Origin of the sequence: Tabrizicola sp., assembly GCF_041919135.1 — a bacterium.
In the GTDB taxonomy this organism is placed as follows: domain Bacteria; phylum Pseudomonadota; class Alphaproteobacteria; order Rhodobacterales; family Rhodobacteraceae; genus Tabrizicola.
Genome location: NZ_JAYRUJ010000010.1, coordinates 55,034 through 109,348 on the forward strand (window position 1 = coordinate 55,034; position 54,315 = coordinate 109,348).

Consider the following 54,315-nt stretch of genomic DNA (forward strand, 5'->3'; position numbering starts at 1 on the left):
GCGGAGGCGCTGGACGACGGCTGGCGTCACATTGCGGCGGTCTTCGAGGACGCGCGGCGCAGCCTGGCCGGGCTATAGCGCGGGGTTCTTCAGGCGTCCCCCCACCCCCATCCCCTCCCCACCAGGGGGAGGGGAGGCGCGGGTTCCGACGCCGGGTTCTGGTTGAAAGCGAGAGGAACGAGACGATGACCGAGACGAAGGCTCGGGCCGGGGAAGGTGTTTCCCCCGCCCAATCGCCGGCTGCGGAGGCAAAGGCCGCCATGGCGGGTTTCCTGAAAGAATTCAGCAGCTTTCAGGACGAAGTGAAATCAACGCTGAAACATCAGGAAGAGCGACTGACCATGCTGAACGCAAAGACGATGGCCTATGGCCGCCCCGCACTTTCGGCCCGCGCGGAGGTGGAAGTCCCGCATCAGAAGGCGTTCAACGCCTATCTGCGGTCGGGCGACGATGACGGCCTGCGCGGCCTGACCCTGGAAGGCAAGGCGATGTCGACCGCGGTGGCCGCCGATGGCGGCTATCTGGTCGACCCGCAGACCTCGGAGCGGATCCAGTCGCTGCTGCTGTCGACCTCCAGCCTGCGGTCGGTGGCGAATGTGGTGCAGGTCGAGGCGACCTCGTTCGACGTGATCGTGGATCGCAGCGAAGTGGGCTCGGGCTGGGCGACCGAGGCTGCGGCGACCACCGAGACCGCGACGCCGGTGATCGAGCGCATCTCGATCAAGCTGCACGAACTGGCGGCGATGCCGAAAGCCAGCCAGCGCCTGCTGGATGACAGCGCCTTCGACGTGGAGGGCTGGCTGGCCGAGAAGATCGCCACCCGCTTCATCCGCGCCGAGGCTGCCGCCTTCATCAACGGCGACGGGGTGGACAAGCCGAAAGGGATCCTGCTGCCGACCAAGGTGGCGAATGCCTCCTGGACCTGGGGCAACATCGGCTATGTGCCCACCGGCGCGGCGGCGGACTTTGCCACCACCAACGCGGCGGACTGCATCATCAACCTGGTCTATGCGCTGGGGGCGGACTACCGGGCGAACGGCACCTTCCTGATGAACTCGAAGACCGTGGGCGCGGTGCGCAAGATGAAGGACGCCGATGGCCGCTTCCTGTGGTCGGACGGTCTGGCGGCGGGCGAGCCTTCGCGGCTGATGGGCTATCCGGTCGTGGTGTCGGAGGACATGCCGGACATCGCGGCCGGTGCCTATGCCATCGCGTTTGGCGATTTCCGCGCGGCCTATACCATCGCGGAGCGCCCGGACCTGCGCATCCTGCGCGATCCGTTCTCGGCCAAGCCGAATGTCCTGTTCTATGCCAACAAGCGCGTGGGCGGCGACATCACCGACTATGCGGCGGTCAAGCTCTTGAAGATCGCGGTGTCCTGACGGTTCGGCCCGGTCCCTTCCGGGGGGCCGGGCCAGCCTGCCCCAATGCAACGACGCGGCCGCTGGCGGAGATCTGATCATGATGTTGACCGAAGAAACCCCGGTGCCGCAGGCGGCGCTGCCGGTGGAGGAGATGAAGGACCATCTGCGGATGGGTTCGGGCTTTGCCGATGACGGGATGCAGGACGGGCTGATCGAGACCTACCTTCGTGCCGCCCTGGCGGCGATCGAGGGACGGATCGGCAAGATGCTGTTCCAGCGCCGGTTCCTCTGGGTGCTGGAGTGCTGGCGCGAGCAGGAGCAGGCGCTGCCGGTGGCTCCGGTGACGGGCGTGGTGAGCGTGACGCTGGTCGATGCGGCGGGGGGCGAGGTTGTGGTGCCTTCGGGTGCCTATCGCTTGATCAAGGATTTGCATCGTCCGCGTCTGGCGGGGAAGGGGGCTTCGCTGCCGGCCATCCCGGGCGAGGGGGCGGTGAAGGTGGTGTTCGAGGCGGGCTTCGGCGCGGCCTGGACCGATGTGCCGGTGGACCTGCGGCAAGCGGTTCTGCTGCTGGCCGGGGAATATTACGAGCATCGGCATGACGATGGCGCGCAGGCGGCGGGGCTGCCCTTCGGCGTGGTGACGCTGATCGAACGCTGGCGGACGGTGCGCATCCTGGGCGGGGGGCGGAAATGAACGCGCCGCATCTGAACCGGGCGCTGGTGCTGGAGGGCGTGGTGCGGACGCCGGACGGGGCGGGCGGTTTCACCGAGGTCTGGACGGCTCTGGGCACGCTCTGGGCCGAGGTGCTGCCGGGATCGGGCAGCGACACGCTGGGCGAGGAACGGATGCTGTCGGCGGTGCCCTACCGGATCACGGTTCGGGGGACGCCGGTGGGGTCGCCCTCGCGCCCGAAGGCGGGGCAGCGGTTCCGCGAGGGGACGCGGCTGTTCCTGATCCAGGCGGTGGCCGAGCGCGATCCGTTCGGCCGCTACCTGACCTGTTTCGCCCGCGAGGAGGTGCCGAAATGAGCTATGGTGCAGCACCCGCCCTGCAGACGGCGGTGTTCCAGCGGTTGTCGGGCTGGCCTGCGCTGGCCGGGGTGGCGACCTATGACGCGGTGCCGCCGAACGTGACCGGGACTTTCGTATTGATCGGGCCGGAGGAAGCGCGCGACCAGTCGGACAAGTCGGGTGCGGGGGCCGAGCATCAGCTGGTGATCAGCGTGATCACCGATGCGACCGGGTTTCTCACGATCAAGACGATTGCGGCCGACATCTCGGACGCGCTGGTCGGGGCGCCCCTTGCCTTAAGCCGCGGGCAACTGGTGAGCCTGATCTTCCTCCGGGCCTCGGCGCGGCGGATCGAGGAGGGCGAGACACGGCGGATCGACCTGACCTTCCGGGCGCGGGTCCAGTTGTAGCGGCCTGCCCCCCACCCCAGCCCCTCCCACGGGGGGCGCCAAGCAACATCTCATTACGGAGAGCGGACATGGCTGTGCAAAGCGGCAAGGACTTGCTGATCAAGATCGACCAGACCGGGGACGGCCAGTTCGTCACCATCGCGGGGCTGCGGGCGACGCGGATCAGCTTCAACACGGAATCGGTGGATGTCACCAGCCTGGAAAGCCAGGGCGGCTGGCGCGAGTTGCTGGCGGGGGCGGGGGTGAAATCGGCCCAGATCTCGGGCTCGGGCGTGTTCCGGGACGAGAACACCGACGAGCGGGCGCGGCAGGTGTTCTTCAACGGCGAGATCCCGGATTTCCAGGTGGTGATCCCGAGCTTTGGCGTGATCGAGGGGCCGTTCCAGATCACGTCCATCGAGTATTCGGGCAGCCATAACGACGAGGCGAGCTACGAGATGGCGATGGCCTCGGCCGGTGCGCTGACGTTTACGGCGCTTTGACATGGCGAACCCCTGGGCGGGAGAGGTGGCGATCTGGTTGGATGGCCAGCGCCATGTGGCGAAGCTGACGCTGGGTGCGCTGGCCGAGCTGGAAGAGGCGCTGGAGACGGGGTCGCTGCTGGACCTGGTGCAGCGGTTCGAGGAGCGGCGGTTTTCCACGCGCGACGTGTTGGCGCTGATCGTGGCGGGGCTGCGGGGCGGGGGCTGGCAGGGGTCGGCGGCGGACCTGTTGCGGGTCGAGATCGGCGGCGGGCCGGTCGAGGCGGCGCGGGCGGCGGCGGAGCTGCTGGCGCGGGCCTTCGCCTTGCCGGGCGAGCCGTGAGCGGGCCGGGACCCGGGATCGACTGGCGCGGGCTGATGCAGGCGGGCCTGCACGGGCTGGGGCTGGAGCCGGCGGTGTTCTGGCGTCTGACGCCGGTGGAGTTGCGGATCATGCTGGGGCGGGAGGGTCTGGTCCCGCCCCTGACACGCGCGCGGCTGGCGGAGCTGGCGGCGGCGTTCCCGGATGTGAGGAAGGATGGGCGCGATGGCGGATATCGGAACGATGCAGGAGCAGCTTCAGGCGCTTGAGGCGCAGTTGGGGTCCTCGGTGTCGATGGTGGCGGCGTTCGACGGGGAACTCGCGCGGATGCGGGAGACGATGGTGTTCACGGGGCGCGAGGTGAACACGCTGTCGAGCGGGATCAGCGGGGGCTTGCGCAAGGCCTTCGACGGGCTGGTCTTCGACGGGATGAAGCTGAACGACGCGCTGAAGTCGGTGGCGAACACCATCGTCGACACGGTCTATTCCATCGCGATGAAGCCGGTGACGGGGGCGCTGGGCGGGTTGCTGGCGCAGGGTGTGGCCGGGGTGATGGGCGCCGGGATGCCCTTTGCCAAGGGTGGCGCCTTCAGCCAGGGCCGGGTGATGCCCTTCGCGAAAGGGGGCGTCGTGTCCGCGCCCACCGGCTTTCCGATGCGGGGCGGCATGGGCCTGATGGGCGAGGCGGGGCCGGAGGCGATCATGCCGCTGGCCCGTGGTCCCGATGGCAGGCTGGGCGTGCAGGCGGGCGGGGGCAGGGCGGTGAACGTGGTGATGAACATCACGACGCCGGACGTCCAGGGCTTCCAGCGCAGCCAATCACAGGTCGCCGCCCAGGTCAGCCGCGCGCTGTCGCGCGGGCAACGCAACCGCTGAGGGAAGACATGGCATTTCACGAGATACGTTTCCCCGCGAACCTGAGCTTCGGCTCGGTCGGGGGGCCCGAGCGGCGGACCGAGATCGTCACGCTGGCGAACGGGTTCGAGGAGCGGAACACCCCCTGGGCACATTCGCGCCGGCGCTATGACGCCGGGGTGGGCCTGCGCTCGCTGGACGATGTGGCGGTGCTGATCGCCTTTTTCGAGGCGCGGGCGGGGCAGCTGCACGGGTTCCGCTGGAAGGACTGGTCGGATTTCCGGTCCGGTGCGCCCTCGGCCACTCCGGGACCGGAGGACCAGCTGGTCGGCATCGGCGACGGGGAGACGGCGGTGTTCCGGTTGCAGAAGACCTATGTCTCGGGTCTGCAGAGCTATGCCCGGCCGATCCTGAAGCCGGTAGCGGGCACGGTGGTCGTGGCGCTGGCGGGCGATCCGAAGGTCGAGGGTATCGAGTTCGACGTCGATGTCGAGACCGGCGAAATCACCTTTGCGGTGCCGCCGGATCTGGGGGTGCGGATCACGGCGGGGTTCGAGTTCGACGTGCCGGTCAGGTTCGATACGGATGCGATCCGGACCTCGGTCGCCTCGTTTCAGGCGGGCGATGTGCCGACGGTCCCGGTGGTGGAGATCCGGCTATGAGTTCCGGGGGGCTTTACGCGCATCTGGCCAGCGGCGCGACGACTGTCTGCCGGGCCTGGATGGTGACGCGGCGGGACGGGGCGGTGCTGGGCTTCACCGACCATGACCGCGACCTGATGCTCCGGGGCGTGACCTGCCGGGCCGACACCGGCATGACGGCGCGGGCCCTGCAGCAGACGACGGGGCTTTCGGTGGACAACTCCGAGGCGATGGGCGCGCTGAGTGCGGCGGCGATCACCGAGGCGGATATCCTGGCGGGACGGTTCGACGGGGCGGAGGTGCGGGCCTTCCTGGTCAACTGGGCCGCGCCCGAGGACCATGTCGAACAGTTCCGCGGCTCGCTGGGCGAGATCGAGCGGGCGGGCGGCAGTTTCCGGGCCGAATTGCGCGGGCTGACCGAGGTGCTGAACCAGCCGCAGGGACAGGCCTATATGCCGCGCTGCTCGGCCGTGCTGGGCGATGACCGCTGCCGGTTCCAGGCCGGTCAGCCGGGATATTTCGCGGTCAGGGCGGCGGAGGAGGTCGAGGACGGGCGGGTGTTCCGCTTTGCCGGTTTCGCAGGCTTCGACGATGGCTGGTTCACGCATGGCCGGTTCGAGGTGACCTCGGGCGCGGCTGCGGGACTGGTGGGGCTGGTGAAAAGCGACAGGCTGGAGGGCGGGGGGCGGCGGATCGAGTTGTGGCAGTCGATCGGGGCCGACGTCGTGGCGGGCGATCAGCTGCGGCTGGTCGCGGGCTGCGACAAGGCGGTCGAGACCTGCCGGGAAAAGTTCGCCAACTTCCTGAATTTCAGGGGCTTTCCGCATATCCCCGGCGAGGATTGGCTGGCATCCTATCCGGTTTCCGGGCGGCCCAATTCAGGCGGGCGCAGGGTCTCGGGGGGTGGTCGGTGACCTGCCTTGTCGTGGCCGAGGCGCGGCGCTGGATCGGCACGCCCTATCTGCACCAGGCCAGCGTCAAGGGGGCCGGGACAGATTGCCTGGGGCTGTTGCGCGGGCTGTGGCGCAGCATCCATGGCACGGAGCCCGAGGCGGTGCCGCCCTATACCGAGGACTGGGCCGAACCGGATCACCGCGAGGTCCTGCTGGAGGCCGCGCGGCGCTGGCTGGTCGAGCGGCCGCTGGTCCCGGAAGCGCCGGGCGATGTGCTTCTGTTCCGCATGCGGAGCGGTGGCATCGCCAAGCATCTGGGAATCCAGTCCCAAATCGGCGCGGAGGCCCGGTTCATCCATTCCTACAGCGGGCAGGGCGTCGTCGAAAGCCCGCTGTCGCAGCCCTGGCGGCGCAGGATCGCCGCCCGGTTCGCTTTTCCTGAAGGAGCCGATTGATGGCAACTCTACTTCTCTCGGCCGCCGGTGCAGCCGTCGGCGCGGGTTTCGGCGGCACGGTGCTGGGCCTTTCGGGGGCGGTCATCGGCCGGGCCATCGGCGCGACGCTGGGCCGGGCGATCGACCAGCGCCTTCTGGGTGCGGGGTCCGACCCTGTGGATGTGGGCCGCATCGACCGGCTGCGACTGACCGGCGCGGGCGAGGGGGCGGCGATCGGGCAGGTCTGGGGCCGGATGCGGCTGGCCGGGCAGGTGATCTGGGCGACCGAGTTCAAGGAGTCGGTCCAGCGCCGACGCTCGGGCAAGGGGGCGCCGAAGCCGAAGGTCAACGAATACAGCTACTCGGTCAGCCTGGCGATTGCGCTGTGCGAGGGCGAGATCCTGCGGGTCGGGCGGATCTGGGCGGATGGCAACGAGATCTCGGCCAGCGACCTGAACCTGCGGGTCTATCCCGGCAGCGAGACGCAGTTGCCCGATGCGCTGATCGAGGCGGTCGAGGGGGCGGGCCGCGCGCCGGCCTATCGCGGCCTGGCCTATGTGGTGATCGAGGAACTGGATCTAACACCCTATGGCAACAGGGTGCCGCAGTTCAACTTCGAGGTCGTTCGCGCTGCCCAGGGGCCGGCGGTGGCACAGGGGGCGACGCTGGACACGGCGGTTCGCGCGGTGGCGCTGATCCCGGGGACCGGCGAATACGGGCTGGCGACGACGCCGGTGCATTATGCCGAGGCGCCGGGGCGCAATCGTTCGGCGAATGTGCACTCGCCCTCGGGGATGACGGATTTCGCGACAAGCCTTGAGCAGCTGGACAGCGAGCTGCCGATGGCGGGCTCCGTCTCGCTGGTGGTGTCGTGGTTCGGCAGCGACCTGCGCTGCGGCTCTTGTGCGGTGCGGCCGAAGGTCGAGCAGAAGCTGCGCGAGGGCGTTCCGATGGCGTGGCGGGCAGGGGGCATCACCCGCGCCGGGGCCGAGGAGGTGCCGAAGGTCGAGGGCAAATCGGTCTATGGCGGCAGCCCGGCGGATGCCTCGGTGATCGAGGCGATCCGAGCGATGAAAACGGCGGGGAAGGAGGTGATGTTCTACCCCTTCCTGCTGATGGACCAGATCGAGGGTAACACATTGCCAGATCCCTGGACCGGGGCCATGGGCCAGCCGAGGCTGCCCTGGCGCGGGCGGGTCACGCTGTCCGTCGCCCCCGGACGCGAGGGCAGCCCGGATCGCTCGGCTGCGGCGGCCGCGGAAGTCGCGGCCTTCTTCGGCGCGGCCGAGGCCGGCCATTTCTCGGTGCAGGGCGAGACGGTTTCCTATTCCGGTCCGCAGGACTGGGGGTATCGACGGTTCATCCTGCATTACGCCCATCTTTGCGCAGCGGCGGGCGGGGTAGAGGCGTTCTGCATCGGCTCGGAGATGCGGTCGCTGACCCAGATCCGCGGCGCGGGCGACAGTTTTCCGGCGGTCGAGGCATTCCGGCAGCTGGCCCGGGACGTGCGCCTGATCCTGGGGCCCGAGACCCGGATCAGCTATGCGGCCGACTGGTCGGAGTATTTCGGCCTGCATGTCGACGGGAACGTGTATTTTCACCTCGATCCGCTATGGGCCGACCCCGAGATCGATTTCATCGGCATCGACAACTACATGCCGATCTCGGACTGGCGGGAGGGCGAGGACCATGCGGATGCGCCTTGGGGGGCGGTGCATGACCTGGACTATCTGAAGGCCAACATCGCGGGCGGCGAGGGGTTCGACTGGTATTACGACAGCGCCGAAGGCGCTGCGGCGCAGCAGCGGTTGCCGATCACCGATGGCGCGTTCGGCGAGGATTGGGTGTTTCGCGTCAAGGACCTGCGGTCCTGGTGGTCCAACCTGCACCATGATCGCGTGGCGGGCGTCCGCAGCGCGACCCCGACGGCCTGGGTTCCGGGATCGAAGCCGATCCGCTTTACCGAATACGGCTGCGCGGCGATCGACAAGGGGACCAACCAGCCCAACCGCTTTCTGGATCCGGCCTCCTCCGAATCCGGCCTGCCGGTCTGGTCGAGCGGCCGCCGCGACGACCTGATGCAGATGCAGTATCTGCTGGCGATGCGGGCCTACTGGACCGACCCGGCGAACAACCCGCGGTCCATGCTTTATGATGGGCCGATGGTCGATTTCGACCGTGCCCATGCCTGGGCCTGGGATGCACGCCCCTTCCCCGAGTTTCCGGGCCAGGTCGAGGTCTGGGGCGATGGCGGCAATTATGGTCGGGGGCACTGGCTGAACGGCCGGGCGACGAACCAGCCGCTGGCCCAGGTGGTGGCCGAGATCTGCGAAGGCTCGGGCCTGGCGGAGGTGGATACCTCTGGTCTTTTCGGCGTGGTGCGCGGGTATCAGCAGGCCGAGGTGACCAGCGCGCGGGCGGCGCTGCAACCGCTGATGCTGACCTTCGGCTTTGACGTGATCGAGCGCGACGGCAGGCTTGCCTTCCGCAACCGGACGGGGCAGGCGGATGGGCGGGTCGATGACGATGATCTGGTCCTGCTGCCCGACATGAACGGCAGTTTCGAGACGACCCGCGCCGCCGAAGTCGAGGTTTCGGGGCAGGTCCGCATCGGCTTTGTCGACGCGCAGTCGAGCTATGAAACCCGTTCGGCCGAGGCCCGGTTCCCGGACGAGGTCGCGCGGGGCGTGTCCCAGACCGAAATGCCGCTGGCGCTGACTCGGCCCGAAGGCCAGGCGACCGTGGACCGCTGGCTCTCGGAGGCGCGGGTGGCGCGTGATGCCGCGCGCTTCGCCCTGCCGAAGTCGCGGCTGGGCGTCGGGGCGGGAGATGTGATCGAATACCGGGGCTTGCGCTACCGGATCGACCGGATCGAGCAATCGGAGGCGCAGCTGATCGAGGCGGTCCGGATCGAGCCGGGAATCTACAGGCCCGCAACGGGCGACGACACCATGGTCATCCGGGATTTCGTGGCGCCGGTCCCGGTGCTGCCGGTCTTCCTGGACCTGCCGCTGCTGACGGGGGGCGAGGTGCCGCACGCGCCGCATGTCGCCGTGACCTCGGATCCCTGGCCGGGCTCGGTGGCGGTCTGGTCGGCGGTCGCGGATGCCGGATACGAGCTGAACCGGCTGGTGGCGGCGCCGGCGGTGGTCGGCTTCACCGAAACTGTCCTGCGGGCGGCTCCGGTCGGGCTTTGGGACCGGGGAGAACCGCTGCGGGTGCGGCTTTCGACGGGTGAGCTTGCTTCCGCCAGCAGGGAGGCGGTGCTGAACGGGACGAACGTCATGGCGATCGGCGACGGGTCGGCGGGCAATTGGGAAGTCTTCCAGTTTGCCGAAGCACAGTTGGTCGCGCCCGACACCTATGATCTCTCGCTGCGACTGCGCGGCCAGGCCGGGACCGATGGGGTGATGCCGCCGGAATGGCCTGTCGGCAGCACGGTGGTGCTGGTCGACCTTGCGCTGTCGCAGATCGAGCTGCCGCTTTCGGCCCGAGGCCTGGCCCGCCACTACCGGATCGGCTCGACCGCCCGGGGCTATGACGATGCCAATGTCGTGATGCGGATCGAGGCCTTCGACGGCATCGGGCTGCGGCCATATCCGGTCGCGCATCTGCGGGCCGCCACGGATGCGGCAGGGACGCTGGTGGCAAGCTGGAAGCGCCGGACCCGGATCGACGGCGACAGCTGGCAATCGGCGGAGGTGCCGCTGGGCGAGGAGGAGGAAGCCTATCTGGTGCGGATCATTCAGGGGGATGCGGTCGTCGCGGACTACGGCACCCAGGCGCCTGGTTTTGCCTATACCACCGCGCAGCGGCTCCAGGATGGGGTCGGCGGCGCCTACCGGATCGCCGTGGCCCTGTTGTCGCGGCAGTTCGGGCCGGGGCCGTTCCGGTCTGTGGAGGTCGCATGATCCGTCCCGTCACGACTGGCGAGCTTTGTCTGCTGGCGCGGGTCCTGGTGCCCGCGCCAGAACAGGACCGGCCCGGACTTGCCGCCGGAATACTTGCGGAAACGCAGATTGCTGCCGAGTATCTCGACCGCCACGGACGTCCGCATCCCCAGCTTGGCGACGGCTCCATCGCGGCGCGCTGTCTGCGGCTTTTCCCGCCTTCCGAGAGCTTTTGCGATCCCCAGTTCCTTCGGGCGCTGCAACTGGCCTGTGCTGCGCTCGTCCGGCATCTGGAAACCTGATGCCGCGATCCCCATTTTGCCAGTCGTCTCTCTCTGACCGATTGTGTTAGAAAGGGCGGATCAAGGAGAGGTCGCATGCTCGAGACCAGATCAAAGGTGACCGCAATCGATCCCGTCTGGCGGCGTGTCGGGGAAGAGGCGGTCGAAGCCATCCGCAACGAGCCCCTGCTTGGCGGGCTGATCCATTCCGGCCTTTTGCATCACTCGACGCTCGAGAAGGCGCTGGCCTACCGCTTCTCGCTGAAACTCGCCTCGGGCGAGATGAGCGAGCAGATCCTGCGCGAGATCGCGGATCAGGCCTATGAGACCGACCCCGAGATCGGAGCGGCCGCACGTTCCGACCTCATGGCGGTATATGAGCGCGATCCGGCCTGCCACCGCTTCATGCAGCCGCTGCTTTTCTTCAAGGGCTATCAGGCCGTGCAGGCCTACCGCATCGGCCATTGGCTCTGGCAGACCGGCCGGACCGACATGGCCTATTTCGTCCAGATGCGCGTGTCCGAGATGTTCGGCGTCGACATCCACCCCGCCGCACGGATCGGCAAGGGCATCATGATCGACCACGCCCATTCCATCGTCATCGGCGAGACAGCGGTCGTCGGCGACAATGTCTCGATGCTGCATTCGGTCACCCTCGGCGGGACCGGCAAGGAGGACGGTGATCGCCATCCCAAGATCGGCAACGGCGTCCTGATCGGGGCGGGGGCCAAGGTTCTGGGCAACATCTCGGTCGGCCGATGCTCACGCATCGCGGCCGGTTCGGTGGTGCTGCAGGACGTTCCCCCGAACTCCACCGTTGCGGGGGTGCCCGCGCGGGTCGTGGGCAAGGCGGGCTGCGCGCAGCCGGCGCTCACCATGGACCAGATCCTGCAGGGTGAGTGACCAGGGTTGAAAGACGTCCTGCGTTCCGTTGCCGCAAGGGTCACCGGCCAGGCCATCTCCCTTTTTGCCCGGTTCATGACCGCACCGCGCGCGATCTGGCAGGGGATCGAGCCGATACCCGTCCAGCGCGTCTATTACGCCAACCATTCCTCGAACGGCGATTTCGTCCTCCTCTGGACCGTCCTGCCGGCGCCGCTGCGCCGCCGGACCCGGCCCGTCGCGGCGCTGGACTACTGGCTCGCCTCGCCACTCCGCGCCTTCATCGGCCGCGAGGTCTTCAATGCCGTCCTGATCGACCGCCGCCCCGAGGCGCGGACCGAGGATCCCGTCGCACAGATGGTCGCGGCGCTGGATCAGGGGGCCTCGCTGATCCTCTTCCCCGAAGGCAAGCGCAACAGCTCGGACGAGGTGCTGTTGCCGTTCAAGTCCGGGCTTTACCACCTTGCGAAGGCGCGCCCCGGGGTGGACCTTGTCCCAGTCTGGATCGCCAATCTCAACAAGGTCATGCCCAAGGGCGAGGTCATCCCCGTGCCGCTGATCTGCACCCTGACCTTCGGCGCGCCCCTCCGCCTGACCGAGGGCGAGGGCAAGGAGGTCTTCCTCATCCGCGCCGCGCAGGCGCTGCGATCCCTGCAGCCTCCGGATCGGCCATGACCTCGCCGCATCTTCTTTGGCTCCTCTCCGGCGTCGCCGCCATCCTGGTCCTGGCCTCCGCCTTGGGCGAGATGCTCCGCCGCCGCCTGTCGCCCCGCGGTGACAATCCGGTGATCGAGAACCTGAACGCCCGGATCAACGCCTGGTGGGTCATGGTGTTTCTGCTGGGCCTCGCCTTCCTGGTCGGCAAGCCCGGCGTCGTCCTCCTGTTCGCGCTGGCCTCCTTCGCCGCCCTGCGCGAGTTCCTGACGCTGACCCGCTACGACCGCGCGGATCACTGGTCGCTCCTCGGCTGCTTCTTCCTCGTGCTTCCGCTGCAGTACTACTTCGTCCTGACCGACTGGTATGGCATGTATTCGGTCTTCATCCCGGTCTATGCCTTCCTCCTCCTGCCCGTCGTCTCGGCCCTGCATGGGTCAACCCGGGATTTCCTCGTCCGCGTCTCCGAAACGCAATGGGCGCTGATGATCTGCGTCTATTGCGTGAGCCATGTCCCCGCGCTCCTCTATCTCCAGATCCCGGGGTTCGAGGGTCGGAACGTCATCCTCATCGCCTATCTGATCTTCGTCGTGCAGCTCTCGGACGTCATGCAATACGTCTGGGGCAAGCTCGTCGGCCGCACCAAGGTCGCCCCGAACCTCTCGCCCTCGAAGACCTGGGAGGGGCTGATCGGCGGCACCCTCTCCGCCAGCGCCGTCGGAACGGCGCTCTGGTGGATGACGCCGTTTTCGCCGCTCCAGGCGGCGGGCATGTGCCTTCTGATCACGCTGATGGGCTTCTTCGGCGGCCTCGTCATGTCGGCGATCAAGCGCGACCGGGGGATCAAGGACTGGGGCCACCTGATCGCCGGGCACGGCGGCTTCCTCGACCGGCTGGATAGCGTGATCTTCGCCGCCCCGATCTTTTTCCACATCACCCGCTGGCTCTGGTCCACCACATGAGCGACAACCGCCGCCCCCTCACCTCGCGCAACTCCGCCTGGGCCGCGCGGCTCGCCTCCTGGGCGGTGCAAAAGGGCCTCACCCCGAACCAGATCAGCCAGGCCTCGATGGGCTTCGCCGTCCTCGGCTTCGGCCTCTACGCGCTCTCGACCCACGGCCCCGGCGTCGTCCAGTTCCTCTGCCTGATCCTCGCCGCCGCCACCGTGCAAGCCCGCCTCGTCTGCAACCTGATCGACGGCATGGTCGCCATCGAGGGCGGTAAAGGCACCAAGGACGGCCCGTTCTGGAATGAGGCGCCCGACCGCGTCTCCGACCTCCTCTTCTTCGCCGGCGCCGGTCTCGCCGCCCACCAGCCCGCCCTAGGTCTCCTCGCCGCCGCGCTCGCCATCGTCACCGCCTATATCCGCGAACTTGGCCGCGCCGAGGGCTTCCCGCCCGACTTCTCCGGCCCCCTCGCCAAGCCGCAGCGCATGGCCGTCCTCACCGCAGGCACCGTCCTCGCCGCCTTCTACGCGACCGACTGGACCCTGATCGTCACGCTCTGGATCATCGCCCTTGGCACAGCCGCCACCGTGATCCGCCGGTCCTGGACCCTGATCGACAAACTGAAGTCCCGATAGAAAAGGGGGACCGAAGCCCCCCAATTTCACACTGGTGCAAATATCCCGCGGGGGGTGCGGGGGGCGCGAAGCCCCCCGTCCTCGGCATCACGCCAGCATCACCATCGGGTTCTCCAGCGCCTCGATCACCGCCTTCAGGAACTCTGCCCCCAGGGCCCCGTCGATCACCCGGTGGTCCACCGACAGCGTCATCGACATCACCGTCGCCACCCCGATCGTCCCATCCGCCATGACCACCGGCTTCTTGACCCCGGCCCCCACCGCCAGGATCGAGCCATGCGGCGGGTTGATCACCGCGTCGAAGTTCTCGATCCCCATCATCCCCAGGTTCGAGATCGCGAAGGACCCGCCCTGATACTCATGCGGCGCCAGCTTCTTCGACTTCGCCCGCCCCGCCAGGTCCTTCATCTCCGCCGACAGCGCGCTCAGCGATTTCTTGTCGGCATCGCGCAGGACCGGGGTGAACAGGCCACCTTCCACCGCCACCGCCACCGCCACGTCGGACGGCTTCAGCCGCAGCATCCGGTCGCCCGCCCAGACGGCATTGGCATTCGGCACCGCCTGCAGGGCCATGGCGCAGGCCTTGATGATGAAGTCGTTCACCGACAGCTTCACCCCGCGCCCCTCAAGCTGCTTGTTCAGCTGCTCGCGGAACGCCATCAGCGCGTCCAGCCGCACCTCGCGGCGCAGGTAGAAATGCGGGATGGTCTGCTTGGCCTCGGTCAGCCGGGCAGCAATCGTCCGACGCATCCCGTCCAGCGGCACTTCCTCGTATTGCCGGTCGGCATACATCTTCAGCACCACCTCGGTCGCCAGCCCTGTCGGCATCGCCGCAGAAGCCGCCGCCGGGGCAGGGGCCGCCTTCGGGGCCTCCGCAGCCACCGGGGCCGCAGCAGGCTTCACCGCCCCCGGCTGAGCCCTCTCCACATCCGCCCGAACGATCCGCCCATGCGGCCCCGAGCCCTTCACAGCCCCCAGGTCCAGCCCCTTCTCCTTGGCGATCCGCCGCGCCAGGGGCGAGGCGAACACCCGCGCACCACCGGAAACCGGCGCAGGTTCCGCGACTGCCGGAGCAACCGGCGCCGCTTCCGTAGGTCGGGCTTCAGCCCGACTCTCCGCCGCCGCCACCGGAGCCGCCGCCTTGGGCGCCGCAACCGAGGACGCATCCTCGCCCTCGTCCAGCAGCACCGCGATGGGCGTGTTCACCTTCACCCCGGCGGTCCCCTCGGCGATCAGGATCTTGCCCACGACCCCCTCGTCGACCGCCTCGAACTCCATCGTCGCCTTGTCGGTCTCGATCTCGGCGATCACCATGCCGGACTTCACCGCCTGGCCTTCCTTGACCAGCCATTTCGCCAGCGTGCCCTCCTCCATCGTCGGAGACAAAGCGGGCATCAGAATTTCGGTAGCCATGGCTTCACCTCTACCTGTAGCAGACGGATTTGACGGCGGTGACGACCTCCGCCGGGGTGATCAGCGCGAACTTCTCCAGGTTCGCGGCATAGGGCATCGGCACGTCCTTGCCCGTGCAGGTCACGACCGGAGCATCCAGATAGTCGAAGGCCCGCTGCATGATCGTGCTGGCAAGGTGGTCGCCGATCGACCCCACCGGGAAGCCTTCCTCCACCGTCACGCAGCGGTTGGTCTTCATCACCGAGGCCAGCACCGTGTCATAGTCGATGGGCCGCAGCGTCCGCAGGTTGATCACCTCGGCGCTGATCCCCTCCTTGGCCAGTTCCTCGGCCGCCGCCATGGCGTGCGAACAGCCGATCCCGAAACTGACCACCGTCACATCCGTCCCCGGCCGCAGGATGCTGGCCTTGCCGAACGGAATGGTGAAATCCCCATCCGTCGGCACCTCGAAGGACCGCCCGTACATGATCTCGTTCTCCAGGAACACGACCGGGTTCGGATCACGGATCGCGCTCTTCAGCAGCCCCTTCGCATCCGCCGCCGTATAGGGCATGCAGACCCGCAGGCCGGGGATCGCCGCATACCAGGCCGCATAGTCCTGGGAATGCTGCGCGCCCACCCGCGCCGCCGCCCCGTTCGGCCCGCGGAACACCATGGGCGAGCCCATCTGGCCCCCCGACATGTACAGCGTCTTCGCGGCCGAGTTGATGATATGGTCGATGGCCTGCATGGCGAAGTTGAAAGTCATGAACTCGACGATCGGCTTCAGCCCGCCCCAGCTCGCGCCCGTCGCGATCCCGGCAAAGCCCATCTCGGTGATCGGCGTATCGACCACCCGCTTGGCCCCGAACTCGTCCAGAAGCCCTTGCGAGATCTTGTAGGCCCCCTGATACTCGCCGACCTCTTCCCCCATCAGGAAGACGCTCGGATCGGCGCGCATCTCCTCGGCCATCGCCTCGCGCAGGGCCTCGCGCACCGTCATCGTCTTGGTCGGGCCGACCGGCAGGTCGGTATGCGGCCAGCCGCGCACCTCGGCCGGGGCCGGGGTAGGCGAGGGCGCCACCGGGGCCGCGGCCACCGTCGCCGGAACCTCGGCCACCGCCGCGGCAACAGCCACCGCCGCCGGGGCAGGGGCGTCGGTCACGCTCTCGCCCTCATCCACCAGCACGGCAATCGGCGTGTTCACCTTCACGCCGCCCGTGCCCTCGGCCACCAGGATGCGGCCCACCACACCCTCGTCGACCGCCTCGAACTCCATCGTGGCCTTGTCGGTCTCGATCTCGGCGATGATCTGGCCGGACTTGACCGCATCGCCTTCCTTCACCAGCCATTTGGCCAGCGTGCCCTCCTCCATGGTCGGAGAAAGCGCGGGCATAAGCACTTGAGTTGCCATAGGTTTCTCCTCCCCTCAGGCGTAGATATCGGTCCAGAGTTCCGCATTCGGCGGCTCCGGGCTGTCCTTGGCGAACTCGGCGCTTTCGTTGACGATGGCCTTGATCTCCTTGTCGATCGCCTTCAACTCCTCGTCCGAGGCGAGGCCCCCCTGCGTCAGCAAATCGCGGACATGCTCGATGCAGTCCTTCTCGGTCTTGATCTTCTCGACCTCCTCGCGCGTCCGGTATTTCGCCGGGTCCGACATCGAATGCCCGCGATAGCGATAGGTCATCATCTCCAGGATATACGGCCCCTTGCCCGCCCGGCAGTGTGCCACCGCCTTCTCGCCCGCGGCCTTCACCGCCAGCACGTCCATGCCGTCGACCTGCTCGCCCGGAATGCCGTAGGCCAGGCCGCGGCCGAACAGCGTCGTCGATTTTGTCGACCGCTTCATGCTGGTGCCCATCGCATACTGGTTGTTCTCGATCACGAAGATCACCGGCAGTTCCCAGAGTTCCGCCATGTTGTAGGTCTCGTAGACCTGGCCCTGGTTCGCCGCGCCGTCGCCGAAATAGGTGAAGGTCACGTTGTCGTTGCCCAGATACTTGTCGGCAAAGGCGAGACCCGCCCCCAGAGGCACCTGCGCGCCGACAATCCCGTGCCCGCCGTAGAAATGTTTCTCTTTCGAGAACATGTGCATCGAGCCGCCCTTGCCCTTGGAATAGCCGCCGATGCGTCCGGTCAGTTCCGCCATCACGCCCTTGGCGTCCATCCCGCAGGCCAGCATATGCCCGTGGTCGCGGTAGCTGGTGATCCGCTTGTCGCCTTCCTTCGAGGCCGCCTCCAGCCCGACGACCACCGCTTCCTGCCCGATATACAGGTGGCAAAAACCCCCGATCAGGCCCATGCCGTACAACTGGCCCGCCTTTTCCTCGAAGCGCCGGATCAGCAGCATTTCACGGTAGAACTTCAGCAACTCGTCCTTCGAGACATTCGGCCTCGCGTCCGGTTTCTTCGCCATCAGGCTCCTCCCAGGGGTCAGAATGGTTTAGCGTTAAACCATCCATACAGCATCGGCGAAAAAAGGGCCAATGCAAATTTCCCATGCGTCATGCGTTGCCGGAATGCGGCCCTGCGTCTGGCGAAAAGCTGCCGGGGGTATCAGCGGATCGCGATCTCGTCCGCGCGCATGTAGCCCAGGACGTCGCGGGTCTGCTGGTCCAGAAGGTCAAGGTCGAGGTAATCGTCCGAAAGCCGGTGCGTCAGGTTCTGCATTTCGGCCAGTTCAGCCGCCAGCCGGTCGCGCTCCTCGGAGAGGGCGGCGGCCTCGGCCTTGATGGCGACGCGGGCGAACATGCCGTAATCGCCCTGCACGGCGGCAAAGGTGAAATAGATCCCCAGGGCAAAGGCCAGGACCAGATAGATCGCCCCGCCCAGGCCCCGCCCGCCCAGACTCCGATTGTATTGCACTACAGCCATGCCCGCCTCGAAGCCCCTCGTTCAGCCGGGGGCCGTTCCGCGAATCATGTCACAGCCGCGCGGGCTTGTGAATCCTGAAAATGCACGCCGGCCAGAGGTTTGGCCGGCCCCGTCAGGTGATCGAGGCCGCGTGGATGCTGTCGATGGCACCCTTCAGCACCGCGTCGAACTCGGCATCCGTCTGTTTCGCCGACAGCCCTTCCGACAGGGCGCGGCTGAAGCTGGCGATGATCCCGTGGTTCTGCGCCAGGATCCGGTTCGCCTCGTCGCGACTGTAGCCGCCCGACAGCGCCACCACCTTCAGCACCTTCGGATGCTTGACCAGCGGCAGGTAGAAGTCCGGCACCGTCGGCAGACTCAGCTTCAGCATCAGCTGCCCCTCATATCCGTCCAGCGCCTTCAGGATCTCTTCCTGCAGGATCGCCTCCGCCTCGGCCTTGTCGGCGATCGAGATCGTCACCTCCGGCTCCAGGATCGGCATCAGCCCATGCGCCGCCACCTGCCGGCCCACGTCGAACTGCTGCGCCACGATGGCCGCGATCCCCTTGCGGTTCGCCGCATTGATCACCGAGCGTTCCTTGGTCCCGTAGATCCCCGCCTTGACCGCCCGCGCCAGCAGCGCGTCCAGCCCCGGCATCGGCTTCATCAGCTGGACGCCATCGGCCTCGGCCTCCAGTCCCTTGTCGATCTTCAGGAACGGCACCACCCCGCGCTTTTCCCACAGATAGGTCGCGGTCGGCACGCCGTCGACCTTGCGGTCCATGGTCTGCTCGAACAGGATCGCCCCCACCACCCTGTCGCCGGTAAAGGCCGGGGACTGGATGATCCGCGCCCGCATCGCATGGATCAGGTCGAACATCTGTTCCTCGCCGGAATATTCCGTCTCGGCCACCCCGTAGAGCCGCAGCGCCTTGGGGGTCGAGCCGCCCGACTGGTCCAGCGCGGCGATGAAGCCCCGCCCGTTCTTCACCTGCTCGGTCATCTTCGCGTTGGTCATGTCCGTCTCCCGATCCTTGGCCCCCGGCATAGCCCGAGGGGCCTCGCCGCTCAAGCCATCAGCGCCTTCACGCCCGGCAATTCCTTGCCTTCCATCCATTCCAGGAAGGCCCCTCCCGCGGTGGAGATGAAGGTGAAATCCGCCGCCGCCCCGGCCGCGTTCAGCGCCGCCACGGTATCGCCGCCGCCGGCGACGGACACCAGGCTTCCCGCCTTGGTCAGCCGCGCCGCCGCCTGCGCCGCCGCATTGGTCGCGGCATCGAAGGGCGGGATCTCGAAGGCGCCCAGCGGCCCGTTCCAGATCAGCGTCTTCGCGCCCGCGAACACGGCCTCCAGCTCTGCCACCGTCTGCGGCCCCGCATCCAGGATCATCGCATCCGGCGGGCATTTGTGCACCCCGACGGTCTGGCTCTCGGCCCCCGCCTTGAACTCGCGCGCCACCACAACATCGACCGGCAGGTGGATCCGGCACCCGGCCCGTTGCGCCCGCAGCCGGATTTCCCGCGCGGTCTCGGCCATCTCGCGTTCCGCCAGCGAGCGGCCGACCTCGATCCCCTCGGCCACCAGGAAGGTGTTCGCCATCCCGCCGCCGATCACCAGATGGTCGACCTTGGTCACCAGGTTCGCCAAGAGTTCGATCTTGGTCGAGACCTTGGCCCCGCCCACCACCGCCACCACCGGCCGCTCCGGCGATCCCAGTGCCGCCTCCAGCGCCCTGAGTTCCGCCTCCATCAGCCGCCCCGCCGCCGCGGGCAGTTGCCGCGCCAGCCCCTCGGTCGAGGCATGCGCCCGGTGCGCGGCCGAGAAGGCATCGTTCACATAGACCTGCCCCAGCGCCGCCATCTGGCGGGCCAGGTCGGGATCGTTCTTCTCCTCGCCCGGGTGGAAGCGGGTGTTCTCCAGCAGCACCACGTCCGCCGGACCCGCCTCGGCGATCGCCGCCGCGGCCCTGTCGCCGACGCAATCCGCCCCGAACACCACCTTGCGCCCCAGCGAACCCGCCAGCGCCTCGACCACATGCGAAAGGCTCATCTCCGGCACCACCTTGCCCTTCGGCCGGTCGAAATGCGCCAGCAGCACCGGCTTGCCGCCCTTGGCGATGATGTCCTCGACCGTCGGCCGGATCTTGTCGATCCGGGTCATGTCCGTGACCCGTCCGGCTTCCATCGGCACGTTGATGTCCACCCGCGTCAGGACCACCTTGCCGGCCAGGTCCATGTCGTCCAGAGTTTTCCAGGGCATCGCCGTCTCCATCCTTGAAAGCCTTTCCGCTTTTGGCCCCCGGATCACGCTCCCGTCAACCGCTTCCGACGCTTTGCCCTTCCCTTGGGCGGATGCCGCCTTTACGGTCACGCCCGATCGAAACCGCAAGAGGCACTCCGATGGCCGACATCAAGGACCCCGAAAACACCATCATCCTGACGCTGAAGGACGGCGAAGTGGTGATCGAACTGCTCGCCGACGTGGCGCCGAAACATGCCGAGCGGATGAAGCAGCTCGCCCGCGACAAGGCCTATGACAACGTCGCCTTCCACCGGGTGATCGACGGCTTCATGGCCCAGACCGGCGATGTCGAGAATGCCAACATGGAAAGCCCGAACTACAACCCGCGCCGTTCCGGGACGGGCGGCTCGCAATATCCCGACCTGCCGGCGGAATTCTCCAGGCTGCCGCATGACCGGGGCACGCTGGGCGCGGCGCGGTCGCAGAACCCGAACTCGGCCAACAGCCAGTTCTTCATCAACTTCCGCGACAACCACTTCCTGAATGGCCAGTACACCGTCTACGGCCGGGTGGTCAGCGGGATGGAGCATGTCGACAAGATCACCCGCGGCGAGCCGCCGGCGAACCCCGACCGCATGATCACCGTCCGGGTGGCCGCCGATGTCGCGTAAGCTCGCCCTCGCCGCCGCCTTCGCGGCCCTCGCCACCAGCGCCGGCGCGCAGGCCACCGACGGCCCCGGCCCGAACCTGGTGATCGAGGTCGCGGGCCAGGCCAACGGCACCGTGGTCATCGACCTTCTGCCGGATGTCGCACCGAAGCATGTCGCGCAGATCACCGCGCTGGCGACCGAAGGCGCCTATGACAACGTGGTCTTCCACCGCGTGATCGACGGCTTCATGGCCCAGACCGGCGATGTGTCGAACGGCAGGGCAGGGGGCGACCTCTCGATGGCCGGCATGGGCGGCTCGTCGAAGCCCGACATCCCGGCCGAGTTCAGCGATGACCTCAGCTTCCAGCGCGGCGTCGTCGGCATGGCCCGGGCGCAGGACCCGAACTCGGCCAACAGCCAGTTCTTCATCATGTTCGCCCCGGGCGAATTCCTTGACGGCCAATATACCATCGTCGGCAATGTCGTCTCGGGGATGGAGGTGGTGGACGCGATCAAGCGCGGCGCCGGCCAGAACGGCGAGGTGACCGATGCGCCGGACGTGATGACCAAGGTCACCGTCCAGCCCTGAGCGCAAGCGCAGGGCGGCCATACTGGCCCGCCCTGCACCTCCGATTCATTCCGCGCAGGCGGTCAGGTCCAGCTGGTCCCAGATCTCGACCTCCGGGCCCTCCATCACCGAATAGCGCAGCTGCCGCCCCAGGTCCGCCAGCACCAGCGACGGCGGAGCCTCCTCCCCGGCATAGGGCACCGGGGCGATCCGTCCGTCCTTCAGCGCATAGACCACACCCTGCCAGGCCTGGCAGGCGTCCAGCACCTCGTTCGGCACCGGCCCGTCCTGCGAATGCCGCGGGCAACCTGCGTAAAGCGTGCCCTCTTGCCGGCTCACGCCCATGTTCTGCGCGACCAGGCCCCAGAGGACACGCCCATCCGTCAGCGCCAGTTCCATCGCATGATCGACCATGCCGATCTGCTCCCATGGCTGGGCAACCCGGAACCGCAGCTCGAATCCGCTCTGCGGCTCGGTGTAGATCGCCAGGGACATCGGGCAGGCAGCGGCAGCCGACCCCGACAGGGCCAGCAGGCCGGCCGCCAGCCGGATCATGCCAGCACCACCAGCGCGTGCCGCTTCTTGCCCGCGGTCAGCTTCATCGGCTCGACCAGATGGCTGGCCCCGAAGCGCAAAGCGGGATCGGTGACGATCTCGTCGTTCACCTTCGCCCCGCCTTCCGCGATCAGCCGCTTGGCATCCTTGCCGCTGGCCGCGAGGCCCGCCCGCACGAAAAGCTGCACGATCCCCACGCCCTCGGCCAGCTCGCTCGCCTCCAGCGCCACGGTGGGCAGGTCCTCGCCGATCCCGCCCTTCTCGAACACTTCCCGCGCCGTGGTCTCGGCCGCCGCCGCCGCCGCCTCCCCGTGCAGCAATCCCGTCGCCAGGTTCGCCAGCATGATCTTGGCCTGGTTGATCTCCGACCCGCCAAGCGCGCCCAGCCGGTCGCATTCCTGAACCGGCAGCTCGGTGAAGATCTTCAGGAACCGGCCCACGTCCGCATCCGTCGTGTTGCGCCAGAACTGCCAGAACTCGTAGGGGCTCAGCATCTCGCCGTTCAGCCAGACCGCGCCGGAGGCCGACTTGCCCATCTTCCGCCCGTCGCTGGTGGTCAGAAGCGGGGTCGTCAGCCCGTAGATCTCGGCGTCGATCACCCGGCGGGTAAGGTCGATCCCGTTGACGATATTGCCCCACTGATCCGACCCGCCCATCTGCAACAGACAGCCGTAGCGGCGATGGATTTCAAGGAAATCATAGGCCTGCAGGATCATGTAGTTGAATTCTAGGAAGGACAGCGACTGCTCCCGGTCCAGCCGCGACTTGACGCTTTCAAACGACAGCATCCGGTTGACGCTGAAATGCCGCCCGATGTCGCGCAGGAAATCCAGGTAGTTCAGCTGGTCCAGCCATTCCGCATTGTTCAGCATGACGGCATCGGTCGGCCCGTCGCCATAGGAGAGGTAGCGCGCGAAGACCTGCTTCAGCCCCTCGATGTTGGCGTCGATGGCCTCGGGCGTCAGCAGCGGCCGCTCCTCGCTGCGAAAGCTGGGATCGCCGACCTTGGTCGTGCCCCCGCCCATCAGCGTGATCGGCTTGTGCCCGGTCTTCTGCAGCCAGCGCAGCACCATGATGTTCATCAGATGCCCGACATGCAGGCTTGCGGCCGTGGCGTCATAGCCGATGTAGGCGGGCACCACGCCCTTGACCAATGCCTCGTCAAGCGCCTGATAATCCGTGCAATCGGCCACGAAGCCGCGCTCGAACATCACGCGCATGAAGTCGGATTTCGGATGGTAGTGCATGGCCGCCTCGGTCTAGGATGTGCGCGGTATATCGTCGCGAGGGTGCCAAGGGAAGATGCGGAAGGACGGAGCACTCTGGGCGCTCGGCGCCATGTCGGGAACCTCGCTCGACGGGGTGGACGCTGCCATGGTCAGGACCGACGGCCTCACGATCGAGGCGTTCGGCCCCTCGGCCTACCGTCCCTATACCGCCGGGGAGCAGGAGGTGATCCGCGCCGCCCTTGGCCGATGGCCGGGCGATCCCGCCGTGGCCGCCGCCGCCGAAGTGGTCGAGACCGCCCATGCCGAGCTTCTGTCCCGCTTCACCGGGGCCGAGGTCCTGGGCTTCCACGGCCAGACCCTCGCCCACGATCCGCAGGGGCGGGGCACGCATCAATGCGGCAACGGTGCCTTGCTGGCGCAGGTGCTGGACCTGCCCACCGTCTGGGATTTCCGCACATCCGACGTGGCCATGGGCGGGCAGGGGGCGCCGCTTGCCCCCTTCTTCCACTTCGCTCTGGCCCGCCACATCGGCGCGACCTTGCCCCTGGCCTTCCTCAACCTCGGCGGCGTCGGCAATCTCACCTGGATCGACCCCTCCGCCCCGGGGCCCGAGGCGGAGGGCGCGCTTCTCGCCTTCGACACCGGCCCGGCCAACGCGCCGCTGAACGACCTGATGCGCGCCCGCCTCGGGCAAAGCCACGACCACGACGGCGCGCTGGCCGCGACCGGCGAGGTGGACGAGGCTTTCGTCGCCTCGGTCCTGCGCGACCCCTGGTTCGACGCCCCGCCGCCGAAGTCGCTCGACCGCAACGATTTCGCGGGGCTGGTCGACCGGCTGGACATGCTCTCGGACGCGGACGCCGCCGCCACCCTGACCGCCGTCGCCGCCGCCTCGGTCGCGGCCGGGCAGATCCATTTCCCCGCCCCGGTCTCGCGGATCCTGGTCACCGGGGGCGGGCGGCTCAATCCGGTGCTGATGGCGGAACTGCGCCGCCGCATCCCCGCCGCCATCGAGCCGGTCGAGGCCGTGGGCCTGAACGGCGACATGCTCGAGGCCCAGGCCTTCGCCTTCCTCGCCGTGCGCGTGCTGCGCAAGCTTGCGACCTCGGCCCCCGGCACCACCGGCGCGCCGACCCTGGTCGGCGGCGGCCAGATCAGCCGGCCCGATCCCTGACCCCCGCCACGAGCATCGGCAGGGTGTAGATCAGCAGCGCCGTCCAGATCAGCGCGAAGGCTACGGCCTTCACCGTGCTGAAGGGCTCGTGAAAGACGAAGACCGCCGTCAGGAAGATCATCGTCGGCGCGATATATTGCAGCACCGCGATGGTGGACAGCCGCAGCTTCTTCGCCCCGTTGGCATAAAGGATCAGCGGCCCCGCCGTGACGATGCCAAGACCGAACAGCAACGCATTGTCGCCCGGGCTCCCGGCCAGGAAATGCCCGCCACCCGAGGCGCCAAGCCACAGCATCCAGCCCAGGGCCGGCGGAAACAGGATCAGCACCTCCAGCGCGAAACCCTGGTTCGGCCCGATCGGCAGCCATTTCTTCAGGAAGGCATAGAAGCCCCAGGTCACCGTCAGCCCCAGCGCCACCACCGGCAGCCGCCCTGCCTCCCAGGTCAGGATCGCCACCGCCACCGCCGCCAGCGCGATGGCCACGCCCTGCCGCCGCCCGATCCGCTCGCGCAGCAGGACCGCCCCTAGGAAGATCGAGAACAGCGGATTGATGTAATACCCCAGCGCCGCATCCAGCGTCCGGCCCGCGCCGATCGCCCAGATGTAGATCCCCCAGTTGACGCTGATGATCGCCGCCGTCATCGCCGCCATCCCCAGCATCCGGGGGCTGCGCAGCGCGGCCTTCAGATCGCGCGTCCGCCCCAGCAGCCACAGAAGCGCCAGCGCCACCGGCAGCGACCAGACCACCCGGTGCACGATCACCTCGACCGGCGAGACATGCGCCAGCGCCTTCATGTAAAGCGGCAGGAAGCCCCAGAGCACATAGGCCGATGTCGCAAAGAGAAAGCCCGGCAGGCTGTCCCCGCCTTGCGGCGCGGGGGGTGGTTGGGTCGCATCGCTCATGTCTTCCCCCTAGCGAAAGCCGCGGACCGGGACCACGGCAATCTTGTGCCCCGCACAATCGGTCGCATCGAAACGGGCGCTGACGCGCAAGTCCCCTGTCTCGTCATCGGGCTTCGCCGCCGCCCGGAGTTTTCCTCCTGGCGCAAATGCTCTCGCGGGTTCGGGGGTGACCCCCCCGACGACGGCTTGCGCCGCCGCCGCGCTATTCGGAAAGCGCCCGCCAGCCGATGTCGCTGCGGCAAAAGCCGCCGGGCCAGTCGATCCGGGCGACCATGGCATAGGCCGCCTCCCGCGCCTCGCGCAAGCTGGCCCCGCGCGCGGTCACGTTCAGCACCCGCCCGCCCGAGGCGATGATCTGCGCCTCGCGGGCGGCGGTGCCGGCGTGGAACACCATGTGGCGGCTGTCCTCGGGCAGTTCCTCCAGCCCCCGGATCTGGCTGCCCTTGGCGTAGCCCCCCGGATAGCCGTTCGCGGCCATGACCACGGTCAGCGCATGGTCCTCGGCCCAGTTCGCCCGCACCTCGGCCAGCCGCCCCTCGGCGCAGGCCAGCATCAGGTCCAGGGCCTGCGCGCCAAGCCGCATCATCAGGACCTGCGCCTCCGGGTCGCCGAAGCGGCAGTTGTATTCCACCAGCCGCGCCCGGCCGTCCCTGATCATCAGCCCGGCATAGAGCACCCCTTGATAGGGCGTGCCGCGCCGGGCCATCTCGCGGATCGTGGGCAGGACGATCTCGTCCAGCGCCTGTCGCTGGATCGCGTCCGTCAGCACCGGGGCGGGAGAATAGGCCCCCATGCCGCCGGTGTTCGGGCCGGTGTCGCCATCGCCCACCCGCTTGTGGTCCTGCGCGGTGCCGATCGGCAGCGCGGTCTCGCCATCGGTCAGGATGAAGAAGCTTGCCTCCTCTCCTGCCATGAACTCCTCGATCACCACTTCCGCGCCCGCCGCGCCGAACTCGCCGCCGAACATGTCGTCGATGGCGGCCAGCGCCTCGGCCTCAGTCATCGCCACGATCACCCCCTTGCCGGCCGCGAGGCCATCGGCCTTGACCACGATGGGCGCGCCGTGCCGATGGATGTAGTCCCTTGCCGGGGCCGCCTCGGTGAAGCGCGCCCAGGCGGCGGTGGGCGCGGCGCAGGCGTCGCAGATTTCCTTGGTGAAGGCCTTCGAGGCCTCGAGTTTCGCGGCGGCGGCAGAGGGGCCGAAGGTCAGCAGGCCCGCCGCCCGGCAGGCATCCGCCACCCCCGCGGCCAGCGGCGCCTCGGGCCCCACGATCACGAAATCGACCGCGTTCTCCTCGCAGAAGCCGACCACCGCCGCCCCGTCGAGGATGTCGATATCGGCGCATTCCGCTAGCATCGCGATCCCGGCATTGCCCGGCGCCACGATCAGCCGGTCGCATTTCGGGTTCTGCTTCACCGCCCAGGCCAGCGCATGTTCGCGGCCACCGCTTCCGAGAATGAGGATGTTCATCGGCGCCCCCGGCTTGGACTTCTGTCACCGGCGTCATAGGGTTCCTCTGGCAGGGAGGCAAGCCATGGATCCTGAGTTTGGAATCGGCATCGGAACCGGGGGCGGGAATGGACCCGCCCCACGGCCGCGTCCGTCGATTCTGCTGCGGGGCCTGGAGATGGCGGGGCTAGGGACGGCAAGCTACGGTCTTGCGGCGGCGCGCTACGGGCTGGCTCTGGCCGGTGGGGCGATGATACTGGGCAGCTATGCGGTCTACCGCTGGCAGCACGGTCCGGCGCCCGGACCGGGACCGGGCGGTGCGTCCCCGGACGATGACGGCGATTCCTCTGGAGACGGCGACTGATGGACATGTTCGAAGACGGCCCGGCACCGCAGGGCAACCAGCCGGAATACACGGTGTCCGAGCTTTCGGGCGCGGTGAAGCGGGTGATCGAGGGCGAGTTCGGCCTGGTCCGGGTCCGGGGAGAGGTGGGGCGGGTCTCGCGTCCGGCGTCCGGGCATCTCTATTTCGACCTCAAGGACGACCGCGCGGTGATCGCCGCGATCAGTTGGAAGGGCCAGGTCGCCCGGATGCAGGTCCGCCCCGAGGAGGGGATGGAGGTCGTCGCCACCGGCCGGATGACCACCTTTCCCGGCCAGTCGAAATACCAGCTGATCGTCGATGACCTCGCCCCGGCGGGCGCGGGCGCGCTGATGGCGATGCTGGAAAGGCGCAAGGCCGCGCTGGGGGCCGAGGGGCTGTTCGATCCGGCCCGCAAGAAGCCGATCCCCTATCTGCCCAGGGTCATCGGGGTCGTCACCTCGCCCTCCGGCGCGGTGATCCGGGACATCCTGCATCGCCTCCGCGACCGCTTTCCCCGGCATGTGCTGGTCTGGCCGGTCGCGGTGCAGGGCCAGGATTGCGCGGCTCAGGTCGCCGCCGCGATCCGGGGCTTCAACGCGCTGCCCGAGGGCGGGCCGATCCCGCGCCCCGACGTGCTGATCGTCGCGCGCGGCGGCGGGTCGCTCGAGGATCTCTGGGGCTTCAACGAGGAAGTGGTGGTGCGCGCGGCGGCGGCAAGCCGCATCCCCCTGATCAGCGCGGTGGGGCACGAGACCGACACCACGCTGATCGACCATGCCGCCGACCTGCGCGCGCCCACGCCGACGGCGGCGGCCGAACTGGCGGTGCCGGTGCGGCTGGAGCTGCTGGCCACGCTCGACGCCCTGGCCGCGCGGCTGACGCGCGGGGTCGGGCAGGGGGTGATGCTGCGCCGCCAGCGCCTGCGCGACCTTGCGCGCGCGCTGCCCCGGCTCGAGGCGCTGCTTCAGACCCCCCGGCAGCGGCTGGACGGCTGCGCGATGCGGCTTTCGGCGGGGCTGGGCCTGGCCGTGGCGCAGAAGCACCGCGCTTTCGACCGGCTGGCGGGGCGGATGCAGCCTGCGACCCTGCGGGCGGGGCTGGCGCGGCAGCGCGATCTGCTGGCGGCGCGCGACGAGCGGCTGGGCCGGGCGGTCCTGCGCCGCTTCGAGCAGCGGCAGGACCGGCTTGCGCATCTGGCGGCCCGTCTTGCCCCCGCGCTGGGGCGGATGCTGGGCGATGCCGAGCGCAAGCTGGGGGAAGGGCGGCTTGCCCTCGTCCGGCTCTCCGGCCGGCTGGACTCCGCGCCCGCGCAGCGGCTGGCCCGGCTGGCCGACCGGCTCGAGGCGCTGGACCGGACGCGGGTGACGCTCGGCTATGCCGAGACGCTGAAACGCGGCTATGCGGTGGTGCGGGGCGACGGGGCGGTGGTCACGACAAGGGCCGGGGCGGAACGCGCAAGCGCGCTGGAGATCGAGTTCCGGGACGGGCGGCTGGCCCTGACGCGCCCGGCGCGCAAGGCGCGGGGCGAGGGGGAGGGCGGGCAAGGCAGCCTTTTCTGACCGGAGGGCCGCCCTCGGGGCATCGAGCCCCTCGGGCGGCGCTGCCGCGGCTTTCCCCTGCGCGGCCCGTGCGGGTTGACGGGGCAGGAGCCTCCGGCGGGAGTATTTGGAAAAAGAGCAAGTTGCGGGGGCCGGTTTCCTGGTCCCGCCGCGCAGGGTCCTCTCTCTCAGGTCCCCGTATCGCGGTCCAGTGGCACCACCGTCAGCTTCTGCAGGTCCGCGGTGCTGCGAAGCGCGCTCGCCACGGCGTCGCAGTCGATGCGCTGGTCCTGGCCCGCCGCCATCAGCTTGTAGCGACGCAGCCCCAGCCCGATGTCCTGCGCCAGCGAGATCGGCCCGGCGGTGAGACCGATCCCCGCCAGCGCCGCCGTTAGCTGCGTTCCGTCCAGGGTGCTGGTCGCCGGCACCACCACATCCAGCCGGATCACCGGCTTCGGCGGCATCACCCGCTGCACCAGCCGGAACAGGATCAGCACCAGAAGCGCCGCCACCGTTCCAATCACCCCGAGTTCAAGCAGCCCCGCGCCGAAGACGATCCCCAGCGCCGCCGTCATCCAGAGTGTCGCCGCCGTGGTCAGCCCCTGCACCGAGGGGCCCTCGCGGAAGATCACGCCCGCGCCGAGAAAGCCGATCCCGGTCAGGATCGCATGCGGCATCCGCGCCATGTCGCTGACGATCTGCGTGCCGTCCGGCAGGACCGCGGCCCAATCCTCCATCCGCAGTCCCAGCAGCGTCATCAACGCCGAGGCGACGCAGACCAGCGCATGGGTGCGCAGGCCCGCGGGTTTGCGGCGCAACTCGCGCTCGATGCCGATCAGGAGGCCCGCCGCCAGGCTGAAGGCGAGTGGCACCATCAGCGACTGGTCTTCCAGCGTGGCAATCAGGCTCTGGGGCGTCATCTATGCTCGTCCACGGCAATCATCCCCAACACCGGAGCTATCCGGCCGGTTCCTTACTTCATCGCCATCGAAGCGGCCGATTCCGGCAGTTCCTCGGCGAAGCAGCGCTGGTAGAACTCCGCCACCGTCTGCCGCTCCAGCTCGTCGCACTTGTTCAGGAAGGTCAGCCGGAAGGCATAGCCCACGTTGCGGAAGATCTCGGCGTTCTGCGCCCAGTTCAGCACCGTCCGCGGGCTCATCACCGTCGAGAGGTCGCCGTTCATGAAGGCGGTCCGCGTCAGGTCGGCCACGGCCACCATCTGGCTGATGGTCTTGCGGCCCTTCTCGGTGTTGTAATGCGGGTTCTTCGCCAGGACGATCGCGGTCTCGGCGTCATGGCTGAGGTAGTTCAGCGTCGCCACCAGGGACCAGCGGTCCATCTGCGCCTGGTTGATCTGCTGCACGCCGTGGTACAGCCCCGTGGTGTCGCCAAGGCCCACCGTGTTCGCCGTGGCGAACAGGCGGAAGCAGGGATGCGGGGTGATGATCTCGTTCTGGTCCAGGAGCGTCAGCTTCCCGTCATGCTCCAGCACCCGCTGGATCACGAACATCACGTCCGCCCGGCCCGCATCGTATTCGTCGAAGACGATCGCCACCGGGTTGCGCAGCGCCCAGGGCAGGATGCCCTCGTGGAACTCGGTCACCTGCTTGCCGTCGCGCAGCTTGATCGCATCCTTGCCGATCAGGTCGATCCGGCTGATGTGGCTGTCCAGGTTGACCCGCACGCAGGGCCAGTTCAGCCGCGCGGCCACCTGCTCGATATGGGTCGACTTGCCGGTGCCGTGATAGCCCTGGATCATCACCCGGCGGTTATAGGCAAAGCCCGCCAGGATCGCGAGCGTGGTATCGGGGTCGAACTTGTAGGTCGGGTCGATCTCGGGCACGCGGTCGGTCCGCTCGGCGAATCCCTTCACGCGCATCTCGGTGTCGATCCCGAATACATCGCGGACCGAGATTTCCTCGGTCGGTTTCATCACCTGATCCAGCATCGCCTGCCCACCTTAAGCCGCCCGCGCCCCATCGCGCCCATTCCGGCATCCTTGGAACATATCGCGGGGGGGTTCAAGGGGAAGGGCCGCCCGCGACGGCCTCGCGCCGGTTTTCGCCTTCCGCCCTAGTCGCGGAAATGCCGGCTGTCCTTCAGCTGGTCCCAGGCCCAGACCACCTCCTGCAGCCGCTCCTCGTCGCGCCGGTCGCCGCCGTTCATGTCGGGGTGCAGGTCCTTGACCAGGGTCTTGTACTGCCTGCGGATCTCGGCCTTGGTCCAGGTGTCGCGCGCGTCCAGGATCTCGATCGCCTTGCGCTCGGTCGGCGGCAGCTTGCGCGTGGCCGTCGACAGCACCTTGCCGGGGTTCTGCGTCGCCTTCTCGCCCAGCAGCGCCATCGGGTCGTTCACCCCCAGCCGGGCCCAGGCATTGCCGTCGCCGATCCTGGAGAAGGGCTTGGTCTCGCGCTCCCAGACCCGGTCCCGGTCCAGGAACTTCTGGAACTCCTCGTCCGAGGTGCCCTGGAAGAAATTCCACTTCAGGTTGTATTCCCGGATATGATCCTTGCAGAACCAGAAGAACTCGTCGAGGAGATCGGGCGATTTCGGCGCGCGATAGGCGCCCTTTTCCTTGCAGCCCGGATAGTCGCAGGCCCGGTCCGCCGTCTCGAACGCCCCCGACATGCCGCGCCGCCCGGTTTTCTTGCGCCTCTTGTCCGCCGCGGCGCTGAGGTTGAAATCAAAGGGCGGGCGACTGGTCATGCGAAGGGGGCCTTTCCGACTCGGGGCCACGAGTTTAGGTGTTTTCGCGGCAGATTGAAGGGGGTGGCACTGACATGGCCGTGAAAGACGAGATCGAGGCCCGGCTGACCGAGGCCTTCGGCCCGACCGCGCTGGAGGTGATCAACGAAAGCCACCGCCACCAGGGCCATGCGGGCGACGACGGTTCGGGCGAAAGCCATTTCCGCGTCGTGATCCGCGCGCCCGCCTTCGCGACGATGACCCGCATCGCCCGGCACCGCGCGGTGCAGGGGGCGCTGGGGGACCTCAACCAGCGCATTCACGCCATCGCGCTCGACATCGGCTAGGGCGCGGGAACCCCGGCGGGGCCCGGCGGGTTCCCTTTCCGATCCCCGGCAGGAAAGGAGAACGCCATGGTCCCGCATCTTCGCCTCTGGCTCATCGCGCTCTGGGCCTCCTCCGTCGCCGGCGCGGTGGTGATCGCCGGTCTCGTCCTTGGCCGTTACGAATGGGCCACCTTCCTCTGGGCGGCCGCGATCGGCCTCGCGGTCGGCCTTCCCGCGGCGCTGCTGAACTGGGCCTATCTCCGTCCCCGCCGGGCGCGCGAGGTCGGGCTGATGGGCCAGGCGCCCCCGGACAGGGGATAGCCGTGATCTGACGCCCGGCTCCGGCCGGACGCCCTTTCCGCGTCAAGTCCTTCTTTCCGACCGGCCTTTCATGCGGTTTTGACCCCTGCCGCTCGGTTTGCGCTTTGCCGCACCCGGCAATCGGGCGTAGCATTTGACGCAACGTCATTTCCCGATGCCGCCGGATACCGCCATGCCTCGCCGTTTCCTGGCCTTGCCGCTCATCCTGCTGCTTCTGGCCTTCCCGGCCCTGGCCGAGACGCGGGCCAGCGACCGGGTCGCGCTTGTGCTGGGGCTGGCCGCCTACCAGCACATTCCGGGCCTGCGGAACACGGTGAACGACGCCGGCGCGCTGGCCGAAACGCTGGAAGGCATCGGCTTCCAGGTCCAGGTCCTGATGGACGCCACCCGGGACGAGACGCTGGCCGCGCTGTCCGACTTCGCCTTCAAGGCGGAAACGGCCGATATCGCGCTGATCTATTATGCCGGGCATGGCGTCTCGGTGCAGGGCACGACCTTCCTGATCCCGGTCGACGCCCAGGTGCGCGCCGCCAGGGATATCGTCGCGGCCTCGGTCACGATGGACCAGATGCTGGCCGCGGTGGACGGGGCGCGGAAGATGTCGATCCTGATCCTGGACAGCTGCCGCGACAACCCATTCCCCGAGGTGATCGACCTGCGCGATCCCGAGGTGGCCAAGGGCCTGACCACCGGCAAGGGCGGGCTGGCCGCGCCGTCGCCCGAACGCGGCACGCTGGTCGCCTATGCCGCCCGCGACGGCGAGGTGGCGCTGGACGGCGACGGGGCGAACAGCCCGTTCAACATCGCGCTGCGCGACAATATCGTGAAGCCCGAGCTTGAGATCAGCCTGCTCTTCCGCCAGGTGCGCGACGAGGTGCTGGCCGCCACCGGCAACCGGCAGGAGCCGACCACCTACGGCTCCTTGCCCGGCCAGCCCTTCTATCTGACCGGCGGCACCGCGACCCCGGCCGAACCGGGGCTCGAGGACCTTGCCGTCGCCTGGCAGCGCGTGGTGGCGGCCGACCGCGCCAGCCTGGAGAAATCGGCCGCGGCCGGGGATTCGCGTTCGCTGGTCGGCCTCGCGCTGGCCAAGCTCGACCGGCAAAGCACCGATTACGCCCCGCAAGAGGCGCAGGAGCTTCTGGAAAAGGCCGTGGCGGCGGGCGACGCGGATGCGAAATACCGGCTGGCCAAGGTGCTGGAGGGCGGGATCGGCGTCGATCCCGATCCGGCGCGGGCGCTGAAACTGTATCAGGAGGCCGCCGAGGCCAAGATCCCGGCCGCGCTGAACGACATGGGCTATTTCCAGTTCACCGGCGAGCTGGGCCTGACCAAGGACCGCGACAAGGCGCTGGCCCTCTTCCGCGAGGCCGCCGCCCAGGGCCATACCGAGGCGATGTTCAACCTGGCGTCCTTCGCTGCCAACGGGCTGGTGCCGGACCTCGGCCCGAAGGATGCCGCCGACCTGCTCTACCGCGCGTTGCGGGGCGGCAGCGAGCTGGCGCTGGATGCGCTGTTGAACAACGCCGACAAGTTCCCGGCCGAGACCTGGGCCGGGTTGCAGGACATCCTGGCCGGGAAGGGCCTTTACGACGGCGCGGTCGACGGATCGTTCGGCCCCGGAACGCGGCGCGCCATCCTGGCCGCCTATGGCATTTTCGAAACGGAGGATTGAGCGATGCGAAGATTTCTGACATCCGCCCTGCTGGCCCTGGGGCTGGCGGTCCTGTGGCCCGCTGGCGCCGCGCTGGCGCAATCCTGCGGCGGCATCGAGGAGCCCGCATGCCCGCCGGAACACTCCCGGGTGGACCCGGTCGCGCCGGGACCGGCGCTGAACGCCGGCTCGACCCGGATCATCGTGCGCCTCCTGGAGGGCGCGAACGACACCTGCGACGACGACCGGATCGCGCTGCGCTACCGCATCGACTGCCTGCGGCTCTATTACCTGAAGGTCGCCGAACTCCTGCCCGACAACGGGGATTACCTGCCGGTCAAGAAGGCGATGCTGGACGCGGCCGCCAGGCTGGATGCGATCGTGACGGCCAACCTCGACACGACCGCCCCGGCGATCCGCCCGCGCGAGAAGCACAAGCCCGCCGCCAGGCGCATGCCGCCGATCCGCGCGGTCACCGAAGAATCGGCCGCCGCGGCCGCCGCCGAAGCCGCGAAGGTGGTCGAGGAGACGGAACTGATCATCATCCGCTCCGGCGGCGATCCGGCGCGGCGCACCCAGCATTACACCGACATCGCCGCCGCGGTGGAGGAGAACCTGGTCATCCTGCGCTCGGCCTGATCCGGCGCGGCCCCTTTGGCCGGTCAGTAGAGATCGACGCGGAAGGGCGTGGTCGACCAGTGGATGCGGGCGATGTCGACCAGGCGCTCGACCGGATCGGTCTCCATCCTGCCGCCGCCGTGCCGTGCGGCGGCAGCCTCATAGGCGGCCGCGCTGCCGGCGCCGAAGGCCCCGTCCGCCGTGATGTCGGCGCCAAGCTCCTGCAACAGCCGCTGCGCCGCCATGTCGACGGCCTCGCGCGGGGTCGCGGCCAGCACCTTGCGGGCGCGTTCGACCGCGACCGGATCGCGCAGCGCGGCGGCGCGGCCCGCGCGCAGGGCCGCGTCGGCAGGGGAAAGGCCGCCCGCGCCCTCGGTCAGGATCAGATAGGCGGCATGGGCCCCGGCATTGGCATCGCCCCGCTCCAGCCCCTTGTCGAACCACTCCACCGCCTGGCCGAGGTCGGCCTTGCCAAGCGCCCCGCTGGCGATCAGCGTGCCGATATTGCCGGGCGCGTTGGGATGCCCGCCCTCGGCCGCCCTGGTGAACCAGTCCAGCGCCTGCTTCGCGTCCTTCTCCTGGCCGCCAAGCCCGTTCATGTAGACCAGGCCCAGGTTGTTGTAGCCGTAGATGTCGCCCCGCGCGGCGCTTTCGGTCAGATAGCGCAGGCCGCGCGCGGGGTCGTAATATTCGCTGTCCTGATCCAGGTAGAAGAACCCCAGCTCGTTCATCGCATAGGTATGCCCGACCTCCAGCGCGCGCATCAGCAGGTCATGGCCGCGCAGCTTCTCGTCGCGGGTCTTGCCGAAGCGCACCAGCTGGCGGCCGAGCGCGTAGAAGGCATAGGGATCGCCCAGTTCCACCCCCTCGCGGTAATAGGCAAGCGCCTCGTCCGGGGCGGCTTCCAGCGCCGCGCCGCCGGTTGCGCGCGCCTGGTTCAGGATGGCGTTGCCGATGGCATAGGAGGCCCGGGTATGGCCCATCTCGCGCGCGGTTTCCCAGGCGGCGCGGGCCTCGTCATGGCGGCGCAGCGCGGCAAGGGCGCGGCCCAGCTGGTAGTGGAAGCGCGCGTTCTGCGGCTCGCGCCGAAGGGCGGCCTCGCAGGCCTGAAGCGCCACCTCCGGCTCGATCTCGTTGGCGAAGCGGGCGAAGCCGACGCCCTCCGGGTCCAGGTGATCCGCCGCGGCAAGATCGCAGGGATCGGGGGCCAGCTCGACCTCCACCACTTTCGCGCTGCCGTTCAGCCCGATCTCGAATTGCGAGCGCAGGACCGCCTCCTGCCCCACCGGCATCGCAAGGCCGTTCACGGTGGCGAAGGCCAGCCGGTCCAGGTCGGCCGCGGGAAGCGGGAATAGCGGCGCGGACTGGACCCCCGCCGCGTCCAGAAGCACCAGCCGGCCGCCGCGCGGTGGTTCGATCAGCTCGATCCTGTCCGTCGGACCGGCGGCCAGCCCTTCGGCAAGGGTCGCCCCGATCGGGACGGCGGGAGCGAGGGGGGCGCGGATCACGATGTCGGCCTTGGCAAGCCCGGCCCCGATCGGCACCGCGCCGGCCGAACTGGCAAACAGCGTCAACCCCCGCCCGACCGAGCCGCCATCCTCGGTTGCCGGGGCGGCGGGACCGCTCCCCCCGGCGGACGCGGCGATCCTGGCCTCCTCGATCATGGTCGAGCTGTCCCAGGGCACCTGCGCGCCTTTGGTCTCGACAAAGACCTTGCGGCGGACCTCGTCGAAGACATCGGTGACCGGGACGGCCCCCAGCGCCGCCGATTGCAGGAAGGCGCTGGCGAAGGGGCTGTTCTCGCCCGCGCCGTCCAGCGCGACCTCGCCGGGCGAGGTGGAGAAGACCAGGTAGGAGTTCACCGGCGCCGCCAGCGAGGCGAAGCCGGTCTCGACCTCGCGCATGTCGGGGCCGAGCGAATCCTGCAGTTTCACCCCCGCGAAGGGGTTGTTGCGGCAGCTGTCCAGGATGACGATCTGCAACCGCGCCCGTGCCCCCAGGATCGACACCAGGCTGCCGACCGAGACGGTCTCGAACGGCAGGTCGTCGGCCTGGTCTAGCCGGGCGTCGGTCGGGATCAGATAGTTTTCCGACCCGACCTGCACCCCGTGGCCCGCGTAATAGAGCAGCACCTCGGTCCGGCGGTCGGCATCGAACAGGATGCGCTGCATCAGCGCCTCGAAGTCGCGCTTGGTCGCGTCCTTCAGCAGCGTGACGTCATAGCCCTGGCCCGCCAGCATGTCGGCGACATCCACGGCGTCGTTCCAGGCGTTCGGCAGGCGGGGCGCGTGGGCATAGCTCTGGTTGCCGATGACGACGGCGTATTTCTGGCGCGGCCCCTGGATTTCCGCCAGCTTCCGCGCGACCGCCGGGACATGCCCCTGCGGATAGGCGCCCAGCTCGCCGTCCTGCGCCAAGGCCAGCGACGCCGTAGCGACGAGCATCACGGCGGACAGGCCGCCGCGCGACCAGGTCCGCCGGCCCATCCTTCAGGACCAGCCGCCGCCGCCCGAGCCCGAGTCGTCGAAGTCGATGACCGGCTTCTTCTTGGCGACGGGGGCGGGCGCGGCCGGCGTGGCAGCCGGGGCGGGGGCGGGGACCGGGACGACCGCCGGGGCGGGTTCTTCCGGCGGGACGATCTCGTCACAGGCCGCGACAAGGCCCAGGGCAGAGACGAGCAGCATGGAACGGGAAAGGATTGCCGGCATGGATGCACCCATGGGTTCACGCTGTCGAAGTATCGCACCAAACGCGGCGAAATTCACGACCCGAATCGCGCCGGCCGGACACAACCTCCTGCGCGACGGCCCCTAGCTCAGCGCCTGGAACTCCACCCGGCGGTTCTGGTCGGAATCGGGATCGGACTCCTCCAGCAGGAACCGTTCGCCCAGCCCGACCGCCTCCAGACGGCCGGGGTCGATGCCGCAGTCGCCGACGAAATAGCGCTGCACTTCCTCGGCCCGCAGACGGGACAGGCGCTCGTTGTAGTCGTCCGACCCCGAGGCGTCGGTATGGCCGATGATGCGGAACAGCTGGATGTCCGCCGCCCGCATCACGTTGCACAGTTTCTGCAGCTTCGGCTTCTGCGCGTCGTCCAGTGCCGCGCTGTCGAAGGCGAATTCGATCCGGATGTTCACGCCAAGATCCGCCGGCATCTTGACCAGGGTGGCGGTGGCGTTCTCGGACACCACCGTATCGGCCCGGGGGGGCTCGGCCGGCTCGACGGCGGCGACTTCGGTGCCTTCCGGCGTCGATGTCGTCGGTGTCGTCGGTGTCGCGGGTTCGGCGGCGACTTCGGTGGCGATCTCGACGTCTTCGGCGGTGACCAGCGTCAACCCCCGGGTCAGCGAGGTCTTGCCCTCGACCGCGGCCTTGTAGGCGTCGCGCTGCGCCAGGAACAGCTCCAGCAGCTCCTGTTCGGAGAGGTCCTGCGCCGATCCTGCCGCCGGAACCAGCGCGGCGCAGACTGCAAGGCCTGCCAGCATCTTGCGCATGGTCGAACCCCCTTTTCGTGAAAATCGGAGTCTTGCCATGGCAAAGATTAGGGTATGCTGTCCCGGTATTCAATTCACACCTTTGGGCGGGCTGCACGATGCTGCAAATCTCGACCGAACCTCCGACCTCCCCGCGCGCGGGCCGGGGATGAGCACGCCGATCACAGTCGTCCCGACCGCGCGGCCAAGGGTGCCGGTCGCCGTGGGGGCCGGGCTGACCAATCGCGGCATGGTGCGCGAGCGCAACGAGGATTCGATCCTGACCGATCCCTCCGGCGCGCTTTGGGCGGTGGCCGACGGGATGGGCGGCTATGGTTTCGGCGACCTGGCCTCGGACATCGTGATCGACTGCCTGGCCAGGATTCCCGACGGGGTGGAGCCCGGACCCGCGCTGGTGGCCCGGCTGAAAGAGGCCAACGAGCTGGTGCTGCAACGCCAGCGCGCGCCGGGCATGGGCCGGATGGGCGCGACCGTGGTCGCCGTCCTGATCGGCCGGGCGGTGGCGCATGTCGCCTGGGCGGGCGACAGCCGCGCCTATCTTCTGCGCGGCGGGCATCTGCGGCCGCTGACCCGGGACCACTCGGTGGTGCAGGAGATGGTCGACCGGGGCGAGCTGACCCCCGCCGAGGCCGAGAGCCATCCGGAATCGCACATGGTCACCCGCGCCGTCGGCGGCGGGGCCGAGCTGGAGGTCGATCTGGTCAGCGTCCCCCTGGCGGTCGGGGACCGGCTGCTTCTGTGCAGCGACGGCCTGACCCGCTGCGTCTACGAATCCACGGTCGAGACCCTGCTGCGCGAGGCCGCCAGCCCCGAGGAGGCCTGCCAGAAGCTCATCCGCGAGGCGCTGGACAGCGGCGCGCCCGACAATGTCTCGGCCATCGCCATCGTGATCCGGGACGGCTGACATGCAGCCCGGCAACCTTGTCGCCCCGATCATCGTCGCCATCGGCGTCATCATCGCGGCCGTCGCCTTCGCCATGGTCACGACGCTTCTGGAAACGGCCGACGGCGGCGCCGACCTGCGCCTGACCCGGCTTGAGGAAAGCTTCGCCGCCGAAGCCGCGCAGCGCGCCCGGCTCGAGGCCGAGATCGGCACGCTCAAGGCCGACCTCGCCCGGTTGCGCGACGAGATGAGCCTGATCGCCAACCGCGCTCCGGCGGCCCCGGCGGTGGAGGCGACCGCGCCCGTCGACGACGGGCTTTCCCTGCCCGAGGACGGCCAGCACCTGCCCGAGACCGAGGCGCTGACCGAACAGATGCGGGCCGCGCGGGAAAGGTTCAACAAGGGCGTCACCCAGCCGCGCAACAAGACCATGCTGGCGCTTCTGGGCCGCCCGCGCGAGGATCTGGGCTCCGATTGCCGGACGATCACCAACCCCCGGCTGAAGGACCTGGTCGAGACCCGGCAGATCGGCCCGGTCAAGGCCACCATGCTGAAGCCCGCCCTGGACAGCCTGGAGCGGATCCTCGCCCGGCTGAAGGAGGACGAGCCCGACATCGCGGCCAAGCTCGGCACGGCGGGATCGCTCTGCGTCCGGCTGATCCGCGGCTCGGCCAGCGCGGTCTCGAACCATTCCTTCGGCACGGCGATCGACATCACGCTCCAGGGCGAACTCGACCCCTTCGCCGATGGGACCATGCAGATCGGCCTGGTCATCCTGGCCGAGCATTTCAACGCCGAGGGCTGGTACTGGGGCGGCGGCTACAACCGCGAGGACGGGATGCATTTCGAGGTGGGCGAAGAAACGCTGCGCAAATGGGTCGAGGACGGGCTGATCCCGGCACAATGAGCGACCGGCCGGACCCTTCGCGCACGGTCCTGCCGCCCGGGAAACGGGCGATCCCGGAGCCGGAGCTTTATGAACAGGCGGCAGGGCCGGTCCTGCGCATGGCCGCGCAGCTGGCGACGATCCGGGGCCAGGACGCGCCCCTCCTTCTGCAGCGCGCGGCCGAGGCGCTGGACCGTTTCGACGCCGAGCTTCAGCGCGCCGGGGTGCCGCCCTCGACCGTGCTGCCCGCCCGCTATGCGCTTGGCCTGCTGCTTGACCGGGCGGCGCGGGCGAACCGCGCGGTGGACGTGGCGCTCTGGGGCGCGGGGGCGCACCGGCTGATCTTCGACGGGCGCGACCTTTCGGCGGCCTCGCTTCGCGACTTCATCCGCAAGGCCGCCGAGGCCGGCCCCGAATTCGCCGGAATCCGCATCTTCCTGGAACGCCGCCTCGCCACGCTGGACGGCAGCCGCACCCGCCTTGACCGCGACATGGGCGCGGGCTGGACCGGGATCACCCTGGTCCTGATCCTGGCCTTCGCGCTTCTGGTGGCGGGCTGGGCGGGCTTTGTCGAATGGCGCTTCCACCGCGACCTCACGCGGCTGTTCGATGCCGAGGCCCTGGCGATCGGCCTTGACCGCGAAGGGGTGATCCCCGACCTGCCGCAGCGCCTGACCCGGCTGGGCGGGGCGGCCGAGGGGGTGGCGCGGTCGGCCGCGAAGGCGCCGATCCGGCTGTTCGCCGGGCCCCTGGGCTTTGACGCCGCCGCCCATGCCGATGCGGTCCATGACGCGGCGGTGCAACGGCATCTGCCCGCCGCCCTGGTCCGCGCCATAGATGCCGCGCTTGCCGGCGAGGGGGAAAGCCTGCCGCTCTATGATACGCTCCGCGCCTGGGCGATACTCTCGGGGCAGGCCGACTGGTCGCCCGCCTATCTGGCCGGCTGGCTTTCCGACCGGGCCGGGGCGATGCCCGACCTGCAACCGCTGGTCCCGCATATCGGCCGCCTCAACCCGCCCGCCGGGCCGCTGCCGCAGCCCGATGCCGAGCTTCTGGACCAGGCCCGCGGCTTCGCGGCCGAGGCCACCGAAGCGGCGCGGGCCTTCCTGGAACTGCAACGCTCGCCGGGTGCGGCGGGGCTGGCCCCCTGGCGGCCCGATGCGGCGGTTCCGGGCCTGTCCATCGTCCTGCAACGACGCTCGGGCGGGGCGATGGACCGGCCGATCCCCGGCCTTTTCACCCAGGCGGGCTGGGACCATGCCCGCCGCACCGGCGCGGGCCTGGCCGTGCAGACCGCCCGGGCCGAGGCCGCGCGGCTGTTCGACACCGCTCCCGCCAGCACGAACGACGCGCCGGACCTTGTGCTGGACCTCCTCCAGCGCGAGACGCTTGCCCGCTGGAAGGCCTTCCTCGCCGACCTCCAGGTCCGCCCCTTCGCCGATCCCGATCAGGCGGTCCTGGTCTCCGGTCGCCTCTCTACCCGCGATTCGCCGCTGGCCGCGCTGTTCCCCGAGGTCTGGACCCAGGTCGGCGGCCGGGACCGGGCCCGCCCTCATGCCATGCAGCTGCGCATCGCCTCCGACTTCGCGGCGATGATCCAGTATTCCGAGGACGGAAGGATGGACGAGATCGCGGGCCTGTTCGCCGGCCTGAACGTGGCGCTTGGCGCGCTGGACCGGGACGAGCCGCGCGGCATCCAGCGGCTGATGTCGGCGCAGGCGCGGGGGACGACGCTGGCCGCCTTGCGCACCGCTCCGCCGATGCTGGTCCAGATCGTCGAGGACGTGCTGGTCCAGACCAGCGCCGCGCAGGCCGATCCGCTCTCGAACCCCCTGACGCGCGCCTGGCAGGCCGAGGTCCTGCCCCTGTGCAACAAGGTGACGACCGCCCGCTATCCCTTTGCCGAGGGCGCGGACGCCAGCCTTGCCGAGGTGGCCGCGCTTCTCGGCCCGGGCGGGGCGGTCGACCGCTTCTTCCGCAGCCGGGCCGAACCTTTCCTCGACACCACCGGCACGCCCTGGCGCTGGAAACCGGACGCGCGTTTCGCCGGGCTCGACCCGAAAAGCGCCGAATTCCTGCAACGCGCCCAGGCCATCGCGGCCGGCCTGACCGCGCAGGGGGCCGAACTGACGCTGGCCGCCCTGGCGGAACGCGGCAAGACCTTCGTCGCCATCGGCGGCGCGGGCGGGCCGGTGGAGACGGCGCTTGATCCCTTGACCCTGGCCTGGCCCGGCGCCGACCCGCAGGCCGGGGCCGAAGTGCGCTTTACCACCGCCGAGGGCGGCGCGACCCTGGCCCAGCCGGGCGAATGGGGGCTGTTCCGCCTTCTCGACGGCATCCGCCTGCGCGAACGCGACGGCGGCAAGCGTTTCCTGGTCGACCTGCGCTCGGGCGGGGCGCGGCTTTTCATGGAGGTCGGCTTCCAGGCCGAGGCCAATCCCCTGTCGCGCTGGCGGCTGCTGAAGGGTCTGGTCTGCCCCACCGCCCTCTGAACGCTTTTCGGCCCCGCGCGGCGCGATTTTCGGCTAGACTGTCCGCATTGCCCCGACCCGGTTTGACGATGCATTCGGACAGGAGAGATCAGCATGGCTGATGGTCGCAACATCACGGTCGGCACGGCCCTGGGCGACAGTCTGCTCTTCGCGCAGATGGAGGGCTTCGACGAGATCAGCCGGTGCTTCCGCTACGAGGTCGGGCTGGTGAGCAAGGACATCAACCTGAAGGCCGAGGACATCCTTGGCACGCCCGCCACGATCAGCCTCCGCACCGACAGCGCCAAGCGGCATTTCCACGGCATCGTCGCCGAATTCGCCTTTCACGACTATCGCGAGGACTATGCCCATTACCGCGCCGTGCTGCGGCCCTGGCTGTGGTTCCTGAGCCACCGCAGCGACAACCGGATCTTCCAGCAGAAAAGCGTGGTCGAGATCGTGGAGGAGGTGTTCAAGCCCCATGCCCATGTGAAGGTGGAAAAGCGGCTGAAACGGTCCTATCCGCCGCGCGAATATTGCGTGCAGTACCGCGAAAGCGACCTCGACTTCGTGCAGCGGCTGATGGAGCACGAGGGGATCTTCTACCACTTCGACCATGCCGAGGACGGGCACAGGCTGGTCCTGTCGGACGCCAATGCCAGCGTGAAGGATGCCGAGGGGTTCGAGACGATCAAGTTCCGCAATGAGGCGGGGAACGTGATCGGCCAGGACGACGTGATCACCTCGCTGCTGCCCCGCGCCTCGGTCCGGTCGGGGGCCTATGTCCATACCGATTATGACTTCACCAAACCTGCCACCGACCTGATGACCAAGTCCGACGCCCCCAAGGCGCACGAGGCGGCGAAGGGCGAGCTTTACCACTATCCCGGCGCCTACCTCGAGGTCGGCGCGGGCGAGCCGCTGGCCGCGATCCGGCTGGAGGAAGCCCAGGCGCCGCATGTGCGGGTCGAGGCGGCGGGGAACGTGCGGGGGCTCTGGTCCGGGGTCGGCTTCAAGCTGGAGGAGTTCGAGCGCGAGGCCGACAACGTGAGATACCTGGTGCTGCGGTCGGATTACGAGATGTGGGACGACCAGTACCGCGCCGGGATGCAGCGGCAGGGCGAAGGCTTCGGGGTTCACCTGAAACTTCAACCGCTTGCGCTGACCTTCCGCCCCGAGCGGCGGACGCCGAAGCCGCTGATGTCGGGCCCGCAGACGGCCGTCGTGGTGGGGCCTTCGGGCGAGGAGATCTTCACCGACGAATACTCCCGCGTGAAGGTGCAGTTCCACTGGGACCGGCTGGGCGGCAAGGACGAGAACTCCAGCTGCTTCGTCCGGGTCAGTTCGGTCTGGGCCGGGTCGGGCTGGGGGTTCATCCAGATCCCCCGGATCGGGCAGGAGGTGATCGTCGATTTCCTGGAAGGCGATCCCGACCAGCCGATCATCACCGGACGGGTCTACAACGCCGCGCAGATGCCGCCCTATGGCCTGCCGGGAAGCGCCACGCAATCGGGGTGGAAGTCCAATTCCTCGCCCGGCGGCGGGGGCTGGAACGAGATGCGCTTCGAGGACAAGAAGGGTTCGGAGGAGGTCTACTTCCAGGCCGAGAAGGACCATAACGAGCTGATAAAGAACAACGAATCCCGCACCATCGGCAACGACTTCGCCGAGGGCGTGGGCCATGACGCCAAGCAGGACATCGGCCATGACCGGACCGAGACGGTGGGCAACGACAAGGCGGTGACGGTGGGGCACGACCAGTCCACCAGCATCGGCAACAACGACACCGAGACGGTGGGGGTCGACCGGGCGCTGACGGTAGGGTCGAACGAGACGATCAGCGTGGGGAAAAACTCAAGTGAAACCATAGGTTTGAACCATAGCCAGACGGTCGCGGCGGCGCAGGCGATCACCGTCGGCGCGGCGCGGGTGGATACGGTCGGGGCCGCCGAGACGCGGGTGGTGGGGGCGGCGCAGAGCAATACGATCGGCGCCTCGCGCGATGTGACGGTGGGGGCGGGCCAGACGCATTCCATCGGGTCGGATGACGGCTGGACCATCGGCGGCAACCGGACGGTTACGGTCGGCGGCAACGAGTCGATGTCGGTGGCGGGAAACCAGAGCGAAAACGTCACGGGCGAGGTGGCGCTGAAGGTATCGAAGGGGCGGAAGACCGACATCACCGATGCGGAAATGGTCAATGTCGGCAAGGACATGGGGGTCAAGGTCGGCAAGAAGTTCGTGCTGGACGTGACCGACGAGATCACCCTGAAATGCGGCGATGCGCAGGTGACGATGAAGAAGGACGGGACCATCACCATCCAGGGCAAGGACATCAGCCTGGTGGCCTCGGGCAAGATCAACGCCAAGGCGGACGGGAACGTCACCATCAAGGGGGCGAAGATCAACCAGAACTGACATGGTTGAGGAGAGGTAAACGGGATTTCCGGGGCCGGTCCGCGGGGAATGCGGCAAGCCCTTGCGGGCGCTGGAATAACCGGGGTCCGGCGCCCCGCCGCTTTGGTCTGGCATGCGTCTGGCATCGGTCTGGCATCCGTCCCGACGCGGGGGCGGCCCTGGTGGTCATTACCATGTCTGGCGAATCGCCCGTGGGCTGCGGGCGGGTATTGAATCGAGCGCGTTCCGCGCGTGCCTTTCTCTCGCGGCTTCTCGTGAAGGACGAGAAGCCGCTCGGGCGGGCGGCCTCCGGCGGGAGTATTTGGAAAAAGAGCAAGTCAGAGGCGGGGAAGGAGAGCGGCGAGGGTCGCGGCCGGGTCGGACGCCTTGGTCGGCAGGGGCGGGTGGGCGAGGGTCCAGAGAAGGGGGGGGCCTTCGGGTGGCGGGCCGGGGTCGGGGGCTGGCAGGGTGTCGAGGGCGAGCCAGAGGTCGTCGGGGGTTTCGCGGGGAAGCGCGAGGGCGGCGTCGGACCAGCGGTCGATCTGCGCGGGGGTCAGCTCGCCCTCGGCGATGAGGAGGAGCGAGAGCGGGAAGCGCCGCCCGGCGCTGTCCCGGCTGGGCAGGATCACCCCGGCGGCGAGGCGGCCGCCGGAGGGCAGGCGGAAGCGCAGGCCACCGGGCGGAAAGGTCGCGCCGTCGCGCAGGAGGGGGGCGATGTGGCGGGTGAGCCAGGCATCCCAGTTCCGGCGGAAGGCATCGGGCAAGCCGCGCCAGACGAAATCGCCGGTGGCGGGAAGCTTGCCGAAGAAACCGGCCAGGGGGCGGCGCTCCTCTTCCGGGGTCAGAACTTCGTCGGGCATTTGAAGTTGCCGAACATCTTCAGGTCGAAGGGATTGTCGACCGAGGCGGCCCTGAGTTCGAAGGCGGCAGAGAAGCCGGAGAGGCCAAGGTTCAGCCGGAAGACCTCGGGCAGGTCGGTCGGGGCGAGGCTGCCCTTGCGGATCAGCCGCAGCCAGGCCCAGGAGCCGGTCTCGGAGGTCAGAAGCTCTCCGCTGCCGTCGGCGGGCTGGAACGACAGCGAGATCAGGTTGGTGCCGTCCGGTCCGGGCCAGGTCATCGGCATCGGGCGGGTGGCGGCGTTGAGGTAGGTCAGCACCTGGCCGTCGACGTTCAGGGTGACGCTGGCGGCGTTCGGGGTCAGGTCCTTCGCCTCCAGCGTGAAGGCCATCACCGGGCCGGAGCCGCCGGGGAAGAGCCCGTCGCGGATGGAACGCGCCCGCTCGAACGGGGCCAGGAGGGAGCCGTCGAGGCCGAAGTCGGCGCGCCAGGCCCAGGGTTTCACCGTGGTGTCGATGTAGGGCAGGAGATTGTCGGTGACGAACTTGTCGATCCGCGCGCCGGGGGCGAACAACTCGCGGAAATCGGCGACGTTGACGTCGATGGCGGAGGCGGCGTCGAAGGGATAGCGGCCCTCGGTCGCCTTGACGCAGAAGTCGTGGACATCGGCGCGCCAGCGGTCGTTGAGCTGGGAGATCACGGCGTCGCGGGTCACGGCGATGGTATCCCCGGCGATGCCGGCAACCCAGTCGTCCAGCGGGTCCGGGAGCGAGCGGGCGGCATTGGCGACGGCGCCGGTCAGTTCGGCCAGCCCGCCGCGGGCGAGGAGGGTCGCCTCGGGGTCGGGCGAATTCATCGCGCTGGCAAGCTCCTTGGCGAGGCCGTCGAGTTGCAGCCCGACGTCGTCGAGAAGCGGCGGGACGCCATCCACCTCCTCGATGGCGGCTTTCAGGGGGGCGAAATGCAGGGCGACGTCGCTGCCGGGCGGCGGGCCATCGGCAACCCCGCCGGTCGAGGTGGCAAGCTTGCTGCCCGCCTTCAGCAATTTGCCGACCTTGCCGAGCTTGGCGGTGGCCTTGGTGACCAGGCCCTCGGGGACGGCGGCTTCGTCCTCGGGGATGACGCGGGTCAGGTCGACCTCATCCACCACGGCGCGGACCAGGCGGCGGAGGGTGCTGTCGGGGCTGGCGAGGTCCTTCATGTTCGCGGTGGCGGTGGGCAGGTCGGCGATCGGGGCAAGGCGGATGTCGCGCAGGAAGCCGTTCCACTGGGCGATGAAATCGTCCTGGTAGAGTTTCAGGATGTCGGCCTCGAGCGTGGCGACCGAGGCGTCGGAGCTTTCGGCGCAACCGCCGGCGAAGACCTGCTGGTCCAGCGCGGCGGTGGCGGCGACCTCGGGGATCAGGGGCAGGACGGTGGTGTGGAAGCCCTGGTAGGTGAAGGCGCCGGGGAGGCCGACGCGGAGGGTCTTTTCCGAGATCCGGGTCAGGACGCGGGTGGCGTTGGGCCCGGCCTTTTCGGCCGGGATCCAGTCGGGGAGCGCGGTGACGGCGGGATCGGAGATCAGCGCCGCATAGGCGCGGGCGGCCAGCGGGATGGTGCAGATGGATTGCAGCGCCTGCTGGACGAGATCCTGGTCGGGGGCGATCTTCCGTTCCTCGGACCCCATGCGGTCGATGGCGGCAAGCTGGTGCTCCAGCGCGGCTTCGGTGGGGAAGGGGTCGGCGGGGGCGTTGAGGGGCAGCTGGTCCTGCCACCACTGCGCCGCGAACCCGCGGTCATAGGGGGCGAGGCCGGTCATCATGTAATAGACCTTGAGCGCGCCGAGCAGGTATTCCGGGTCGCGGATCTGGCGCCACATGGTGGCCTCCAGCAGGGCGACCATGCGGGGCTCCAGGATGTTGCGGAGCGAGCGGTCATAGGCGATGCGCTGCGCCTCGGCCAGTTCCGACCGTGCGGTGGGGCCGATCCAGGTGAGGGGCGAAGGCGGGACTTTGGTCGCGGCGGCCTTGACCTCGGTCACGCCGTCGAGGGCGAGTTCCAGGTCGAGCGGGTCGGTCGGGGCCTGGCGGGCGGCGACATTGGCGAGGCGGCCGGAGAGGTCGGCAAGGAGGCGCTCCTGGTCGTCGATGCCGCCGGAGTAGCGCAGGAAGGAGAAGAGGAAGAGGAGGCCGGCGATCAGGGTGATAAGGGACGCGCCCGCGATGGAGCCGCGCCAGAGCCATTTCCGGCGCTCCTCGGCGGCGGCGTCGAAGGTGCCGAGGCCGGCCTCGGGGAAGATGAGGTCGGTCAGCATGTTGCGCAGGAAATAGGACCGCTTCTCGCCGAAGGGGCGGCGGGAGGGGGTGTCGGCGTTCAGGCCGAGGGAGCCCGCGAGTTCGCCGACCAGCCGGTCGATGGGCGAGCCTTCCTGGGTGGCGGAGGTGAGATAGAAGCCGCGCAGCCAGGGGCTTTCCTCATAGCGGCTTTCGCCGAAGACGGTGTCGATGAGGAGCTTGAGCGGCGCCTCCAGGCGTTCGACCTGGGCGGGAAAGCGGAAGACCTCGGCGCGCTGGTCGAGGGGGACATCCTCGGCCATGCGGGTGGTGAGGCGGGTCTCCAGGTTGGCGAGCAGCGCCTTGACCTCGCGTTCGATCAGGGTGCGGTCGATGCGGGCGTCGGTGGGGAGCGTCGCGCCCCAGACCTGCTCGCGGTCCTTGGTGGGGAGCGTGCCGAAGAACGCCTCGAAGCCGGGGACCAGGTCGACCTTGGTCAGCATCAGGTAGACCGGGAGCTGGATCTGCAACCGCTCGCGCAGCTCGGCCAGGCGCTTGCGGATTTCCCGGCCATGGTCGCGGACGGCGGCCTCTCCGGCGAGGAGTTCCTTGAGGCTGAGGGTCAGGATCACGCCGTTCAGCGCCCGCTTGCCGCGGTGCTTCTTCAGCATGTCGAGGAAGCCAAGCCATTCGGCCGAGTCGATCTCGGGGTCGCTTTGCTGCTGGACATAGCGGCCGGCGGTGTCGACCAGCACGGCATCCTCGGTGAAGAACCAGTCGCAGTTGCGGGTGCCGCCGACGCCTTTCAGGTCGTCGGAGAGGTCGATGGGGAAATGCAGGCCGGACTGGCGCAGCGCGGTAGTCTTGCCAGAGCCGGGGGGGCCGATGATGACATACCAGGGCATGTCGCGGAGGAACTTCCTGCCGCCGAGCTTCGACCGCTTCATCTCGGTCAGGACCGAGGCGAACTTGGTGTTGATCTCGGCGACATTGGCCTCGCCCGGAAGCGCGGCCTTGGGCTTTTCGGGTGTCGCCAGTTCGGTCACGAAAAGCTGGTTCTTCTTCGCGGCCCGCAGTTGCGCAAGGAGGAGGGAGAAGAGCCAGAGGACCAGGATGACGGCGATGACGATCATCCGCACCAGATCATCGGCGAGCGGCACCATGTCGCCGACCGAAACCAGCGGGCCGAAGAGCCAGATCAGCGCGCAGAGGAGGAGGATGCCGATGAAGCCCCACAGCCGGCGGGAAAACAGGAAGCGGAAGATGGCTTTCAGGACTTTCATCTAGAGCTTCTTCTCGATCTTGATCTCGATGCGGCGGTTCTCGGCCCGGCCCTGTTTCGTGCCGTTGTCGCCCACGGGTTCGCTGTCGGCGCGGCCCTCGGCGGCGAGCAGGTCGGGCGGCACCCCGGCGGCGGCGAGAAGGTCGGCGATGGTCCTGGCGCGGGCCTCGGACAGGCCCTGGTTCGAGGCGAAGGGGTTCGAGGCCTGCACCGGCACGCTGTCGGTATGGCCGATCACCGTGACCTTGCCGATCACCTCGATATTCTCCTTGATGCAGTCGGCCAGCGCGGTGACGAGGGGGCCGTAGACCTGGTTGATGTCGGCCTTGGCGGAGCGGAAGACCTCGGGGTCGGAGCCGCGCAGGGTGAGGAAGGCGAGGGAGACGTCATCCTTGCCGGTCAGGGCGGCGGCGGTGTCGGCGGGGGCCTTGGCCAGGCAGGCGGGGACCAGTTCCAGCACCACGGGCTCGATCTTGATCTCGGGCGCGGCGGGTTCGGCGTTGGTGCGGACCGGGCGGAAGATCTCGGCCCGTTCGGGGGGCGGCAACAGGCGGGCGAGGGCGTAAAGCTGCGTCGCCTTGTTCGAGAGCTGGATGCCGAGGCCCACGTAAAGCGCGGTGATGACGGCCACGGCGGCAAGGCCGATGGTCCAGAGCGGCACGGCGAAACGGGGTTTTTCGTCGGGCGCGATCACGCCCTGCCAGTGCGGCGAGAGGGGGGCGGCCTCGGCCTCGGGGTTGCGGATCGTGCGCGCGATCGCCGCGCGCATGGCGAGAAGGGCGGCGTCGCCGGTGCGGCCCTCGACCCGGTATTTGCCGCGAAAGCCGAGGTTCAGGCAGTGGAAGCCCAGTTCCAGCAGCTCGGGGTCGCGGTTGGGGTGGCGGAGCAGTTCCTCCAGCCGGTCGAAGAACCGGGTCCCGGCGTCGACCTCGCCGGTCAGGCCGGTGACCAGCGGTTGCCGGGGCCAGCCGGAATGGCCGCCCCAGGGGGTGTTGAGCGCGATGTCGTCGATCAGGGCGGCGACGAACCAGGCGGCCTGGTTGGCGCGGGTCATCGGCACGCCCATGCCGACGGCGCTGTCGCGGGCGTCGATCAGGTTCTCCTGCAGGCGCAGGCGCAAGCCTTCGGCATTGGCGGGGGGAAGGGCGCGTTCCAGTTCGGGCGCGAGTTCCAGAAGCGGGGCGAAGGCGACGATCAGCGGGTTCGGATGCGCGCGGGCGAGGCGGGGCCTGGGGCCGCGGGCCGCCCCCTGACCGTAGTCCTGCGGCGGGGCGCCGAAGCCGCCGCCCTGTCCGCCGTAGCCCTGCCCGCCGTAGCCCTGCCCGCCGTAGCCTTGCGCCCCGTAGCCCTGGGTCGGTGCGGGACCGCCGCCGAAGGTCGGCTGCACCGGGGCGGTGGCCGGCGGGTTCGCCTTCACCGGCCGGATGCGGGTGCGCCCGGCGTCGTTGGAGAGGCCGAAGGGGTCGTCCTGGTCGCTCATCGGTTCACGGCGTAGCAGTCGATTTCGGGCTCCCGCTCCAGCGCGCCGGAGACGCCGATGACGAAGCCGGGCGCATCGGTGAGCTGGGCGAAATGTTCGGACCTCTGGTCGAGTTCGAGGCAGAGGCGTTCCCCGTCATAGGGAATCTCGCGCGGCTGGGAGTGCAGCGGTTTCAGCGGGATGCCGGGGAGGCGGGATTTCCACAGCTTTTCAAAGGCATCCGCCGCGCCGACCGTGGCCTGGGAGACGAAGATGCGGCGCAGGGATTCGTCCGACATGTCCGAGCCCACGCGCAGCACGATGCGGCTGGTCTTCAGGAGGTCGGGATTGTCGATGCGGACCTTCCAGATGTTCTGGGCGTGGCGGGCGACCTGAAGGGCGCGCGACTTTGGCTCGACATGGCGCAGGGACAGCATCAGCGAGCGCAGCGTGTCGGCGAGCGCGGCGAAGGCGGGCTGCGGATCGAGATGGTCATAGGGCGGCAGGTCGGAGAGGCGGCGGGACGAGGAGCCGTAGGTCGCCATCCGGCCCGCGAGGCCCGCCAGTTCCATGAACAGCTCGGACGGGTGGTGCAGGTTCTGCGCCAGCATATGCGCGACGCGGGGGCGGGCGGTGTTGGCGAGTTCGAGGAGCAGGAGGTTCTCGATCGACCGGCCCGCGCCGCCGAGGACCAGCTTGCCATGCGCCTCGGCGATGCGGTCGAGGCCGGTGACGACCTCTTGCGCCAGCCCCGCATACCAGGGCACGGCGGAGAGGCAGAGCGCGGGGGCGAGATAGCCGTCGGAGAGGGCGACGGAGCCTTCCGCCCGCAAGCCGTCGACGCGGGCGACGGGCAAAGCGACGTAGCCGGCGGTCTCCTCGCCCGGCAGGATCAGGCGGGCGGCAAGGCGGGCGACCTCCAGTTCCTCGGGCTCGGCCCCGCCGCGGACGGTGTCGCGGACGGTCTGGATCGTGCCGCGATAGCGCGAGCCGGCGGGCTCGGCATGGGCGGGGTCGATGGTGGCGGAGCCGGGGCGTTCGATCGGGATGGCAAGTGACACATGACCCGCCATGTCCGCCTTGATCGGGACCGGGGCGGGGGCGGACATGGTGTCAGGAATGGCGAAGGGGGTGCCGTCGGGGAAGATGCCGGAAGCTGACGCGATGGCGACGCGGCCGGCGTCCAGCGCGGGCTTGTCGAGGGTGAGCGAGCGGAACCCCCAGGCCTGCAGCGGCGCGGCCTGGAGCACGCCGCGCACCAGGCCTTCGGTATAGCGGTCCTGCTGTTGCAGGTGCTGCGTGCGCAGGAACAGCCCCTCGGACCAGACGACCTTGTTCTTGTCATTCATTCTTGCGTCCTGTTCCTGCACTGGCCGAGGTCACATCGGGGTCAGCTTGATCCCGCTGGCGGTCACGTCAAGCGCGAAGGTCACCGAGTCGGTCGGCGAGACCGAGGACTTGGCGCGGAACTGCTTGCCGGCCGGATCGCGGTAGCCCGCGACCACGGCGATGAGCGCGGTGGCGGGATCGAGCGTGACGGTCTTGGTCGTCTTGGCCCCCGGCGCGAGGGTGAGGGTGTCGGCCTTCACCAGATCGCCGCCAAGCGCGGTGGCGGGGGATTGCAGGGCGAAGAAATCCGCCCCGTCGAAGGCCCCGGCCCCGCGCAGTTGCAGGACCTGCAGCGTCAGCGGCCGGTCGGCGCCATCCGGGCCGGGGTTCATGCCGGCGGTGCCCTGGGCGACCAGCGTGACCGCTCCGGGGCCGGCGGGGGCGCAGGCGGTCGCCAGAAGGGCGGTGCCGGTGATCAGAAAGGCACGGCGCGGAAACTCATGTGTCATCGGTCTTCTCCCTGTTGCCTTCATATGCGTCACGGAAGTCCGCGCCGACTTCGCCAAGGAAACGGTCCTCGGCGGCGCGGGCGATGTCCTTGTAGCGGTCGGTATAGGCCTTCCAGAGCTTGGCGCTGCGGCCGCCGGAGAGGAGGCTTTCCAGCAGGCCGAGGTCGTCGAGATCCTTCTCGACGGCGGCGGGATCGAAGCGGTCGATCATCCGGCGCAGCGCGGACTGGATCGCGACCCAGGAGCGCAGCTGGTGGTCGGCCAGGTCGCGGAAGGCGCCGTTGATCGCGGTTTCCGGGTCGAGGTAGCCGGGGCCCTTCGCGGCGACCAGGGCGGCGATGGCCTCGTTGGTGGAGGCGAGGAATTTCAGCGGGTTGACCTCGGTATTGCTGATCACCGTCTGCGCCACGCGGGCGTTCTGCTTTTCCCTGGCGCGGGTGCGCAGCATCAGCATCAGCCCTTCCACCAGCAGGCGGAACCGCTGGCCCATCGCCTCCATCTCGGCGGCGGGGTCCTGCGCGGCAGGCGGATCGAGGCCGAGGCCGCGGAAGAAGGCCGCGCGCAGGGCGGGATCCGCCGCGGCATCCGGCCTGGCGGGGGCGGCGGCAGGAGGTTCGGCCGCGGGCGGCGGGGCCGGTTCGCCGCGCTGGCGGGAGCGGTTCTCGTCGGCCGCGACCGGAGGCGCGGCGGGCGCTTCGGGGGTCGGGCGCAGGGGGTCGGGCGGCGGGGGACCGGGGGCGGGGGGCGGCGGTTCGGGGGCGGCCGCGGGGGGCGGCATGGACCACCAGTCGTCGGAGGCGGGGGCGGCGACCGGCGCGACCGGGGCAGGCCCGGCGGGTGCGGTCGGCTCGGCGGGGCGAGCCCTGGCCGGTTCGTCGAAGAAGGAGCCGAAGCCGAAGTCGCCGCCGCGCGGTGCGATGGGCTCGGGCACGCTGCCCGTGGGGCGGGCCGCGACGGAGCGGTCGAGGGTGAAGGGGTCGTCGAAGAGCGGCGGCGCGGCGCGGTCGGGGGTGGGGTCGAAGCGCCGCGCGTCGGCCGGGCCGGTGTCGAAGGGCTGCGGCAGGCCCTGCGGGCGCTGGACCGGCGGGGGCGGGGCGACGGGCTGCGAGAAGAAGTCGTCATGCGTCATCTGCCGCGGCGCCGGGGCCTGGGTGCGGGGCGCGGCGGCGGGGGCGGGGGCCTCGATCTCGACCCGGATCACGGTGTCGCCAAGGCGCAGGCGCATTCCGGTTTCCAGCCGGGCGGCGTTGCCCGGCCCGAGCGGCTGGTCGCGGCCGTCGATGAAAAGCCCGCCCCGGCTGGCGTCGGTGACGATGAACTGGCCGGCCTCGCCGGTGATCACGCAATGCTTGCGCGAGACATACATGTCGGGATCGTTCAGCTGCCACGAGCAATCAGCGCCGCGCCCGATCGAAAGCTCGCCGCCGGGATGGCGCATCTCGTGCCGGTCCTGGGGATGGGGGCTGTGCTCGATGATCAGGCGGAGGGTCATGCGGCCTCCACCTGTGCGACGCCGGTGAGGCGGAGGTCGTCGGCGTCTTTCTCGCGGCGGGGGGAAAGCCAGGTGCTGCGGCCAAGCCGGCACTGGCCGAGGCGCGCGTCGGGGATTTCCTCGCGCGCCAGGACGAGGCGCAGGTCGAATTCCATCTCGCGGCCCATCGCGTGCCGGATCGCATGGCGCAGGCGGGCGGTCAGGTCCGGGTCGGCGAGGAATCGGGCGAAGCGGGCAAGGGGCAGGGGGCCGATGCGCAGCTCGACCAGGGTCTGGCGCTGGAAGCTGCGGGCGCCGACCACGGCGGACCGGCCCAGCCCGGCATGGGCCCGGCCGAGGCGGGATTGCAGATGCGGCGGGATCTCGGTCCAGGTGCCGAGGAATTCGACCAGCGAGACCGGGGCCTCGACCACGTCGGAGAGATAGGCGGTGAGCCGTTCGACGCTGAAGACCTGCCGGCCCAGCGAGGTGGCGTGGCGCAGCTTCAGCCGGGTCTGGGTGTCGGGGACCTTCGGCTTGGTCCCCGGCAGGGCGGTGCCGGCCAGCGCCTCGACCAGCGCCCGGACCCGGCTGGCCGCCTCATGCTCGATCTGCACCTCGGGCCGGGCATCGGCCCAGGCGCGCCAGTAGAGCGCCATCATCCGGTGCTGGAGAAGGTTGCAGAAGTCGAGGAAGGTGGTGTCCGAGGCCGCATCGCTGCCCTGGGTGAACCAGCGGTCGGACAGGCGGGCGAGGACCCAGCGGGTGAGGTGCAGCGGCAGCGCGCCCTCGGGGCCGAGAAGGCCCAGGACCTCGACATCCACCTTTGGCGGGCTGCCG

At 69.2% G+C, this 54,315-nt stretch carries 53 protein-coding genes (2 of these 53 only partly in view); 30 read left to right on the forward strand and 23 right to left on the reverse strand.

All coding sequences use genetic code 11. The features are described from left to right. From ACE3UA_RS09685 to ACE3UA_RS09770, 18 genes are all read left to right on the forward strand, one after another. On the forward strand, positions 1-78 hold the final stretch of the coding sequence (locus tag ACE3UA_RS09685) for an HK97 family phage prohead protease (RefSeq protein ID WP_374644513.1). It extends 474 nt beyond the left edge of the window; the window shows 78 of its 552 coding nt (coding positions 475-552); its start codon lies off the left edge, out of view; its stop codon occupies positions 76-78. A gap of 107 nt (positions 79-185) precedes the next feature. Next, on the forward strand, positions 186-1,382 hold the full coding sequence (locus ACE3UA_RS09690; RefSeq protein WP_374644515.1) for a phage major capsid protein: 1,197 nt from the start codon (positions 186-188) through the stop codon (positions 1,380-1,382). A gap of 79 nt (positions 1,383-1,461) precedes the next feature. Then, complete coding sequence (locus ACE3UA_RS09695; protein ID WP_374644517.1) at positions 1,462-2,058, forward strand: head-tail connector protein; 597 nt, start codon at positions 1,462-1,464, stop codon at positions 2,056-2,058. Beyond that, complete coding sequence (locus tag ACE3UA_RS09700) at positions 2,055-2,393, forward strand: head-tail adaptor protein (RefSeq protein WP_374644519.1); 339 nt, start codon at positions 2,055-2,057, stop codon at positions 2,391-2,393. Before ACE3UA_RS09695 ends, ACE3UA_RS09700 begins: the two co-directional genes overlap by 4 nt. Next, the gene (locus ACE3UA_RS09705) at positions 2,390-2,785 is read left to right on the forward strand and encodes a DUF3168 domain-containing protein (RefSeq protein ID WP_374644521.1); all 396 of its coding nucleotides are present in this window, start codon (positions 2,390-2,392) and stop codon (positions 2,783-2,785) included. The genes ACE3UA_RS09700 and ACE3UA_RS09705 overlap by 4 nt, the downstream gene beginning before the upstream one ends. 68 nt (positions 2,786-2,853) lie before the next feature. Further along, the gene (locus ACE3UA_RS09710; RefSeq protein WP_374644523.1) at positions 2,854-3,267 is read left to right on the forward strand and encodes a phage major tail protein, TP901-1 family; all 414 of its coding nucleotides are present in this window, start codon (positions 2,854-2,856) and stop codon (positions 3,265-3,267) included. Between the two features lies 1 nt (position 3,268). Continuing rightward, the gene (locus ACE3UA_RS09715) at positions 3,269-3,589 is read left to right on the forward strand and encodes a gene transfer agent family protein (protein ID WP_374644525.1); all 321 of its coding nucleotides are present in this window, start codon (positions 3,269-3,271) and stop codon (positions 3,587-3,589) included. Then, complete coding sequence (locus tag ACE3UA_RS09720) at positions 3,586-3,837, forward strand: rcc01693 family protein (protein WP_374644527.1); 252 nt, start codon at positions 3,586-3,588, stop codon at positions 3,835-3,837. Before ACE3UA_RS09715 ends, ACE3UA_RS09720 begins: the two co-directional genes overlap by 4 nt. Then, entirely contained in the window at positions 3,794-4,444 is a 651-nt protein-coding gene (locus ACE3UA_RS09725; RefSeq protein ID WP_374644529.1) for a phage tail tape measure protein, read from the forward strand. The genes ACE3UA_RS09720 and ACE3UA_RS09725 overlap by 44 nt, the downstream gene beginning before the upstream one ends. Positions 4,445-4,452: 8 nt before the next feature. After that, positions 4,453-5,085, forward strand: a complete 633-nt coding sequence (locus tag ACE3UA_RS09730) for a TIGR02217 family protein (protein ID WP_374644531.1) — start codon at positions 4,453-4,455, stop codon at positions 5,083-5,085. Then, on the forward strand, positions 5,082-5,978 hold the full coding sequence (locus ACE3UA_RS09735) for a DUF2163 domain-containing protein (protein WP_374644533.1): 897 nt from the start codon (positions 5,082-5,084) through the stop codon (positions 5,976-5,978). Before ACE3UA_RS09730 ends, ACE3UA_RS09735 begins: the two co-directional genes overlap by 4 nt. Beyond that, positions 5,975-6,412, forward strand: coding sequence for a peptidase (locus tag ACE3UA_RS09740; protein ID WP_374644535.1), 438 nt, complete (start codon positions 5,975-5,977; stop codon positions 6,410-6,412). The genes ACE3UA_RS09735 and ACE3UA_RS09740 overlap by 4 nt, the downstream gene beginning before the upstream one ends. Then, a complete protein-coding gene (locus ACE3UA_RS09745; RefSeq protein ID WP_374644537.1) occupies positions 6,412-10,302 on the forward strand; it encodes a glycoside hydrolase TIM-barrel-like domain-containing protein in 3,891 nt (1,296 codons plus the stop codon). Before ACE3UA_RS09740 ends, ACE3UA_RS09745 begins: the two co-directional genes overlap by 1 nt. Next, positions 10,299-10,583 (forward strand): hypothetical protein, encoded by a 285-nt coding sequence (locus tag ACE3UA_RS09750; RefSeq protein WP_374644539.1) that lies wholly within the window; start codon positions 10,299-10,301, stop codon positions 10,581-10,583. The genes ACE3UA_RS09745 and ACE3UA_RS09750 overlap by 4 nt, the downstream gene beginning before the upstream one ends. 75 nt (positions 10,584-10,658) lie before the next feature. After that, the gene (cysE, locus tag ACE3UA_RS09755) at positions 10,659-11,465 is read left to right on the forward strand and encodes a serine O-acetyltransferase (RefSeq protein WP_197645731.1); all 807 of its coding nucleotides are present in this window, start codon (positions 10,659-10,661) and stop codon (positions 11,463-11,465) included. A 75-nt stretch (positions 11,466-11,540) separates the two neighbouring features. Next, on the forward strand, positions 11,541-12,119 hold the full coding sequence (locus ACE3UA_RS09760) for a lysophospholipid acyltransferase family protein (protein ID WP_374644541.1): 579 nt from the start codon (positions 11,541-11,543) through the stop codon (positions 12,117-12,119). Beyond that, positions 12,116-13,060 carry a phosphatidate cytidylyltransferase gene (locus ACE3UA_RS09765; protein WP_374644543.1) on the forward strand — a complete coding sequence of 315 codons (945 nt, stop codon included), beginning with the start codon at positions 12,116-12,118 and terminating at the stop codon, positions 13,058-13,060. The genes ACE3UA_RS09760 and ACE3UA_RS09765 overlap by 4 nt, the downstream gene beginning before the upstream one ends. Next, a complete protein-coding gene (locus ACE3UA_RS09770; protein ID WP_374644545.1) occupies positions 13,057-13,680 on the forward strand; it encodes a CDP-alcohol phosphatidyltransferase family protein in 624 nt (207 codons plus the stop codon). The genes ACE3UA_RS09765 and ACE3UA_RS09770 overlap by 4 nt, the downstream gene beginning before the upstream one ends. Before the next feature lie 87 nt (positions 13,681-13,767). Here ACE3UA_RS09770 and ACE3UA_RS09775 read toward each other — a convergent pair whose 3' ends face one another. The 6 genes from ACE3UA_RS09775 to pgk all read right to left on the reverse strand — a co-directional run bounded on the left by ACE3UA_RS09775 (position 13,768) and on the right by pgk (position 20,184). Beyond that, the gene (locus ACE3UA_RS09775) at positions 13,768-15,093 is read right to left on the reverse strand and encodes a pyruvate dehydrogenase complex dihydrolipoamide acetyltransferase (protein ID WP_374644546.1); all 1,326 of its coding nucleotides are present in this window, start codon (positions 15,091-15,093) and stop codon (positions 13,768-13,770) included. A 10-nt stretch (positions 15,094-15,103) separates the two neighbouring features. Then, a complete protein-coding gene (locus tag ACE3UA_RS09780) occupies positions 15,104-16,486 on the reverse strand; it encodes a pyruvate dehydrogenase complex E1 component subunit beta (RefSeq protein ID WP_374644548.1) in 1,383 nt (460 codons plus the stop codon). Positions 16,487-16,501: 15 nt separating this feature from the next. Further along, entirely contained in the window at positions 16,502-17,488 is a 987-nt protein-coding gene (pdhA, locus tag ACE3UA_RS09785; protein WP_374644550.1) for a pyruvate dehydrogenase (acetyl-transferring) E1 component subunit alpha, read from the reverse strand. A 140-nt stretch (positions 17,489-17,628) separates the two neighbouring features. Then, entirely contained in the window at positions 17,629-17,946 is a 318-nt protein-coding gene (locus ACE3UA_RS09790; protein ID WP_374644552.1) for a septum formation initiator family protein, read from the reverse strand. A 112-nt stretch (positions 17,947-18,058) separates the two neighbouring features. Further along, positions 18,059-18,943: a fructose bisphosphate aldolase gene (locus ACE3UA_RS09795; protein ID WP_374644554.1), complete on the reverse strand. Its 885-nt coding sequence runs from the start codon at positions 18,941-18,943 to the stop codon at positions 18,059-18,061. Positions 18,944-18,993: 50 nt separating this feature from the next. After that, positions 18,994-20,184, reverse strand: coding sequence for a phosphoglycerate kinase (gene pgk, locus ACE3UA_RS09800; RefSeq protein ID WP_374644556.1), 1,191 nt, complete (start codon positions 20,182-20,184; stop codon positions 18,994-18,996). Positions 20,185-20,324: 140 nt separating this feature from the next. Between pgk and ACE3UA_RS09805 the strand changes: the two genes are divergently transcribed. After that, positions 20,325-20,837: a peptidylprolyl isomerase gene (locus ACE3UA_RS09805; RefSeq protein WP_374644558.1), complete on the forward strand. Its 513-nt coding sequence runs from the start codon at positions 20,325-20,327 to the stop codon at positions 20,835-20,837. Continuing rightward, positions 20,827-21,405 (forward strand): peptidylprolyl isomerase, encoded by a 579-nt coding sequence (locus ACE3UA_RS09810; RefSeq protein ID WP_374644560.1) that lies wholly within the window; start codon positions 20,827-20,829, stop codon positions 21,403-21,405. Before ACE3UA_RS09805 ends, ACE3UA_RS09810 begins: the two co-directional genes overlap by 11 nt. A 45-nt stretch (positions 21,406-21,450) precedes the next feature. Here the strand turns inward: ACE3UA_RS09810 and ACE3UA_RS09815 are convergent, their stop codons facing one another. Together ACE3UA_RS09815 and tyrS are read right to left on the reverse strand one after the other, a co-directional pair. Beyond that, positions 21,451-21,939, reverse strand: coding sequence for a hypothetical protein (locus ACE3UA_RS09815; protein ID WP_374644562.1), 489 nt, complete (start codon positions 21,937-21,939; stop codon positions 21,451-21,453). Then, a complete protein-coding gene (gene tyrS / locus ACE3UA_RS09820) occupies positions 21,936-23,186 on the reverse strand; it encodes a tyrosine--tRNA ligase (protein WP_374644564.1) in 1,251 nt (416 codons plus the stop codon). The genes ACE3UA_RS09815 and tyrS overlap by 4 nt, the downstream gene beginning before the upstream one ends. A gap of 55 nt (positions 23,187-23,241) precedes the next feature. Here tyrS and ACE3UA_RS09825 point away from each other — a divergent pair, with 55 nt between their 5' ends. Next, the gene (locus ACE3UA_RS09825; RefSeq protein WP_374644566.1) at positions 23,242-24,342 is read left to right on the forward strand and encodes an anhydro-N-acetylmuramic acid kinase; all 1,101 of its coding nucleotides are present in this window, start codon (positions 23,242-23,244) and stop codon (positions 24,340-24,342) included. Here the strand turns inward: ACE3UA_RS09825 and rarD are convergent. Beyond that, positions 24,323-25,246 (reverse strand): EamA family transporter RarD, encoded by a 924-nt coding sequence (rarD, locus tag ACE3UA_RS09830; protein ID WP_374644568.1) that lies wholly within the window; start codon positions 25,244-25,246, stop codon positions 24,323-24,325. The two genes, ACE3UA_RS09825 and rarD, sit on opposite strands and share 20 nt — an antisense overlap. 202 nt (positions 25,247-25,448) lie before the next feature. Then, entirely contained in the window at positions 25,449-26,717 is a 1,269-nt protein-coding gene (gene purD, locus ACE3UA_RS09835) for a phosphoribosylamine--glycine ligase (RefSeq protein WP_374644570.1), read from the reverse strand. Positions 26,718-27,056: 339 nt separating this feature from the next. Between purD and xseA the strand changes: the two genes are divergently transcribed. Then, entirely contained in the window at positions 27,057-28,619 is a 1,563-nt protein-coding gene (gene xseA, locus ACE3UA_RS09840; RefSeq protein ID WP_374644640.1) for an exodeoxyribonuclease VII large subunit, read from the forward strand. Positions 28,620-28,786: 167 nt separating this feature from the next. Here the strand turns inward: xseA and ACE3UA_RS09845 are convergent, their stop codons facing one another. The 3 genes from ACE3UA_RS09845 to ACE3UA_RS09855 form a co-directional block, all read right to left on the reverse strand. After that, entirely contained in the window at positions 28,787-29,518 is a 732-nt protein-coding gene (locus ACE3UA_RS09845; protein ID WP_374644572.1) for an MgtC/SapB family protein, read from the reverse strand. Positions 29,519-29,571: 53 nt separating this feature from the next. Next, positions 29,572-30,546: a cobaltochelatase subunit CobS gene (gene cobS / locus ACE3UA_RS09850; RefSeq protein ID WP_374644574.1), complete on the reverse strand. Its 975-nt coding sequence runs from the start codon at positions 30,544-30,546 to the stop codon at positions 29,572-29,574. Positions 30,547-30,671: 125 nt separating this feature from the next. Next, the gene (locus ACE3UA_RS09855; RefSeq protein WP_374644576.1) at positions 30,672-31,304 is read right to left on the reverse strand and encodes a J domain-containing protein; all 633 of its coding nucleotides are present in this window, start codon (positions 31,302-31,304) and stop codon (positions 30,672-30,674) included. Between the two features lie 74 nt (positions 31,305-31,378). Here ACE3UA_RS09855 and ACE3UA_RS09860 point away from each other — a divergent pair, with 74 nt between their 5' ends. The 4 genes from ACE3UA_RS09860 to ACE3UA_RS09875 all read left to right on the forward strand — a co-directional run bounded on the left by ACE3UA_RS09860 (position 31,379) and on the right by ACE3UA_RS09875 (position 34,223). After that, the gene (locus ACE3UA_RS09860) at positions 31,379-31,630 is read left to right on the forward strand and encodes a BolA family protein (protein WP_374644578.1); all 252 of its coding nucleotides are present in this window, start codon (positions 31,379-31,381) and stop codon (positions 31,628-31,630) included. A 66-nt stretch (positions 31,631-31,696) separates the two neighbouring features. Next, entirely contained in the window at positions 31,697-31,930 is a 234-nt protein-coding gene (locus ACE3UA_RS09865; RefSeq protein WP_374644580.1) for a hypothetical protein, read from the forward strand. Between the two features lie 172 nt (positions 31,931-32,102). After that, entirely contained in the window at positions 32,103-33,605 is a 1,503-nt protein-coding gene (locus ACE3UA_RS09870; protein WP_374644582.1) for a caspase family protein, read from the forward strand. A 3-nt stretch (positions 33,606-33,608) separates the two neighbouring features. Continuing rightward, positions 33,609-34,223 carry a hypothetical protein gene (locus ACE3UA_RS09875; RefSeq protein WP_374644584.1) on the forward strand — a complete coding sequence of 205 codons (615 nt, stop codon included), beginning with the start codon at positions 33,609-33,611 and terminating at the stop codon, positions 34,221-34,223. 23 nt (positions 34,224-34,246) lie between these two features. Here the strand turns inward: ACE3UA_RS09875 and ACE3UA_RS09880 are convergent, their stop codons facing one another. The 3 genes from ACE3UA_RS09880 to ACE3UA_RS09890 form a co-directional block, all read right to left on the reverse strand. Continuing rightward, the gene (locus ACE3UA_RS09880; protein WP_374644586.1) at positions 34,247-36,688 is read right to left on the reverse strand and encodes a caspase family protein; all 2,442 of its coding nucleotides are present in this window, start codon (positions 36,686-36,688) and stop codon (positions 34,247-34,249) included. 3 nt (positions 36,689-36,691) lie between these two features. Next, complete coding sequence (locus ACE3UA_RS09885) at positions 36,692-36,910, reverse strand: hypothetical protein (RefSeq protein WP_374644588.1); 219 nt, start codon at positions 36,908-36,910, stop codon at positions 36,692-36,694. Between the two features lie 102 nt (positions 36,911-37,012). Beyond that, complete coding sequence (locus ACE3UA_RS09890; RefSeq protein ID WP_374644590.1) at positions 37,013-37,696, reverse strand: OmpA family protein; 684 nt, start codon at positions 37,694-37,696, stop codon at positions 37,013-37,015. A 148-nt stretch (positions 37,697-37,844) separates the two neighbouring features. Between ACE3UA_RS09890 and ACE3UA_RS09895 the strand changes: the two genes are divergently transcribed. The 4 genes from ACE3UA_RS09895 to ACE3UA_RS09910 all read left to right on the forward strand — a co-directional run bounded on the left by ACE3UA_RS09895 (position 37,845) and on the right by ACE3UA_RS09910 (position 44,354). Next, positions 37,845-38,600, forward strand: a complete 756-nt coding sequence (locus ACE3UA_RS09895; protein WP_374644592.1) for a PP2C family serine/threonine-protein phosphatase — start codon at positions 37,845-37,847, stop codon at positions 38,598-38,600. Between the two features lies 1 nt (position 38,601). Further along, positions 38,602-39,486 (forward strand): M15 family metallopeptidase, encoded by an 885-nt coding sequence (locus ACE3UA_RS09900; protein WP_374644594.1) that lies wholly within the window; start codon positions 38,602-38,604, stop codon positions 39,484-39,486. Beyond that, complete coding sequence (locus ACE3UA_RS09905) at positions 39,483-41,957, forward strand: ImcF-related family protein (protein ID WP_374644596.1); 2,475 nt, start codon at positions 39,483-39,485, stop codon at positions 41,955-41,957. The genes ACE3UA_RS09900 and ACE3UA_RS09905 overlap by 4 nt, the downstream gene beginning before the upstream one ends. A gap of 93 nt (positions 41,958-42,050) precedes the next feature. Further along, on the forward strand, positions 42,051-44,354 hold the full coding sequence (locus ACE3UA_RS09910; protein ID WP_374644598.1) for a type VI secretion system Vgr family protein: 2,304 nt from the start codon (positions 42,051-42,053) through the stop codon (positions 44,352-44,354). Positions 44,355-44,671: 317 nt separating this feature from the next. Here the strand turns inward: ACE3UA_RS09910 and tagF are convergent, their stop codons facing one another. The 7 genes in view from tagF to tssG are tightly spaced (at most 30 nt apart) and all read right to left on the reverse strand, a layout consistent with a single transcriptional unit that may run on beyond the window. After that, positions 44,672-45,193, reverse strand: a complete 522-nt coding sequence (tagF, locus tag ACE3UA_RS09915; protein ID WP_374644600.1) for a type VI secretion system-associated protein TagF — start codon at positions 45,191-45,193, stop codon at positions 44,672-44,674. Further along, on the reverse strand, positions 45,175-48,708 hold the full coding sequence (gene tssM / locus ACE3UA_RS09920) for a type VI secretion system membrane subunit TssM (protein WP_374644602.1): 3,534 nt from the start codon (positions 48,706-48,708) through the stop codon (positions 45,175-45,177). The genes tagF and tssM overlap by 19 nt, the downstream gene beginning before the upstream one ends. Beyond that, the gene (gene icmH, locus ACE3UA_RS09925) at positions 48,709-50,187 is read right to left on the reverse strand and encodes a type IVB secretion system protein IcmH/DotU (RefSeq protein WP_374644604.1); all 1,479 of its coding nucleotides are present in this window, start codon (positions 50,185-50,187) and stop codon (positions 48,709-48,711) included. Further along, on the reverse strand, positions 50,184-51,515 hold the full coding sequence (gene tssK / locus ACE3UA_RS09930) for a type VI secretion system baseplate subunit TssK (RefSeq protein WP_374644606.1): 1,332 nt from the start codon (positions 51,513-51,515) through the stop codon (positions 50,184-50,186). The genes icmH and tssK overlap by 4 nt, the downstream gene beginning before the upstream one ends. Before the next feature lie 30 nt (positions 51,516-51,545). Further along, positions 51,546-52,004, reverse strand: a complete 459-nt coding sequence (gene tssJ / locus ACE3UA_RS09935; RefSeq protein WP_374644608.1) for a type VI secretion system lipoprotein TssJ — start codon at positions 52,002-52,004, stop codon at positions 51,546-51,548. Continuing rightward, positions 51,994-53,496, reverse strand: a complete 1,503-nt coding sequence (tagH, locus tag ACE3UA_RS09940; RefSeq protein WP_374644610.1) for a type VI secretion system-associated FHA domain protein TagH — start codon at positions 53,494-53,496, stop codon at positions 51,994-51,996. The genes tssJ and tagH overlap by 11 nt, the downstream gene beginning before the upstream one ends. Further along, positions 53,493-54,315, reverse strand: the 3' portion of a protein-coding gene (gene tssG / locus ACE3UA_RS09945) for a type VI secretion system baseplate subunit TssG (RefSeq protein ID WP_374644612.1). It continues 206 nt past the right edge of the window; the window shows 823 of its 1,029 coding nt (coding positions 207-1,029); the start codon falls outside the window, past its right edge; the stop codon is at positions 53,493-53,495. Before tssG ends, tagH begins: the two co-directional genes overlap by 4 nt.

What these genes read in the sequence shown, in the direction of transcription:
- ACE3UA_RS09745 (WP_374644537.1), top strand. Translation starts at nt 6,412, where the DNA reads ATGGCAACTCTACTTCTCTCGGCCGCCGGTGCAGCCGTCGGCGCGGGT.
- tssM (WP_374644602.1), bottom strand. Translation starts at nt 48,708, where the DNA reads ATGAAAGTCCTGAAAGCCATCTTCCGCTTCCTGTTTTCCCGCCGGCTG.
- ACE3UA_RS09815 (WP_374644562.1), bottom strand. Translation starts at nt 21,939, where the DNA reads ATGATCCGGCTGGCGGCCGGCCTGCTGGCCCTGTCGGGGTCGGCTGCC.
- ACE3UA_RS09790 (WP_374644552.1), bottom strand. Translation starts at nt 17,946, where the DNA reads ATGGCTGTAGTGCAATACAATCGGAGTCTGGGCGGGCGGGGCCTGGGC.
- tssJ (WP_374644608.1), bottom strand. Translation starts at nt 52,004, where the DNA reads ATGACACATGAGTTTCCGCGCCGTGCCTTTCTGATCACCGGCACCGCC.
- ACE3UA_RS09770 (WP_374644545.1), top strand. Translation starts at nt 13,057, where the DNA reads ATGAGCGACAACCGCCGCCCCCTCACCTCGCGCAACTCCGCCTGGGCC.
- ACE3UA_RS09765 (WP_374644543.1), top strand. Translation starts at nt 12,116, where the DNA reads ATGACCTCGCCGCATCTTCTTTGGCTCCTCTCCGGCGTCGCCGCCATC.
- ACE3UA_RS09910 (WP_374644598.1), top strand. Translation starts at nt 42,051, where the DNA reads ATGGCTGATGGTCGCAACATCACGGTCGGCACGGCCCTGGGCGACAGT.
- ACE3UA_RS09690 (WP_374644515.1), top strand. Translation starts at nt 186, where the DNA reads ATGACCGAGACGAAGGCTCGGGCCGGGGAAGGTGTTTCCCCCGCCCAA.
- ACE3UA_RS09715 (WP_374644525.1), top strand. Translation starts at nt 3,269, where the DNA reads ATGGCGAACCCCTGGGCGGGAGAGGTGGCGATCTGGTTGGATGGCCAG.
- ACE3UA_RS09885 (WP_374644588.1), bottom strand. Translation starts at nt 36,910, where the DNA reads ATGCCGGCAATCCTTTCCCGTTCCATGCTGCTCGTCTCTGCCCTGGGC.
- ACE3UA_RS09880 (WP_374644586.1), bottom strand. Translation starts at nt 36,688, where the DNA reads ATGGGCCGGCGGACCTGGTCGCGCGGCGGCCTGTCCGCCGTGATGCTC.
- ACE3UA_RS09710 (WP_374644523.1), top strand. Translation starts at nt 2,854, where the DNA reads ATGGCTGTGCAAAGCGGCAAGGACTTGCTGATCAAGATCGACCAGACC.
- ACE3UA_RS09825 (WP_374644566.1), top strand. Translation starts at nt 23,242, where the DNA reads ATGCGGAAGGACGGAGCACTCTGGGCGCTCGGCGCCATGTCGGGAACC.
- ACE3UA_RS09725 (WP_374644529.1), top strand. Translation starts at nt 3,794, where the DNA reads ATGGCGGATATCGGAACGATGCAGGAGCAGCTTCAGGCGCTTGAGGCG.
- ACE3UA_RS09905 (WP_374644596.1), top strand. Translation starts at nt 39,483, where the DNA reads ATGAGCGACCGGCCGGACCCTTCGCGCACGGTCCTGCCGCCCGGGAAA.
- tssK (WP_374644606.1), bottom strand. Translation starts at nt 51,515, where the DNA reads ATGAATGACAAGAACAAGGTCGTCTGGTCCGAGGGGCTGTTCCTGCGC.
- ACE3UA_RS09780 (WP_374644548.1), bottom strand. Translation starts at nt 16,486, where the DNA reads ATGGCAACTCAAGTGCTTATGCCCGCGCTTTCTCCGACCATGGAGGAG.
- ACE3UA_RS09730 (WP_374644531.1), top strand. Translation starts at nt 4,453, where the DNA reads ATGGCATTTCACGAGATACGTTTCCCCGCGAACCTGAGCTTCGGCTCG.
- ACE3UA_RS09865 (WP_374644580.1), top strand. Translation starts at nt 31,697, where the DNA reads ATGGTCCCGCATCTTCGCCTCTGGCTCATCGCGCTCTGGGCCTCCTCC.
- ACE3UA_RS09855 (WP_374644576.1), bottom strand. Translation starts at nt 31,304, where the DNA reads ATGACCAGTCGCCCGCCCTTTGATTTCAACCTCAGCGCCGCGGCGGAC.
- cysE (WP_197645731.1), top strand. Translation starts at nt 10,659, where the DNA reads ATGCTCGAGACCAGATCAAAGGTGACCGCAATCGATCCCGTCTGGCGG.
- ACE3UA_RS09870 (WP_374644582.1), top strand. Translation starts at nt 32,103, where the DNA reads ATGCCTCGCCGTTTCCTGGCCTTGCCGCTCATCCTGCTGCTTCTGGCC.
- cobS (WP_374644574.1), bottom strand. Translation starts at nt 30,546, where the DNA reads ATGCTGGATCAGGTGATGAAACCGACCGAGGAAATCTCGGTCCGCGAT.
- ACE3UA_RS09775 (WP_374644546.1), bottom strand. Translation starts at nt 15,093, where the DNA reads ATGGCTACCGAAATTCTGATGCCCGCTTTGTCTCCGACGATGGAGGAG.
- ACE3UA_RS09795 (WP_374644554.1), bottom strand. Translation starts at nt 18,943, where the DNA reads ATGACCAACGCGAAGATGACCGAGCAGGTGAAGAACGGGCGGGGCTTC.
- pgk (WP_374644556.1), bottom strand. Translation starts at nt 20,184, where the DNA reads ATGCCCTGGAAAACTCTGGACGACATGGACCTGGCCGGCAAGGTGGTC.
- ACE3UA_RS09705 (WP_374644521.1), top strand. Translation starts at nt 2,390, where the DNA reads ATGAGCTATGGTGCAGCACCCGCCCTGCAGACGGCGGTGTTCCAGCGG.
- ACE3UA_RS09860 (WP_374644578.1), top strand. Translation starts at nt 31,379, where the DNA reads ATGGCCGTGAAAGACGAGATCGAGGCCCGGCTGACCGAGGCCTTCGGC.
- ACE3UA_RS09900 (WP_374644594.1), top strand. Translation starts at nt 38,602, where the DNA reads ATGCAGCCCGGCAACCTTGTCGCCCCGATCATCGTCGCCATCGGCGTC.
- ACE3UA_RS09735 (WP_374644533.1), top strand. Translation starts at nt 5,082, where the DNA reads ATGAGTTCCGGGGGGCTTTACGCGCATCTGGCCAGCGGCGCGACGACT.
- tagF (WP_374644600.1), bottom strand. Translation starts at nt 45,193, where the DNA reads ATGCCCGACGAAGTTCTGACCCCGGAAGAGGAGCGCCGCCCCCTGGCC.
- rarD (WP_374644568.1), bottom strand. Translation starts at nt 25,246, where the DNA reads ATGAGCGATGCGACCCAACCACCCCCCGCGCCGCAAGGCGGGGACAGC.
- ACE3UA_RS09760 (WP_374644541.1), top strand. Translation starts at nt 11,541, where the DNA reads ATGACCGCACCGCGCGCGATCTGGCAGGGGATCGAGCCGATACCCGTC.
- tyrS (WP_374644564.1), bottom strand. Translation starts at nt 23,186, where the DNA reads ATGCACTACCATCCGAAATCCGACTTCATGCGCGTGATGTTCGAGCGC.
- ACE3UA_RS09810 (WP_374644560.1), top strand. Translation starts at nt 20,827, where the DNA reads ATGTCGCGTAAGCTCGCCCTCGCCGCCGCCTTCGCGGCCCTCGCCACC.
- tagH (WP_374644610.1), bottom strand. Translation starts at nt 53,496, where the DNA reads ATGACCCTCCGCCTGATCATCGAGCACAGCCCCCATCCCCAGGACCGG.
- ACE3UA_RS09805 (WP_374644558.1), top strand. Translation starts at nt 20,325, where the DNA reads ATGGCCGACATCAAGGACCCCGAAAACACCATCATCCTGACGCTGAAG.
- purD (WP_374644570.1), bottom strand. Translation starts at nt 26,717, where the DNA reads ATGAACATCCTCATTCTCGGAAGCGGTGGCCGCGAACATGCGCTGGCC.
- ACE3UA_RS09895 (WP_374644592.1), top strand. Translation starts at nt 37,845, where the DNA reads ATGAGCACGCCGATCACAGTCGTCCCGACCGCGCGGCCAAGGGTGCCG.
- ACE3UA_RS09890 (WP_374644590.1), bottom strand. Translation starts at nt 37,696, where the DNA reads ATGCGCAAGATGCTGGCAGGCCTTGCAGTCTGCGCCGCGCTGGTTCCG.
- icmH (WP_374644604.1), bottom strand. Translation starts at nt 50,187, where the DNA reads ATGAGCGACCAGGACGACCCCTTCGGCCTCTCCAACGACGCCGGGCGC.
- ACE3UA_RS09845 (WP_374644572.1), bottom strand. Translation starts at nt 29,518, where the DNA reads ATGACGCCCCAGAGCCTGATTGCCACGCTGGAAGACCAGTCGCTGATG.
- pdhA (WP_374644550.1), bottom strand. Translation starts at nt 17,488, where the DNA reads ATGGCGAAGAAACCGGACGCGAGGCCGAATGTCTCGAAGGACGAGTTG.
- ACE3UA_RS09750 (WP_374644539.1), top strand. Translation starts at nt 10,299, where the DNA reads ATGATCCGTCCCGTCACGACTGGCGAGCTTTGTCTGCTGGCGCGGGTC.
- ACE3UA_RS09700 (WP_374644519.1), top strand. Translation starts at nt 2,055, where the DNA reads ATGAACGCGCCGCATCTGAACCGGGCGCTGGTGCTGGAGGGCGTGGTG.
- ACE3UA_RS09695 (WP_374644517.1), top strand. Translation starts at nt 1,462, where the DNA reads ATGATGTTGACCGAAGAAACCCCGGTGCCGCAGGCGGCGCTGCCGGTG.
- ACE3UA_RS09875 (WP_374644584.1), top strand. Translation starts at nt 33,609, where the DNA reads ATGCGAAGATTTCTGACATCCGCCCTGCTGGCCCTGGGGCTGGCGGTC.